59 protein-coding genes and 2 pseudogenes (2 of these 61 cut by a window edge) are annotated in these 55,169 nt (G+C 72.2%); 24 read left to right on the plus strand and 37 right to left on the minus strand.

What is annotated here, in order from left to right:
- Positions 1–632, plus strand: the end of a protein-coding gene (locus ACFPZJ_RS00795) for a TerD family protein (protein ID WP_381017258.1). It extends 1,381 nt beyond the left edge of the window; 632 of the gene's 2,013 nt are visible here — the last part of the coding sequence; its start codon lies beyond the left edge, outside the window; its stop codon occupies positions 630–632.
- 42 nt (positions 633–674) lie between these two features.
- Here the strand turns inward: ACFPZJ_RS00795 and ACFPZJ_RS00800 are convergent, their stop codons facing one another.
- Positions 675–1,928, minus strand: coding sequence for a PucR family transcriptional regulator (locus tag ACFPZJ_RS00800; RefSeq protein WP_381015765.1), 1,254 nt, complete (start codon positions 1,926–1,928; stop codon positions 675–677).
- Positions 1,929–1,931: 3 nt separating this feature from the next.
- Positions 1,932–2,084, minus strand: coding sequence for a hypothetical protein (locus tag ACFPZJ_RS00805; protein ID WP_381015768.1), 153 nt, complete (start codon positions 2,082–2,084; stop codon positions 1,932–1,934).
- A 208-nt stretch (positions 2,085–2,292) separates the two neighbouring features.
- On the opposite strand from ACFPZJ_RS00805, the gene pgfA reads away from it, so the two are divergent.
- The 10 genes from pgfA (at position 2,293) to ACFPZJ_RS00855 (ending at position 14,277) form a co-directional block, all read left to right on the plus strand.
- Entirely contained in the window at positions 2,293–3,288 is a 996-nt protein-coding gene (gene pgfA / locus ACFPZJ_RS00810) for a cell envelope lipid trafficking protein PgfA (protein WP_381015770.1), read from the plus strand.
- 206 nt (positions 3,289–3,494) lie between these two features.
- A complete protein-coding gene (locus ACFPZJ_RS00815) occupies positions 3,495–4,646 on the plus strand; it encodes a glycosyltransferase family 4 protein (protein WP_381015772.1) in 1,152 nt (383 codons plus the stop codon).
- Entirely contained in the window at positions 4,643–5,404 is a 762-nt protein-coding gene (locus ACFPZJ_RS00820; protein WP_381015775.1) for a class I SAM-dependent methyltransferase, read from the plus strand. The genes ACFPZJ_RS00815 and ACFPZJ_RS00820 overlap by 4 nt, the downstream gene beginning before the upstream one ends.
- The gene (locus ACFPZJ_RS00825; protein WP_381015778.1) at positions 5,401–9,588 is read left to right on the plus strand and encodes an alpha-(1->3)-arabinofuranosyltransferase; all 4,188 of its coding nucleotides are present in this window, start codon (positions 5,401–5,403) and stop codon (positions 9,586–9,588) included. The genes ACFPZJ_RS00820 and ACFPZJ_RS00825 overlap by 4 nt, the downstream gene beginning before the upstream one ends.
- Positions 9,585–10,997: a condensation protein gene (locus tag ACFPZJ_RS00830; protein ID WP_381015781.1), complete on the plus strand. Its 1,413-nt coding sequence runs from the start codon at positions 9,585–9,587 to the stop codon at positions 10,995–10,997. The genes ACFPZJ_RS00825 and ACFPZJ_RS00830 overlap by 4 nt, the downstream gene beginning before the upstream one ends.
- Positions 10,994–11,731: a class I SAM-dependent methyltransferase gene (locus ACFPZJ_RS00835; protein ID WP_381015784.1), complete on the plus strand. Its 738-nt coding sequence runs from the start codon at positions 10,994–10,996 to the stop codon at positions 11,729–11,731. The genes ACFPZJ_RS00830 and ACFPZJ_RS00835 overlap by 4 nt, the downstream gene beginning before the upstream one ends.
- 24 nt (positions 11,732–11,755) lie before the next feature.
- A complete protein-coding gene (locus tag ACFPZJ_RS00840; RefSeq protein WP_381017260.1) occupies positions 11,756–12,661 on the plus strand; it encodes a hypothetical protein in 906 nt (301 codons plus the stop codon).
- The gene (locus ACFPZJ_RS00845; RefSeq protein WP_381015786.1) at positions 12,658–12,894 is read left to right on the plus strand and encodes a Trm112 family protein; all 237 of its coding nucleotides are present in this window, start codon (positions 12,658–12,660) and stop codon (positions 12,892–12,894) included. Before ACFPZJ_RS00840 ends, ACFPZJ_RS00845 begins: the two co-directional genes overlap by 4 nt.
- Positions 12,891–13,712 (plus strand): FkbM family methyltransferase, encoded by an 822-nt coding sequence (locus tag ACFPZJ_RS00850; protein WP_381015789.1) that lies wholly within the window; start codon positions 12,891–12,893, stop codon positions 13,710–13,712. Before ACFPZJ_RS00845 ends, ACFPZJ_RS00850 begins: the two co-directional genes overlap by 4 nt.
- Positions 13,687–14,277, plus strand: coding sequence for a hypothetical protein (locus tag ACFPZJ_RS00855; RefSeq protein WP_381015792.1), 591 nt, complete (start codon positions 13,687–13,689; stop codon positions 14,275–14,277). Before ACFPZJ_RS00850 ends, ACFPZJ_RS00855 begins: the two co-directional genes overlap by 26 nt.
- Here ACFPZJ_RS00855 and ACFPZJ_RS00860 read toward each other — a convergent pair.
- A complete protein-coding gene (locus ACFPZJ_RS00860) occupies positions 14,267–15,136 on the minus strand; it encodes an ATP-grasp domain-containing protein (protein WP_381015795.1) in 870 nt (289 codons plus the stop codon). The two genes, ACFPZJ_RS00855 and ACFPZJ_RS00860, sit on opposite strands and share 11 nt — an antisense overlap.
- Before the next feature lie 321 nt (positions 15,137–15,457).
- Here ACFPZJ_RS00860 and ACFPZJ_RS00865 point away from each other — a divergent pair, with 321 nt between their 5' ends.
- From ACFPZJ_RS00865 to ACFPZJ_RS00875, 3 genes are all read left to right on the plus strand, one after another.
- Positions 15,458–16,903 (plus strand): acyl-CoA synthetase, encoded by a 1,446-nt coding sequence (locus ACFPZJ_RS00865; protein ID WP_381015798.1) that lies wholly within the window; start codon positions 15,458–15,460, stop codon positions 16,901–16,903.
- A complete protein-coding gene (locus tag ACFPZJ_RS00870; RefSeq protein ID WP_381015802.1) occupies positions 16,896–18,230 on the plus strand; it encodes a carboxyl transferase domain-containing protein in 1,335 nt (444 codons plus the stop codon). Before ACFPZJ_RS00865 ends, ACFPZJ_RS00870 begins: the two co-directional genes overlap by 8 nt.
- 140 nt (positions 18,231–18,370) lie before the next feature.
- Positions 18,371–19,408, plus strand: a complete 1,038-nt coding sequence (locus ACFPZJ_RS00875) for a rod shape-determining protein (protein ID WP_381015805.1) — start codon at positions 18,371–18,373, stop codon at positions 19,406–19,408.
- 200 nt (positions 19,409–19,608) lie between these two features.
- On the opposite strand, the gene ACFPZJ_RS00880 is transcribed toward ACFPZJ_RS00875, so the two are convergent.
- Complete coding sequence (locus ACFPZJ_RS00880; RefSeq protein ID WP_381015807.1) at positions 19,609–20,559, minus strand: anti-sigma factor RsbA family regulatory protein; 951 nt, start codon at positions 20,557–20,559, stop codon at positions 19,609–19,611.
- Positions 20,559–20,906: an STAS domain-containing protein gene (locus ACFPZJ_RS00885; protein WP_381015810.1), complete on the minus strand. Its 348-nt coding sequence runs from the start codon at positions 20,904–20,906 to the stop codon at positions 20,559–20,561. The genes ACFPZJ_RS00880 and ACFPZJ_RS00885 overlap by 1 nt, the downstream gene beginning before the upstream one ends.
- 239 nt (positions 20,907–21,145) lie before the next feature.
- Here ACFPZJ_RS00885 and ACFPZJ_RS00890 point away from each other — a divergent pair, with 239 nt between their 5' ends.
- The 7 genes from ACFPZJ_RS00890 to ACFPZJ_RS00920 all read left to right on the plus strand — a co-directional run bounded on the left by ACFPZJ_RS00890 (position 21,146) and on the right by ACFPZJ_RS00920 (position 26,970).
- Positions 21,146–21,841: an ANTAR domain-containing protein gene (locus tag ACFPZJ_RS00890; RefSeq protein ID WP_381015813.1), complete on the plus strand. Its 696-nt coding sequence runs from the start codon at positions 21,146–21,148 to the stop codon at positions 21,839–21,841.
- A gap of 268 nt (positions 21,842–22,109) precedes the next feature.
- A complete protein-coding gene (locus tag ACFPZJ_RS00895; protein WP_381015815.1) occupies positions 22,110–23,309 on the plus strand; it encodes a hypothetical protein in 1,200 nt (399 codons plus the stop codon).
- A 1-nt stretch (position 23,310) separates the two neighbouring features.
- Complete coding sequence (locus ACFPZJ_RS00900) at positions 23,311–23,880, plus strand: hemerythrin domain-containing protein (RefSeq protein ID WP_381015818.1); 570 nt, start codon at positions 23,311–23,313, stop codon at positions 23,878–23,880.
- Entirely contained in the window at positions 23,877–24,353 is a 477-nt protein-coding gene (locus ACFPZJ_RS00905) for a DUF2243 domain-containing protein (protein WP_381015821.1), read from the plus strand. The genes ACFPZJ_RS00900 and ACFPZJ_RS00905 overlap by 4 nt, the downstream gene beginning before the upstream one ends.
- Positions 24,350–25,243 carry a cytochrome c oxidase assembly protein gene (locus ACFPZJ_RS00910; protein ID WP_381015823.1) on the plus strand — a complete coding sequence of 298 codons (894 nt, stop codon included), beginning with the start codon at positions 24,350–24,352 and terminating at the stop codon, positions 25,241–25,243. The genes ACFPZJ_RS00905 and ACFPZJ_RS00910 overlap by 4 nt, the downstream gene beginning before the upstream one ends.
- Before the next feature lie 31 nt (positions 25,244–25,274).
- Positions 25,275–25,436 carry a hypothetical protein gene (locus tag ACFPZJ_RS00915; RefSeq protein WP_381015826.1) on the plus strand — a complete coding sequence of 54 codons (162 nt, stop codon included), beginning with the start codon at positions 25,275–25,277 and terminating at the stop codon, positions 25,434–25,436.
- A 175-nt stretch (positions 25,437–25,611) separates the two neighbouring features.
- The gene (locus tag ACFPZJ_RS00920) at positions 25,612–26,970 is read left to right on the plus strand and encodes a diacylglycerol/lipid kinase family protein (protein WP_381015829.1); all 1,359 of its coding nucleotides are present in this window, start codon (positions 25,612–25,614) and stop codon (positions 26,968–26,970) included.
- A gap of 206 nt (positions 26,971–27,176) precedes the next feature.
- Here the strand turns inward: ACFPZJ_RS00920 and ACFPZJ_RS00925 are convergent, their stop codons facing one another.
- Positions 27,177–28,010 carry a TIGR04222 domain-containing membrane protein gene (locus ACFPZJ_RS00925; RefSeq protein ID WP_381015833.1) on the minus strand — a complete coding sequence of 278 codons (834 nt, stop codon included), beginning with the start codon at positions 28,008–28,010 and terminating at the stop codon, positions 27,177–27,179.
- 152 nt (positions 28,011–28,162) lie between these two features.
- On the opposite strand from ACFPZJ_RS00925, the pseudogene ACFPZJ_RS00930 reads away from it, so the two are divergent.
- The 3 genes and pseudogenes from ACFPZJ_RS00930 to ACFPZJ_RS00940 all read left to right on the plus strand — a co-directional run.
- A pseudogene (locus ACFPZJ_RS00930) lies at positions 28,163–28,306 on the plus strand (PIN domain nuclease); the annotation flags it as partial.
- Positions 28,307–28,510: 204 nt separating this feature from the next.
- Complete coding sequence (locus ACFPZJ_RS00935; protein WP_381015835.1) at positions 28,511–28,807, plus strand: Txe/YoeB family addiction module toxin; 297 nt, start codon at positions 28,511–28,513, stop codon at positions 28,805–28,807.
- Between the two features lie 668 nt (positions 28,808–29,475).
- Positions 29,476–30,957, plus strand: a complete 1,482-nt coding sequence (locus tag ACFPZJ_RS00940) for a hypothetical protein (RefSeq protein WP_215170631.1) — start codon at positions 29,476–29,478, stop codon at positions 30,955–30,957.
- Positions 30,958–31,081: 124 nt separating this feature from the next.
- Here the strand turns inward: ACFPZJ_RS00940 and ACFPZJ_RS00945 are convergent, their stop codons facing one another.
- From ACFPZJ_RS00945 to ACFPZJ_RS01095, 31 genes and pseudogenes are all read right to left on the minus strand, one after another.
- A complete protein-coding gene (locus ACFPZJ_RS00945; RefSeq protein WP_381015838.1) occupies positions 31,082–31,609 on the minus strand; it encodes a hypothetical protein in 528 nt (175 codons plus the stop codon).
- A complete protein-coding gene (locus tag ACFPZJ_RS00950) occupies positions 31,606–32,187 on the minus strand; it encodes a DUF6349 family protein (protein ID WP_215170634.1) in 582 nt (193 codons plus the stop codon). Before ACFPZJ_RS00950 ends, ACFPZJ_RS00945 begins: the two co-directional genes overlap by 4 nt.
- 53 nt (positions 32,188–32,240) lie before the next feature.
- The gene (locus ACFPZJ_RS00955) at positions 32,241–33,890 is read right to left on the minus strand and encodes a DUF4192 family protein (RefSeq protein WP_381015840.1); all 1,650 of its coding nucleotides are present in this window, start codon (positions 33,888–33,890) and stop codon (positions 32,241–32,243) included.
- Positions 33,887–34,414 carry a hypothetical protein gene (locus ACFPZJ_RS00960; protein WP_215170638.1) on the minus strand — a complete coding sequence of 176 codons (528 nt, stop codon included), beginning with the start codon at positions 34,412–34,414 and terminating at the stop codon, positions 33,887–33,889. Before ACFPZJ_RS00960 ends, ACFPZJ_RS00955 begins: the two co-directional genes overlap by 4 nt.
- The gene (locus ACFPZJ_RS00965; RefSeq protein ID WP_215170640.1) at positions 34,411–35,421 is read right to left on the minus strand and encodes an N-6 DNA methylase; all 1,011 of its coding nucleotides are present in this window, start codon (positions 35,419–35,421) and stop codon (positions 34,411–34,413) included. The genes ACFPZJ_RS00960 and ACFPZJ_RS00965 overlap by 4 nt, the downstream gene beginning before the upstream one ends.
- A gap of 91 nt (positions 35,422–35,512) precedes the next feature.
- Positions 35,513–35,815 carry a hypothetical protein gene (locus ACFPZJ_RS00970; protein ID WP_215170641.1) on the minus strand — a complete coding sequence of 101 codons (303 nt, stop codon included), beginning with the start codon at positions 35,813–35,815 and terminating at the stop codon, positions 35,513–35,515.
- A 60-nt stretch (positions 35,816–35,875) separates the two neighbouring features.
- Positions 35,876–36,280, minus strand: coding sequence for a hypothetical protein (locus ACFPZJ_RS00975; protein ID WP_381015842.1), 405 nt, complete (start codon positions 36,278–36,280; stop codon positions 35,876–35,878).
- Positions 36,281–36,812: 532 nt separating this feature from the next.
- Entirely contained in the window at positions 36,813–37,442 is a 630-nt protein-coding gene (locus ACFPZJ_RS00980) for a hypothetical protein (protein ID WP_308114697.1), read from the minus strand.
- Positions 37,439–38,266: a phosphoadenosine phosphosulfate reductase family protein gene (locus ACFPZJ_RS00985; RefSeq protein WP_308114698.1), complete on the minus strand. Its 828-nt coding sequence runs from the start codon at positions 38,264–38,266 to the stop codon at positions 37,439–37,441. Before ACFPZJ_RS00985 ends, ACFPZJ_RS00980 begins: the two co-directional genes overlap by 4 nt.
- Positions 38,263–38,760 carry a hypothetical protein gene (locus ACFPZJ_RS00990; protein ID WP_215170646.1) on the minus strand — a complete coding sequence of 166 codons (498 nt, stop codon included), beginning with the start codon at positions 38,758–38,760 and terminating at the stop codon, positions 38,263–38,265. The genes ACFPZJ_RS00985 and ACFPZJ_RS00990 overlap by 4 nt, the downstream gene beginning before the upstream one ends.
- Positions 38,761–38,822: 62 nt before the next feature.
- Positions 38,823–39,167, minus strand: a complete 345-nt coding sequence (locus ACFPZJ_RS00995; protein ID WP_381015844.1) for an HU family DNA-binding protein — start codon at positions 39,165–39,167, stop codon at positions 38,823–38,825.
- 157 nt (positions 39,168–39,324) lie between these two features.
- The gene (locus ACFPZJ_RS01000; RefSeq protein WP_215170648.1) at positions 39,325–40,134 is read right to left on the minus strand and encodes a hypothetical protein; all 810 of its coding nucleotides are present in this window, start codon (positions 40,132–40,134) and stop codon (positions 39,325–39,327) included.
- Between the two features lie 33 nt (positions 40,135–40,167).
- The gene (locus tag ACFPZJ_RS01005; RefSeq protein ID WP_215170650.1) at positions 40,168–40,578 is read right to left on the minus strand and encodes a hypothetical protein; all 411 of its coding nucleotides are present in this window, start codon (positions 40,576–40,578) and stop codon (positions 40,168–40,170) included.
- 19 nt (positions 40,579–40,597) lie between these two features.
- Positions 40,598–41,323: a hypothetical protein gene (locus ACFPZJ_RS01010; protein ID WP_381015847.1), complete on the minus strand. Its 726-nt coding sequence runs from the start codon at positions 41,321–41,323 to the stop codon at positions 40,598–40,600.
- Positions 41,324–41,351: 28 nt separating this feature from the next.
- A complete protein-coding gene (locus ACFPZJ_RS01015) occupies positions 41,352–42,842 on the minus strand; it encodes a DNA cytosine methyltransferase (RefSeq protein WP_381015850.1) in 1,491 nt (496 codons plus the stop codon).
- A gap of 207 nt (positions 42,843–43,049) precedes the next feature.
- Positions 43,050–43,673, minus strand: coding sequence for a hypothetical protein (locus ACFPZJ_RS01020; RefSeq protein WP_381015853.1), 624 nt, complete (start codon positions 43,671–43,673; stop codon positions 43,050–43,052).
- A gap of 89 nt (positions 43,674–43,762) precedes the next feature.
- The gene (locus ACFPZJ_RS01025; protein ID WP_381015855.1) at positions 43,763–44,041 is read right to left on the minus strand and encodes a hypothetical protein; all 279 of its coding nucleotides are present in this window, start codon (positions 44,039–44,041) and stop codon (positions 43,763–43,765) included.
- A 74-nt stretch (positions 44,042–44,115) separates the two neighbouring features.
- Positions 44,116–45,063, minus strand: coding sequence for a helix-turn-helix domain-containing protein (locus ACFPZJ_RS01030; protein ID WP_381015857.1), 948 nt, complete (start codon positions 45,061–45,063; stop codon positions 44,116–44,118).
- Between the two features lie 78 nt (positions 45,064–45,141).
- A complete protein-coding gene (locus tag ACFPZJ_RS01035) occupies positions 45,142–46,275 on the minus strand; it encodes a PD-(D/E)XK nuclease family protein (protein ID WP_381017263.1) in 1,134 nt (377 codons plus the stop codon).
- 73 nt (positions 46,276–46,348) lie between these two features.
- Positions 46,349–47,356 carry a phage recombination protein Bet gene (gene bet / locus ACFPZJ_RS01040; protein WP_215170661.1) on the minus strand — a complete coding sequence of 336 codons (1,008 nt, stop codon included), beginning with the start codon at positions 47,354–47,356 and terminating at the stop codon, positions 46,349–46,351.
- A 27-nt stretch (positions 47,357–47,383) separates the two neighbouring features.
- The gene (locus tag ACFPZJ_RS01045; protein ID WP_381015860.1) at positions 47,384–47,734 is read right to left on the minus strand and encodes a hypothetical protein; all 351 of its coding nucleotides are present in this window, start codon (positions 47,732–47,734) and stop codon (positions 47,384–47,386) included.
- A gap of 105 nt (positions 47,735–47,839) precedes the next feature.
- Positions 47,840–48,043, minus strand: coding sequence for a hypothetical protein (locus ACFPZJ_RS01050; RefSeq protein WP_381015863.1), 204 nt, complete (start codon positions 48,041–48,043; stop codon positions 47,840–47,842).
- Between the two features lie 90 nt (positions 48,044–48,133).
- Complete coding sequence (locus tag ACFPZJ_RS01055; RefSeq protein ID WP_215170665.1) at positions 48,134–48,706, minus strand: hypothetical protein; 573 nt, start codon at positions 48,704–48,706, stop codon at positions 48,134–48,136.
- Positions 48,707–48,861: 155 nt separating this feature from the next.
- Complete coding sequence (locus ACFPZJ_RS01060; RefSeq protein ID WP_381015866.1) at positions 48,862–49,311, minus strand: hypothetical protein; 450 nt, start codon at positions 49,309–49,311, stop codon at positions 48,862–48,864.
- Positions 49,312–49,393: 82 nt separating this feature from the next.
- Positions 49,394–49,639 (minus strand): hypothetical protein, encoded by a 246-nt coding sequence (locus ACFPZJ_RS01065; RefSeq protein WP_073751616.1) that lies wholly within the window; start codon positions 49,637–49,639, stop codon positions 49,394–49,396.
- A gap of 336 nt (positions 49,640–49,975) precedes the next feature.
- Positions 49,976–50,932, minus strand: a pseudogene (locus ACFPZJ_RS01070) (peptidoglycan-binding protein); the annotation flags it as partial.
- A 148-nt stretch (positions 50,933–51,080) separates the two neighbouring features.
- Positions 51,081–51,518 carry a hypothetical protein gene (locus ACFPZJ_RS01075; protein ID WP_381015867.1) on the minus strand — a complete coding sequence of 146 codons (438 nt, stop codon included), beginning with the start codon at positions 51,516–51,518 and terminating at the stop codon, positions 51,081–51,083.
- A complete protein-coding gene (locus ACFPZJ_RS01080; protein WP_215170673.1) occupies positions 51,519–52,628 on the minus strand; it encodes a hypothetical protein in 1,110 nt (369 codons plus the stop codon). It abuts the gene before it with no gap.
- Positions 52,625–53,551, minus strand: coding sequence for a hypothetical protein (locus tag ACFPZJ_RS01085; RefSeq protein WP_381015870.1), 927 nt, complete (start codon positions 53,549–53,551; stop codon positions 52,625–52,627). The genes ACFPZJ_RS01080 and ACFPZJ_RS01085 overlap by 4 nt, the downstream gene beginning before the upstream one ends.
- Positions 53,552–53,564: 13 nt before the next feature.
- Positions 53,565–54,521: a phage distal tail protein gene (locus ACFPZJ_RS01090; protein ID WP_381015872.1), complete on the minus strand. Its 957-nt coding sequence runs from the start codon at positions 54,519–54,521 to the stop codon at positions 53,565–53,567.
- Positions 54,521–55,169, minus strand: partial view of a phage tail tape measure protein gene (locus ACFPZJ_RS01095; RefSeq protein WP_381015875.1) — the 3' portion only. It continues 3,620 nt past the right edge of the window; 649 of the gene's 4,269 nt are visible here — the last part of the coding sequence; the start codon falls outside the window, past its right edge — the gene reads right to left on this strand; its stop codon occupies positions 54,521–54,523. Before ACFPZJ_RS01095 ends, ACFPZJ_RS01090 begins: the two co-directional genes overlap by 1 nt.

A 55,169-nucleotide genomic window follows, 5' to 3' on the forward strand; every position in this document is an offset into this window, starting at 1 on the left:
AGGGGGACCCGCGGGCCCTGGAGGTCGTCGAGAGCTGGGAACGGCTCATCCGCCAGGTGTGCCTGCGGCTCGGCGGCGAACTCGGGCAGAAGGTGCTGCCCGCCCGGCGCACCAGGCGCGGCATCGACCCGGGGGCCCGCCGCGCCCGCCTGGCGGACCAGCTGTGCGCGGAGGGCAGGCTCCAGGCGGAGCTGCGCGTCGAGGGCGCGCCGGGGCTGCTGGCCATCAGCGCGGATCTGCGGACCGCCAAGCTGCGGACCTCCGTGGACATCCCGGCTCCGGAGCAGGGCTACCCCCTGACCTGGGCCAAGCGCCTGATCCGCCGTCTCGCCGAGGCACCTGCGGACCTGCACGTCGAGACGCTGGTGGAGGGTGAGACGGGCGGACCCCGGGGCACGCTGGAGCGACTGCGCCCGGAACCGGCCGATCTGCTCCCGAAGGACAACGCCACGCGCATCACCGGCTTCCGCCTGTCCCTCTTCAAGGGAATGGGCAGCGGCCGCGGCAGCGCGGAGTCCGGTTTCATCCGCAGCGTCGACGACGCCGTGCACCGCTTCTACACCTCGGTGGTGGTCCACCTGGACGCCCCGGTATCCGGGCGTGCGGCGGCCAAGGAACGGGCCGCGGTGTGACAGCGCGGCGGCGGTGAGCCCCGCCGGATGCACCGGCCCGGCTCATCGCAGTCCCCGCACCGCCCCCAGCTGCCCCCGCAACCGCTGCGCCCGCAGCACCAGCTCCAGTTCGAAGCGGCGGTCGGGGTCGTCGATCGCCTCGCCCCACAGTTCCCGGATCTGGCGCAGGCGGTAGCGCACGGTCTGGGGGTGGACGCCGAGGCGGGTCGCGATCTCGGGGGCTCCGCCCCGGGTCTCCAGCCACGCCAGCAGGGTCTCCGCCAGCCGGCGGCCGTGGGTGGGGCCGCAGTGGGACAGGGGGGCCAGGCACCTCACCGCGAGGTCGTCGATCAGCTCCTCCGGCTGCAGCAGGACGAGCGCCTCGGTGTGCTCGGTGCAGTACAGGACCTCCCCGGAGGGCAGCAGGCCGCGTTCCATCAGGCGTACGGCGGCCTCGGCCCAGCGCAGCGACTTGGCCGCGTCGGGCAGCGGCACGGGCGGTCCGAGCGCGCCCGACCAGCCGGCCAGGGCGCGCTGCAGGAGCTCCGGGCGGCCGGCGGCGTCCGGCTCGGGGACGACCATGCGGGGTTGTTCGTACTCCATGTCGAGCAGGACGCCCTGACCGACCGCGGGTGCCACCGCCTCGCGCGCCGGGCGCAGCAGGACGCCGACCGCGACCTTGTCCGGCAGCGGCCAGCCGATCCGGGCGGCGCGTTCGGCGAGCGCGTCGGCCGGGTCGCCCCGGTGGTGCTCGGCGAGCAGCAGCTCCATCAGGCGGCGCTGCAGCCGCAGCCGCTCACCGGCCTGCCGGGCGGCGGCCTCGGCGTAGCCGCGGACGGACTGGTCGACCAGTCCGTCCAGGTACTCGTAGCCCGCGTCGACCAGCTCGTACATCGCGGGCGGCGGGATCTCCACGCGCTGGCCGATCTCGGCGAGGCGGCGCCAGGCCAGCCGTACGCCCATGCGGTAGATGGCCTGCAGGGAGTCGAGCGTACGGCCGTGCAGGCCCTCGCCCCTGCCGAACTCCTGGAACACGCCGGGGGGTACGGTCGGCCGTCCCGTGGAGAAGTCGGAGTGCTCCAGGTGCTGCACGAAGACCTCGATGGCGCGGCGGATGCCGACCAGCGCCATCGGCTCGCCGGAGTCGTCCAGGACAAGGGGCAGATGGGGGTACTCGCGCTGGATCTCGCGCAGGATCTCCTCGGCGAGGTCGGGCGCCTCGGCCATGGCGATCGCCGTGAACCGGCGCACCTGGAAGCGCGGCACGTCGTGCCAGGCCGAACGCGCCGTGACGGTTCCCGGGCGGGTGGCCGTCACGGGTCAACTCCCTTGTGCGGCTTGCTCGTACGTGATCAACGGCGTGTTGGGCTGGTCGGGTGTGGCCTGGAGCAGCGCGACGACGCCGAGCGCCGCGCCCACGGCGAGGGCGGCGGCCAGCGCGACGGTCAGCGCGGCGGCGAGCAGTCTGGACATCGCAGGGTCAGCCTCTCGGTCCGGAGGTCGTGCCCCACCCGGGCGTCGTACGTCCGTGCACCCCTGCCTGTCGTGCGCCCAGTGTCGGCAGGACATTGACACCCCGTCAAGAGCCGCCTACGGTTCCCGGCCCATACCGCATGCGCACTTTCCCCACGGTGTCGACGCGTCCGTACGTCGAGCCGACCCACTTCCCTGGAGTGCCCGGATGCGCCGTACAGCCTCTCCTTTCTCCCTGATCCTGCTGGGTCTCGGCACTTTTCTGCTGGTGCTGGCCCCGCTGCTCGTGTGGTACGTGACGCCGCGTGCCGCCGTGAACCCCATCGACATCGACACCACCGCCGTCTACACCGGCCGGGGCAGCGTCTTCGACACTGACCGGATCGCGACGGTGCCGAACCGGAAGATCACCGTGACCCAGCGGGTGCGGGGCGACGTCGAGGACAGCGAACGCAGCGGCAACGCCGTCTGGGACGTGACGACCACGGTCGACACCGACAAGTCGCTGCCGGCCGCCGACCCGCACGACGCGCTGGACTTCGTGCCGCACCGCTGGGTCATGGACCGGAAGACCACCAGGCCGGTGCACTGCTGCCAGGAGAAGCCGTACATCGAGGGCGAGGCGTACCTGAAGTTCCCGTTCGACGTGCGCAAACGCTCCTACCAGTGGTGGGACAACACCCGTGGCTCCACCGTCACGCTGCACTACCGGGGCACCAAGAAGATCCAGGGCTACACCGGTTACCGCTTCACCGGGACCGTGCCGCCGACGAGGACCGGGACCCGGCTGGTGCCCGGCAGCATCGTCGACCAGCCGGGACGCCCGCAGGTGCTGGCCGAGGAGTGGTACGCCAACCACGGCGTCGAGCTGGTCGTCGACCAGCGCACCGGCCGGGTGATCTACGCGCAGACCGGCCCGAGGCGGACCCTGCGGGCGCCGGGCGCGAAGGAGGACGCGGCGGTGCTGCTGGACAGCCGGAAGATCGCCTTCACGGCCGAGACGCAGCGGGAGGCGGTGCGGCAGGCGAAGCGGGACAGCGGTCGACTCCGCCTGGTGGGCGAGACGTTGCCGGTGGGCGCGGCCGTGGCCGGATTCGTGCTCGCGGTGGCGGGTGGTGTTCTGGTGGCACGCGGGCGTCATCGGCAGGACCCGACCGATATGCCGGACGCGTCCGGTACGCACCGGCCCACCCTCACGATGTGATGTGACGTCAGCTCTAACAAAGCCGGAAATTGTCACGCCGGTGAGTAGCCGTGGCGAACGTCCGGGCGAAAACTGTCCAACCCCACCCGAGCACAACCTGTCCACACCCCACCTTCAGGAAGAGCTCAGACTCCCCACAGAAGACCACTGCGCGTTCCTGCCTCCCCCACGCTGAGTTCCGCACCCCGAGACGAGTTGGAGCACCCATGCCCCAGCACGTGCCGTCCCCGCTGCGCACCGCGCCCCCCAGCGCGGCGCAGCACCCCCCGGCGCTCCCCCCACATCCGCGCCGGATCGTCTTCCTCGCCCACCGCGACCTCGGAAACCCGTCGGCAGGCGGCTCCGAGCTGCTGGTCGACCGGCTCGCCGACGGGCTGACCCGCCTGGGCCACCAGGTCACCCTGCTGTGCGGAGGGCCGGCGGCCTTCCGGGACTACCGGGTCGTGTCGGCGGGCGGCTCCTACGGCCACTACCTGCGCGCCCGTTCGGCCTTCGCCCGCCAGGTCGGCGACTGCGACCTGCTGGTCGAGGTGTGCAACGGCATGCCGTACCTGGCGCCCCTGTGGCATCAGGGCCCCACGCTGTGCCTGGTCAACCACGTCCACACCGACCTGTGGGCGATGCGTTTCGGCGGCCCGCTGGCCCCGGCCGCCCGCATCGGCCGAAGACTCGAACACTGGGCGCTGACCGGCGCACGGCAGCGCGGTCTGCTGGTCGCCGTCTCCCCCTCGACGGCGCACGCGCTGCGCGCGATCGGCGTGGAGCGGGACCGCATCCGGGTCGTGCACAACGGAGTCGAGGAGCCGGGACCGCGGGCCGAGCGCTCGACCGACCCGCTGTTCGTCGCCGTCGGCCGGCTCGTCGAGTACAAGCGGATCGACCTGCTGCTGCGGCTGTGGGAGCGGGTACGGCCGGTCACCGGCGGACGGCTGGTGATCGTCGGCGACGGCCCCGAGCGGGAACGGCTGGAGCGACTCGCCGGTCCCGGCGTGGAGTTCGCCGGTCATGTGTCCGAGGCGGAGAAGCACCGCCTGCTGTGCGCGGCGTGGCTGCTGCTGCACCCGTCGGCGGTGGAGGGCTGGGGCCTGGTGATCACCGAGGCCGCCGCGCGCGAGACGCCGGCGATCGCCTTCGACGTGCCCGGGCTGCGCGACTCCGTGGTGGACGGCGAGACCGGTGTGCTGGCCCGGGGCGAGTCGTCCTTCGCCGCGGCCTGGTGCACGCTGGCGCTGTCCGGGCACCGGCGCGAGCTGATGGGCAAGGCGGCACGCGACCACGCCGCCCGCTACCGGTGGGACCGTACGGTACGGCAGTTCCGTGCGGTCGCGGCCGAGGCGGTGCGGAGCTGGCAGCCATGACCGGGGCCGGGCACCCCAGGCCCGGGACCGGGCTCAAGGACCCCTCGATACGCCGTTCCCTCGCCCTCTTCCGCGCCTTCCTGCACGAGCAGGACGACCCCGACACCTGCTACTCGCTGCTCGCCCGGGACGCCGCCGACCAGGTCGAGGCGTACGACGGCCCGGTCGCCGGCCGCACGGTGGTGGACGTCGGCGGCGGCAGCGGCCACTTCACGCGTGAGTTCCGCCGCCGGGGCGCACACGCCTACCTGTTCGAGCCAGACGTGGCGGAACTGGGCGGGAGACCACCCGAGGGCGCGGTGATCGCGGACGGTTACCTGCTGCCGCTGGCGGACGGGGCCGCGGACATCACGTTCTCCTCCAACGTGCTGGAGCACGTGGCGGATCCGCAGACCTTCCTCAGCGAGCTGGCGCGGGTGACCCGGCCGGGCGGGCTGATCTACGTGTCGTTCACCAACTGGCTGTCGCCGTGGGGCGGGCACGAGTGGGCCCCGTGGCACTACTTCGGCGCCGAGCGGGCCCGCGCCCGCTACCGGCGCCGCACCGGCAGGCCCGCCAAGCACACGCTCGGCGAGAACCTGTTCCCGCACCACATCGGCACCACCCTGCGGCAGGTGCGCGACCGCGACGACGTGCGGATCGTCTCGGCGCGCTCCCGCTACTGGCCCTTCCTCGCGGAGACCGTCGTCAAGGCGCCCGGCATCCGCGAGGTCGCCACCTGGAACCTCCTCCTCATCCTGCGGCGGTGTCACCCATGACGGCCCCTCCGACCACATCGGTCCAGGCTCCTCCTCCGGCAGCCGTTCCGACCCCCGCGACCACCTCGGGCCCGCCGGACGGCCCGAGGTCGCGGCGCTGGCTGCTGGGGTTCTGGGCCGTGGTGTTCGTCCTGTTCCTGGCCGTGCACCCGGGCCGGCAGACCTTCGACACCAAGCTCGGCGTCACCGTCGACCCCGGGCAGTTCCTCGCCGACCTGGGCCAGTTGTGGCACGACCGGGCCGGGTTCGGCGGGATCCAGGACCAGTACGTCGGCTACCTGTGGCCGATGCTGCCGTTCTACTGGCTCGCCGACCTGGTACGGCTGCCGGTGTGGCTGGCGGAGCGGCTGTGGCTGTCGCTCGTCGTGACCGTCGCCTTCTGGGGCGCGCTGCGGCTGGCCGAGCGGCTGCGGATCGGCAGCGGCGCGTCACGGCTGCTCGCGGCGGTGGCGTACGCGCTGTGGCCGGTGTTCACCGTCGTCGTCGGCTCCACGTCGGCCGCCGCGCTGCCCGGCGCGTTCCTGCCGTGGGTGCTGCTGCCGCTGACGAACGAGCGGTACGCCGCCCGGATCGCTGCCCTGCGCTCGGCGCTGCTCGTGCCGTTCATGGGCGGTGTGAACGCGGCGGCGACGCTGGCCTCGCTGCTTCCGGTGGGGCTGTATCTGCTGTCCCGCCCGGCTCGGCCACGGCAGCGCAAGCTGATCGCCTGGTGGGCGCCCGCGGTGCTCGTGGTGACGGCCTGGTGGTGGATCCCGCTGCTGCTGCTGGGCGTGTACGGGGAGAACTTCCTCCCCTACATCGAGACCTCGCAGACCACCACGTCCACCATGTCGGCGACGGAGGCCCTGCGCGGCGCCGGCAACTGGGTGGCCTACCTGCACTTCGGTGAGGCGTGGCTGCCGGCCGGCTGGACGGTGGCCTCCTCGGTGGTCGTCGTCGTGTGCTCGGCGCTGGCGGCCGGGCTGGGCCTGGCGGGTCTGGCCCGGCGGGACCTGCCCGAGCGGCGCTGGCTGGTGCTGACCGTGCTGGTGTGCGCGCTGGTGCTGCTCGCCGGGTACGGCGGCGCGTTCGGCGCGCCGTTCCACGGGCCGGTGCAGGACTGGCTGGACGGCTGGCTGTCGCCGTTCCGCAACATCTACAAGTTCCAGACGGGCCTGGCGCTCGCGCTGGTGTTCGGCCTGGCCCACCTGGTGGGCGTGGCGGCTAAGACGCGCGGGGCCCGCCCGGTGCGGGGCCGCCGCTTCGCCCCGCTGGTCGCGGCGGTGCTGATCCTGCCCGGCCTGCTGTGGCCGTACCTCAACGGCTCGATCCTCAGCCCCGGTTCCTTCCAGAAGCTCCCCGCGTACTGGCACTCCACGGCCGACTGGCTGGAGAAGTACTCCCCCGACTCGCGCGCCCTGGTCGTCCCGGCCACCGCGCACGGCATCTACACCTGGGGCTCCCCCATCGACCAGCCCCTCGACGTGGTCGCCGCGTCCCGCTGGGCGCAGCGCGACTACGTGCCCTTCGGCACCGCGGGCAACCGGCGGGCGATGGACGCCGTGGAGCAGGCCCTGATGTCCGGCGGCGAAGTCCCGGGCCTGGCCGACTACCTCAGCCGTGCGGGCGTCTACTACGTCGTCGTCCGCAACGACCTGGACCCCGACCAGATCGGCTACGTGCCGACCACGACGGTGAAGCGGACCCTGGAGCAGTCGGGGTACGAGCGGGTGACGGGCCTGGGCCCGGTGATGACCGGCGGCCGGATCGCGCACGACACCCCGCTCCAGGTCGAGGGCCTGTACCCGCGGCAGCGGGCGGTGGAGATCTACCGGCCGCGCGGCGAGGACGTACCGCGTCCCGGGCAGGCCGGCCTCGCCCCGGTCTCGGACACGGCCGTCGTCTCCGGCGGCCCCGAGGCACTGCTGCCGCTGGCGACCGAACTGCGCGGCCGGGCAACGGTGCTGACCGGCGACCACCACCCGGGGCTGGGCACGCCGCCGGTGCAGGTGGTCGGCGACGGGCTGCGCTACGCGGACACCCGGTTCGGCCTGGTCAACGCCAACACGTCGTACACCTACACGCGCGGCGAGCGCAACGCTCCGGACGCCCAGCAGGACGCGGGTGAGAAGCCGCGCCAGATCCTGCCGACCGAGGGCCTCCGACACCAGACGGTGGCGGAACTGCGCGGCGCTCGCGCCGTGACGGCGTCCTCGTACGGCAACTGGCTGTTCCACCTGCCGCAGTACGACCCGGTCAACGCCTTCGACGGCAACCCCGCCACGGCCTGGACGGAGGGCTCGCCCGGTGCGCCGGACGGGCAGTGGCTGCGGATCGCCTTCGACGGGGCGTACGACATGCCGTCGTCGTTCGCGGTGACGCCGCTGCCGCAGGAGAGCGTGCGGGCGGCGGCGACGAAGGTGCGGGTGGAGACCGAGAAGGGCTCCGTCACCAGCTTCCTGCAGCCGAACGGCATGACGCAGCGCGTCAAGGCGCCCGAGGGCGCGACGGACTGGATGAAGCTGACGATCGTCGACTCGGTGGCGCGCCGTTCCGGCCTGACCGGCGCGGGCTTCTCCGAGATCGGCCTGCCGGACGTGCGGGTGACCCGCCTGCTGCGTCTACCGACCGACGCCGACGACTCCGACGCGGCCGCCACCATCGTCTCCCTGCACCGCGCCTCCGACCCGACGGGCCTGTCCGCGACGGGCACCGAGGCGGGCCTGCATCGCCGCTTCACGACGCCCACGGCGGGAACCTACGAGGTGACGGCGAGCGCGGTGCCCGTTCCCGGTGAGGAACTCGACCGGCTGCTGTACGAGGTCGCGCCCGACCAGCAGGACCGCGTCACCGCGACCGCCGACTCCACGGCGCGCCTCGGCGCGGGCCTGTCGGCGCGCAACCTCACCGACGGCGACCTGACCACGGCGTGGATCGCGGGCGACCGTCCGACGATCCACCTGCGCTGGGACGGCGAGCAGCCGGTCGGCGAGCTGGTCCTGGCCCCGGCGGGCGGACTGTCCACCCGTCCCACCGAGGTGCACCTCAGTTCCCCCGACGGCGCGGCGATCGCCGGCGTCGACGACAACGGCTGGGTCCGCTTCCCGCCGATCACCACCGACCGCCTCGACATCACGATCACCGAAACCGCCCCGCTGACCCTGCACAACCCGGTCGCCGACGAGGACCTGCGCCTCCCGGTGGGCCTGACGGAGGCCTACGTCCCGGCCCTCGACCAGTACCGCACGCCGCAGCCGTCCGCCTCGCGGACGTTCTCCCTGCCGTGCGGGAAGGGGCCGGTGGTGGCCGTGGACGGGGAGCTGTACCAGACGGCGGTGCGTGGCACGGTGCGCGACCTGGTGGAGCGGCGCCCGGTACGGGTGACGCTGTGCCAGGGAGGCCGGGCGGACGCCGACGTGCCGCTGTCCTCGGGCACGCACCGGCTGGAGGGCGGCGACGCGGGCCCGCTGGCACTCACCGACGTGACGCTGACCCGGGGAACGGTCGCGGAAGCCGTGTCGGCCGGCCGCGAGCTGCGGATACGCGACTGGCTGGGCGACCGCCGCGAGGTGACGGTCGGCTCGGGCGCGGCCTCGTACCTCACCACGTACGAGAACTACAACGAGGGCTGGCGGGCCACTCTCGACGGCAAGGAGCTGTCCCCCGTGCGGCTGGACGGCTGGCAGCAGGGCTGGCGGGTCCCGGCCGGGGCGGGCGGCACGGTGAAGCTGTCGTACGAGCCGGCGACGACGTACGACGCCGGGCTGATCGGCAGCGGCGTCGGCATCGCGGCGCTGCTCGGCCTGATGCTGTGGCGCCGCCGCGAGCCCAGCCCCGACGCGCCGCAGCCGGCGCCGCCGCTGCCCGGCCTGTGGCTCGGCACGGTCGCGCTGACACTGGTCGCGGCCGTCATCGCGGGCTGGCTCGCGCTGCTGGTGCCGGCGCTGGCGTTCCTGGCGGCCCGGCGGCACACGCTGCTCGTGCCGATCGCGTTCCTGGCATTGGCCGGAGCGGGCATCGCCGCCGCCACGGGCGCCGGTGAACCGGTGGGCGCGGGCGGGGGCGCCTTCGGGCACCTGGCCCAACTGCTCGCGCTGATGGGCCTGTTCGCGGCGCTGGTGAGCCTGCGGGAGCCGCCGCCCGCGTCGGAGGCGCCGACCCGGCAGCTGCCCACGACGGACACGGGGAAGGGCGAGACCGCATGACGACACCGGAACGCATCCCGTTCCCGGTCGTGGACGAGGTGGCCCGGCACTGCCTGCAGGAGGAGGAACCGGAGACGGTCCACATCGAGGTCCACCTCCCCGGCCGTCTGGAGCCGGGCCGCCTGCGCAAGGCGTTCACGGAGGCCCTGCACCGGCACCCGCGCATCCTCATGCGGGAGGCCCCCGGCCCGTGGTGCCGACGCCGGTACGAGTGGGAGCTGACGGCGGAGCCGGACATCGAGGTGGTGAGCTTCCCGCCGCCGGGACGGGACGCCCTGCGGGACGCGAGGACCCGGGCACTGACGCAGGCACCTCCGTTGTCGGTGTCGCCGCCGATCAGGCTGGAGGTGGTGGTGGGCGCGGGCCCGGCGGAGGGCAGCGAGGCGAGCGACGCGCTCGGCTCGGCCGCGGACGGTCGTGCCGCCGGGGCGGCACGGGTGGGCACGGCGGCACCTCGCGGCGCCGCCTCGCGCCCCCACCCCCGCACCGGCACCGGCACCGGCGTCCCTCACCCGGCAGGCACGGTGCTGTTCCTCACCATCAACCACACCGCCCTGGACGGCCCGGCCTGCCTCCGCGTCCTCGCCACGGCCGCGGAGCTGTACGGCGGCACGGACAACTCCCCCACAGCCCCGCCCGTCCGTACGACCGAGGCCCAGCCACCGGCCGAGACCACCCCCTCCACGTGGGCCCCGCCCGCCAGGGTGGCCCCCGGCACCCCCGAACCCTCCCCCGGCAACGGCATGCTCGTCACCGAACTCCCCCTGCCCCACCGGCCCAAGGGCTCCCCGTACACGGTCAACGACCAGCTCATGGTCACCACCGCCCTGACCGTCGCCCACTGGAACAGGGAACACGGCGCCCGGCCGCGCCCGCTGCGCATCACCATGCCCGTGGACGACCGCCCCCGCGACACGACCATGCCCATCGGCAACGGCACCCGCCTGGTGGAAGTCCCTTTCGCGCCGCAGGAGTTGGACGTCACCGACCTACCCGCCCTGCTGCGCCGCACGGCCGCGCGCACCCGCGCCCTGAAGTCCCTGCCACGCCCCCAGCTCGGCCACGGCGCCGCCCTCCTGACCGCCCCCTGGGCGCCCGTCGCCGCCCGTGCCGCCCTCACCCGCGCGCTGCGCCGGGCGGCGGCCCCCTGGACGTCCACGACCCTGCTCAGCAACATCGGCCGCGTCCCGTACCCGCTGGACTTCGGTGAGGAGGCGGGCCGCGCGCACGCGGTGTGGTTCTCGGCCCCGGCCCGTATGCCGCGCGGCCTGACCGTCACCACCGCCTCCACGGCAGGCCGCCTCCACCTGGCGCTGCGCTGGTCCCGCGCCCTGCTCGGCCACGGTGACGGCGTCCACCTCCGGGACCTCTTCGAGCACTACCTGCACACGACGGAGGCCACCCCGTGACGACCACCGCCACACCCCGCGAGGACCTGCGCGACTTCTACGAGAACCCCGCCGTCCCCGTCGCCTCCGGCAGCTCCCGCAGCCGTCGCCAGGCCCGCATGCTGGCCGACGCGCTCGGGCCGGCGGCCACCCACGGCGCCCGCGTGATCCTCGACATCGGCTGCGGCGACGGCACGGCGGCCGCCACCGCCGCCCCCTATCTGCGCGGCCACCGCCTCGTCGGCGTCGACTGGTCCCAGGACGCCCTCACCCGCGCCCGCACCCGCGTCCCGTACGCGGTCCGCGGCGAACTCACCGGCGGCGGACTGCCCCTGCGCACCGCCTGCGCCGACGCCGTGCTGTTCAGCGAGGTGATCGAGCACCTCGTCGACCCGGACGCGGCCCTGGACGAGATCCGGCGCGTGCTGCGCCCCGGGGGCCACCTCATGCTCTCCACGCCGAACCTGGCCGCCTGGTACAACCGCGCCCTGCTGCTGGCCGGCGTCCAGCCCGTCTTCTCCGAGGTGAGTCTGCGCGCGATCCACGGCCGCCCGGGCAAGGAGGTCGTCGGGCACCTGCGCCTGTACACCGCCCGCGCGCTGCGGGAGTTCGTCGCCGCGGCCGGATTCGAGGTCGTACGCCTCGCAGGGGCGCCCTTCCACGGCGTACCGCGTCCGCTGAGGCCGCTGGACCGGCTGGCCTGTGCCAGGCCACCGCTCGCCTCGATCCTGCTGCTGCACGCCCGCAGGACGTAAGGGGGCGTGGGGATGTGGTGGGGAGTGGCCGCGGCCCTGCTGGCGAACACCCTGTACAGCCTCGGTTTCGTCCTGGAGAAACGGGCGCTCACCGCCCTGCCCGAGGTGACGGTCCGCGAGCCGGCCCGGCTGCTGCGGCTGGTGCTGGGCAGCCCGCTGTGGATCGGCGGCTCCCTCTCCCTGGCCGCCGGTTTCGGGGCACAGCTCGTCGTCTACCGCACGCTGCCCATCGCCGCCGCCCAGGGCATCTTCGTCTCCGGCCTGGTGCTGCTGGTCCTGCTGTCGACACGGCTGCTGGGCGAGGAGACCACCGGCCGAGAGCGGTACGCGCTGGGCGCGATCCTGCTCGCGCTGCTCATGGTGGTGCTGTCGCTGCGCGAGGGCGCGGACTCCGTCAGCCGTGCGGCGCCCTACCCGCTGATCCTGCTGGTGTGCGTGCCGTCGCTGGCGGCCGGGGTGTGGCTGTACCGCGCCACCGAGCGCCGCGCCCGCCACCGGCACCGGCTGCCGACGACCGGTGTCGAGTACGGCGTGGCGGTCGGCCTGCTCTACGGCGTCAGCTCGCTCGCCATCAAGGGCGTCTCCGGCTACCTGACGGCCGACGGGCCGGGCGGCGCCCTGCTGGACCTGCTCCGCTCCCCGTACCCGTACCTGCTCCTGTTCACCGGCGCGTTCGGTCTGGTGATGTCGCAGGCGGCGCTGCAACGCTGCCGGGCCTCACTGATCGTGCCGGTGTGCACGACCGTGACGTGTCTCTACACGGCGGTGCTCGGCACGCTGGCGTTCGGCGAGGCGCTGCCCGAGGAGCCGCTCAGGCTGACGCTGCGCGTCGCGGGCACCGCGCTCGCGGTCGCCGTGCTGCTGGCCATGCCCAAACACGACACCGCTCCCCGACCCCCCACCCCCGCCAAGGAGTTGACCCCTCCGTGAAACCCGACGACCCGCTGCTGAAGATCCTGGCGTGCCCCCTCGACAAGGGCCCGCTGCACCTGATCGTCCCGGAGGCCGCCGCGCCGGCCGCGGCGCGGGGGGAGGCGCTGTACAACCCGCGTCTGCGCCGCCGCTACCCGATCGTCGACGGCATTCCGCAGCTGCTGCCGTCCTCCGGGGAGCAGGTCTCGGACGACGAACACGAGGAGTTCGTCAAGAGGATGGCCCCATGACCACGCTGGCCGCCCGCCTGGCGTCCCGCCTGCCCACCCGTCTGGTGGCCGCGGCCGCCAGAGCCGTCTACCCCCGCTTCGAGCCGGAACTGGCCCGGCTCGCCGAGCTGTGCCCGCCGCACTGCGGCACGGCGGTCGACGTCGGCGGCTGGTACGGCCCGTGGACGCACCGCCTGTCCGCCCGCGCGCGCCGGGTCGTGACCGTCGAGCCGGTCCCCCACCTGGCGCGGCTGCTCGCCAACGGCTCGCCGCCGAACGTACGGGTGATCCAGGCCGCCGCCTCCGACCGGCCCGGTATCGCCCGCCTGTGGCTGCCTTCGGACGACGCGGGCGACCGGGGCGTGTCCTCGCTGGTGCGCCGCGACATCCACGGCCGTGCGCTGGACGTCCCCTGTGTCACGCTGGACGAGCTGGGCCTGCGCGACGTCGGCTTCATCAAGATCGACGTGGACGGCAACGAGCCGGCGGTGCTGCGCGGGGCGACGGGCCTGCTGGCCCGGGACCGCCCGGCCCTCTTCGTCGAGCTGGAGATCCAGCCGATCGCTCCGGTGGTGACGTACCTGGCGCTGCTGGGCTACGACGGCTGGGTCCTGCCGGGCGACGCCTGGGTCCCGCTGTCCGGGTTCCCCCTGGAGGACCACCAGGCGGACGCCTCGTACGTCGTCGCGCACGGCCTGCTGCGCCGGGTGCTGCCGCTGAGCGCCTTCCAGGGGCCGCGCTACGTCAACTCGGTGCTCTTCCTCCCGGACGGCCGCCGCCCGGGAGGGGTGCGGGTGGGCGACGATGGTGCGCATGTCCTCCGGAAAGCGCCCCGCTAGCCCGTTCACGCCCCGCGACTTCCAGCTGGTGCTGCTGCGCCGCATGGCCGACCACAATCCCGCTCTGGTGGAGGACGCCCGCCGCGAGCTGGGCGCGTCGATCACGGAGATGCGCGAGGCCAACAGGCGCTGGCAGGCGATGGTCCGCTCGCCGCGCACCCGCTCGGCCGCCTCCCGTTACCGCTCCGTCCTCGGTGAACCGGAATCGATCACCCCGCGCCGCGTCGGCGACCTGGACTGCGAGGCCCGGCGCTGGCGGCTCCCCCTCTGGCCGGACCTGCGCTTCGAGATCGTCGTCGGCCCGGACAACGCGGTCTGGAACGAGTGGCTGGTCCGCGCCCCGGAGGCCGACGGACCGGACCTGCGTTCCCTCGACGACCTCACCCCCTGGTCCTGCACGATCGACGAGGCGGCCCGCGTCTTCTCCCCCGCCCGCCCCCTCCAGGGCTCGGCCCCGACGCGCTGGGGCCTGGCCTTCACGGCCCCGGACCGGCGGGGCGTACCGCGCGCGGTGGTCGCGGAGTTCACGTGGGGACTGTTGCAGCGGACGCGGATCAGCGAGTAGCCGCGAGGATGCCGTCGACCACCGACGGCACCGAGCCGGGGTGCAGGAACAGGAAGAGGTTCGGCTCGATGAGCTCCAGCTCCATCAGGCACGGCTGCCCGTCGGGCCCGTCCACCAGGTCCACGCGCGCGTACAGCAGCTCCGGCGATCCGGGTACGGCCGCCAACGCCCGCTCGGCGACGGACAGTTCGGCCGGGGTCGGAGTCCACGGCTCCAGGTCCGGGTGGGGCACCTTGTCGGCGTCGTACGCCGTGCCCGGCGCCAGCACCGCGCCCTTGCGGCTGGCGTGCAAAAACCGCCCGCCGAAGAACTGCAGCGCCCGCTCCCCGGCCGTGTCGATACCGCGCATGTACGGCTGGACCATGGCGGTGAACCCCTCGGCGTGCATGCGCTCCAGGTGCCGCACGGCGGTGTCGCGCTCGCCGGGCGTGTAGCGGGCGGCGAAGCGGGCGCCCGCGCCGGAGGTGGGCTTGACGACGAACTCGCGGTCGTCGGGGAGGTCGGCGGTGTCGCCGGGGGCCATGTAGCGGGTGGGGACGGTGGGCACACCGGCCGCCGCGAGCTCCCCGAGGTACCGCTTGTCGGTGTTCCACCGCACGACCTCGGGCGGGTTGGCGAGCCGTGTCAGCTTCCCGCACCGCTCCACCCACGCCGCGAACTCCTCCGCCCGCCAGCTGTAGTCCCACGTCGACCGGACGACCGCGAGGTCGAACGCGCTCCAGTTGGCGGCGGGGTCGTCCCAGGGCACGGCGACGGCCTCGGCACCGGCGTCCCACAGGGCCTCCAGCAGCACCGGGAGGTCACTGTCCTGGGTGGGCTCGGACCCGGGGTCGTAGGTGACGAGGGCGATACGGGGCACGGCGGGCTCCATCGTCGTACGGAAGGAACGGATGATCCGCCCGCAGGCTAACCGCGTCCCCCGCGACCGGGGCAACCGGATCGACGTTCCCCTTCGGTGAAGCCCCGGCATCGGGAGCGGGAACCGCGGCGAGGCCGGAGAGCGGCCGGCACGGTGGCGGGCGCACGGTCTGCGGCGGGATCGTGGTGGCGGTCGTCCCGCGGCGGTGTGGCTGGGACGGCCGTGCCCGGCTTCGGGTGGGCCGCCCTGTGGCAGAACAGCCGAAGCAGCGACAGACGCGGAACAACCGAAGCAGCGAGCGACAGACAAGGAGAACGACGCGTGTCCTCCCTCTTCCCGGCCCTGACCGACGGCCCGCCCGGACGGCCCGCCCTGCGGTTCGGCGAGCGCTCACTGACGTACGGAGAACTCGCCGCCGCGGCCGGCGCGACGGCCGGACGGATCCGGGAGGCTCGCCGGGTGGCCGTCTGGGCGACGCCCGCGCTGGAGACCGCCGTCGCCGTCGTGGCGGCGCTGCTGGCGGGGGTGGCCGCCGTCCCCCTCAACCCCCGGTCGGGCGAGAAGGAGCTCGGGCACGTCCTGTCCGACAGCGCACCGGAGCTCGTCCTGACCGCGCCGGACGCCGAACTGCCCGCGCCCGTACGGGATCTGCCCCGTCTCGACGTCGACGCGCACGGCACCGGCGCCGTCCCCGAGGACCGCACCTCGGACGGCGACCCGGCCCTGATCGTCTACACCTCCGGCACCACCGGCCCGCCCAAGGGTGCCGTCCTCCCGCGCCGGGCCGTCGCCGCGACCCTGGACGCGCTCGCCGACGCCTGGCGGTGGACCGGCGAGGACGTCCTGGTGCACGGGCTGCCGCTGTTCCATGTGCACGGGCTGGTACTGGGCACGCTCGGGCCGCTGCGGCTCGGCGGCTGCGTGCGGCACCTCGGCCGCTTCAGCACGGAGGGCGTCGCCCGGGAGCTGAACGCCGGCGCGACCATGCTGTTCGGCGTGCCGACGATGTACCACCGGATCGCCGAGGCGCTGCCCGACGACCAGGAGCTGGTCAAGGCGCTGACCGGGGCGCGGCTGCTGGTGTCGGGCTCGGCCGCGCTGCCCGTGCGTGACCACGAGCGGATCGCGGCGGCGACCGGGCGGCGGGTGATCGAGCGGTACGGCATGACGGAGACGCTGATGAACACCAGTGTCCGGGCCGACGGGGAGGCCCGGCCGGGCACGGTCGGCGTGCCGCTGCCCGGGGTCGGGCTGCGGCTCGTGGAGGACGACGGGTCGCCGGTCGCGTCGTACGACGGTGAGACGGTGGGCGAGATCCAGGTGCGCGGGCCGAACCTGTTCACCGAGTACCTCAACCGGCCCGACGCCACGGCCGCCGCGTTCACCGCCGACGGCTGGTTCCGCACGGGCGACATGGCGGTGCGCGACCCCGACGGGTACGTGCGCATCGTGGGCCGCAGGGCCACCGACCTGATCAAGAGCGGCGGGTACAAGATCGGGGCCGGCGAGATCGAGAACGCGCTGCTCGAACACCCCGGAGTGCGGGAGGCCGCCGTCACCGGGGAGCCGGACCCCGACCTCGGCGAGCGGATCGTGGCGTGGATCGTCCCGGCGGACCCCCAAGCCCCGCCGCCGCTGGAGGAGTTGGCGGACCACGTCGCCCGTCGCCTCGCCCCGCACAAGCGCCCGCGGGTCGTCCACCACCTCGACGCGCTGCCCCGCAACGACATGGGGAAGATCATGAAGCGGGCGCTGAGCCATGACTGAGCGGCGCTCCGCCCGTGAGACCGTCGCCCTCGTCGCCGACGGCTCCGCCTTCACCGAACTCCCCGCCCCACCCGGCGAGCCGGGGCCCGACGGCCCGCTCCGCTGGCCGGGCTACGACGCCTCACGCGCCCGCGCCGCGGAGCGCACCGGCGAGCGGGAGTCGGTGGTCTGCGGCACCGCCCGGGTCGAGGGCACCCGCGCGGTGCTGATCGCGTTCGAGTTCGGCTTCCTGGGCGGCTCGCTCGGCGCGCGCACCGGCGACCGGCTGGAAGCGGCGTACACGTACGCGCGCGAGCACCGTCTGCCGGTGGTCGCGCTGGTCGCCACCGGCGGCAGCCGGATGCAGGAGGGCATGGTCGCCCTGACCCAACTCCAGCGCGTGGCCCGCCAGTCGGTGCTCACGAGGGAGGCGGGCCTGCCGCAGATCGCCGTCCTGCGCGACCCGACGACCGGCGGCGGCTGGGCCACCCTGGGCGCGGGCGCCGACGTGGCGCTGGCGCTGCCGGGCGCGCAGGTCGGCTTCGCCGGCTCCCGGGTGCGGCCGGCGGACGCGGACCCGGCGGCGTACACGGCCGAGGCGCAGGTGGCGGCGGGCGCGGCGGACGCGGTCGTACGACCGGGGGAGCTGCGCCGCACACTGGGCCGGTGGCTGCGGCTGCTGACCTCGCCGTCCGCCGAGCCCGCCACGCCGCCCGAGCCGCTCGGCGCCCGCGACCTGCCCGCCACCGGCTGGGACGCCGTCCAGCGCGCCCGCTCACCCCGGCGCCCGCGCGCCACCGCCTACCTGGACGCCTACTTCACCGACCGGCTGGCCATCAGCGGCGACCGCTGCGGCGGCACCGACGACGGCATGCTCTGCGGTTTCGGCGAACGGGACGGCCGTACCGTCGCGTACGCCGCCCAGACCGGGACGGCGACCCACCCGGCCGGCTACCGCACCGCGGCCCGCCTGATCCGTCTCGCGGACCGGCTCGGCATCCCCGTGCTGACCCTGGTGGACACGCCGGGCGCGGCCAACGACGCGGAGGCGGAACGGCAGGGCGCGGGCGCCGCGATCGCCGACCTGTTCGCCGCGGTGGCCGGCGCCCGCACACCGGTGACCACCCTCGTGATCGGCGAGGGCGGCTCCGGCGGCGCACTGGCGCTGGCCGCGCCGGGCAACACCTGGGTCACGCCGGACAGTTACTTCTCGGTGATCGCGCCGGAGCTCGCGGCCGCGATCCTCAAGCGTCCGGCGCGGGAGGTGGAGGCGACGGCGGACCGGCTGCGGGTGCGGCCGCAGGATCTGGTGGAGCTGGGGGTGGTGCGGGGCACGGTGGGCTGGTAGACGGGCGGGCCCGGATCCACCCGTACAGCGGCACCCCACCCGGCCCCCTTGGAAAGGCGCCCCCGCCGCGCCGCCCGCACGATGCGAGTAAGGCCCGCCACCCGGCACGGCCACGGTCAGCGCACTCGGGAGGATCCGCCGTGACCGACAGTCTGGAGCAGTTGCGCCGCTGTCACTTCGCCGTCGACCTGGGTGCGGCCCGCACCCGTGTCTACGTCAAGGGCACCGGCGTCGCGGTCGACGAGCCGTCCGTCGCCGCCGTCAACACCCGGACCGGCGCGCTGATCGCGGTCGGCGAGTTCGCGGAGAAGATGACGGGCCGTACACCGGACTACATCCGTGTCGTACGTCCGGTCTCCGGCGGCACCGTCGTCGACATCGAGATGGCGCAGCGCATGCTGCGGCAGCTGCTCGGTGACAAGATGCGCCGTGCCCTGCGCCGCAAGCCCTTCCTGCGCGCCGCCGCCTGCACCCCGCACGACGCCGACCCGCTGGCCCAGCGCGCCACGATCGAGACGCTCGTCGGGCTCGGCGCCCGCAAGGTGGAACTAGTCGACACCCTCATCGCCGCCGCCGTCGGCTGCGGACTGCCGGTGGAACGGGCCGAGGCCACCATGATCATGGTGTGCGGGGCGGCGGCCACCCAGGTCGCCGTGCTCTCCCTCGGCTCGATCGTGACCGCGGAGCGGATCCCGGTGGGCGGCGAGGCCGTGGACCACGCGATCGTGCAGCACCTGCGGCACCAGCACGAGCTGATGCTGCCCAGCCAGTCCGTACGGCCGTTGCAGATCGCCCTGGCCGGCAACGGGCTCAGCCCGCACGGCCCGGCGTCGACGGAGATCCACGGGCGGGACGTCGCCACCGGCCTCGCGCGCTCGGTCCGGGTCGACACCGCCGCCGTGCGCAACGCCATCCAGACACCGCTGACCGCCGTCCTGGACGGCATCGGCAAGGTGCTGCGGGACTGCCCGCCCGACCTGGTCGCCGACCTCGCCGACCGCGGGATCATCATGGTCGGCGGCAGTGCCCTGCTGCCGGGCCTGGACCAGATGCTGCGGCAGGCCACCGGCATGCCGGTGCACATCGCCGAACGGCCCGACGTGTGCGCCGTCCAGGGGCTGGGCTACATGCTGGAGGGCAAGATCGAGCCCTTGGTGCTGGATCCGCTGGCGACCTGACCCGGGCGGGGCCTCGGCCTCGGCGGCTGACCGGCGGCGCGACACGACCGGCCCCCTGTCCGCGGGTCGGCCGGCGGCGCGGCAGCTCCGTCCCGTCCTCGGCGGACGAACCGGTCGCGCGGCACACCGCCCCGCTCTCACCCGGTCAGCAGGTCCGCAGCTCAGCGGGCGAACCGGCAACGCACGGACGGCACCCGCTGTCAGCGGGCGAACCAGCACCGCACCGTCGTCCCGTCGTCCCCGGTGTGCAGGCGCACCAGGTCCGCCACCAGGTTGACCAGCAGCAGGCCGCGCCCGCCGCGCTGGTCACGAGGTGCGGGACGGCGCCCGGCCAGCGGGTCCGTGAGCCGGCCCCGGTCGCGGACCTCGCACAGCACGTACCCGTCCTCGGCCCACACCCGCAGCGTCCCCGAGCCTCCGCCGTGCACCACGCTGTTGGTGGTCAGCTCGGCCGTGACGATCGCCAGGTCCTCCAGCTTGACGCCCGCGAGCCCGAGCCGCGCACCCTCGCCGGTGGCGACATGCCGGGCCTGGGACAGGCTGTCGGCGTCGAAGGGAAAGAGCAGGGCGTCCGGGACGGGCGGGAGGGGCCGGTTGTAGCGGGCGACGACGTCGTCCGGGGCGTAGGCGCCGCTGCCCTGCGCGTCGCGGGAACCGGTGGGGATGACGACGGGGTGGGTGGCGTGGGCGTCGGCGAGGACCTGCTCGGGCAGGCGCCGGGCGTCATAGGGACACAGGATGGTCACCGTGCGGCCCCGGAAGGCGGCGTTGATCAGCGCCTCGTGCTGGACGCAGGCGGAGTACTCGGTGTCGGAGCGGCCGGCCCAGATGGGTTCGCCGATGATCCGTACCCTGCGGCCCTCGGGCTGGGCGTCGGCGAAGGACCGGAGTACGCCGGGGATGATCCGCCCGGGGTTGCGCCCGGCCTCCCGCATGTCCAGCAGCCGCACGCCCTCGGCGTCGTCGCCCAGCGCGTCCCGGATCAGCCGGAGGTTCTCCCCGGGCACCGCGACGGCCACGGGTTCGCCGGCCTTCAGCCCGTCCCGCACGAAGGAGACGGTGCCGTCGAGGTACTCGTCCTCGTCCCGGTAGAACAGGGCGGGATGGACGAACGGCTCCACGGACCCGGACGGCTCGGCCACGGCACTCATCACATCGACACCTCGATCGCCGGAAGGTCGGGCCAGAACGCGTCCAGCACCCGTCGCAGCGCCGGCGGTGGCCGGTGCAGCACCAGTCGCCGCCCGTCCCGGAGCCGTCCGGCCGTGGCCGCGAGCGCGTCGGCGCCGGCGACATCGACGAACGTCACGTCGGACAGCTCCAGGCAGTACACGTCCTCACCCTCGCGCACCGCCCCTTCCAGCACGCGTTCCCATATCCCGCGTGTCGCCAAGCCGACCTCCCCCGCCGCCCGGACCCCGCTGCGCCCGTTCAGCGGGGACACCGTGAGGCGTGCCGCCGGGGCGGGCCCAGGCACCACCTGGTGCTCAGTATCCACGCCCGCCTCCGATGCTCCAGGGCCACACCGCATGTACCCGAACGGTACAGGCCCATGCCCGCGCGCGGTGTGTACTGCGCCGAACGGCGGGCAGGCGCATCTCAGCACCCACGGAGTTGAGGCGACGCGACGCGGCCCGACGTCATGCGAGGACGGGGCATGTCGAGCGGACACGCACCGCGCCGCCACACCGAGCAGTGCCGACCGATCAGGACGACGAGGACCGACAAGGCGGTGACATGACCTCCGCGGCACCCCCACCCCTCACAGGAAGGCTGAACACCCTGGTCATCGATGGCCGCGTGGACGCGGACCGGGCCCTGCTCACCGCGCGGGGCGAACTCGTCCACGGCTGCGCGGACACCCTGACCGAGACGCTGGCCGGGCTCCCCGCCACCACCGCCCGGGTGGACCTGGACATGGGCGGCGTGCACTTCATGGACACGGCCGGACTGCAGTTCCTGGACGTCCTGGGCGACTTCGCCCGCCGGCGGTCGGTGCCGGTCACGGCCACCAACTGGAACGGCCAGCCGCGCCGGATCCTGGAGCTCGCCGGCCTGGACACCACCGACCCGCTGCGTGCCACGCCCCACCTCCCCGCGCCGCGGCCCGGCCCGCCGCCGGAACCGGCGTCCTCGGCGGTGGCACTGGAACGCGCGGAACAGCTGCTCCTCCTCCAGGAGGAGGTCGATCAGCTCCGCCAGGCGATCGCCTCCCGCCCGGTCATCGACCAGGCGCGCGGCATCCTCATGGCCACCCACGGCTGCACCTCCGACGAGGCCTGGCACATCCTCCGGGAGGCCTCCCAGCTGTCCAACACCAAACTGCGCACGGTCGCCGCCGCGGTCACCGCCAGCGCCAAGGCCGACGGCCCGGCCCCGCCCCCCGAACTGCGCACAGCCCTGCGCCGCGCACTGGAACGCCGCAGCCACTGAGACGGGCGCCCGCCGAGCGGGGCCTGTCCGTCCACCGCGGCGAAGCCACCCCAGCCAGTCCGCCAGCCGCTCCGCCCCCACCTGTCCACCCCCACCAGTCCGCCACGGGGAGTCCACCGCGACAGGAGGCACCTCCACAGGCATACCCGTACGGGGGTACCCCACCGCGGTCCCCTGTCCGACAGCCCCCTGCCTCACGTCGTTTGTCGCTCACCCCGACGGGTACCCGGCCGCGGCCCGCTCCGGCCGTCAGCCGAGGAGACCCCCCATGGGCTTCAACCCCCTAGAGCACCAAGGCATCCCCCTGGACCGCCAGCTGCGCAGCTGGCGCGAGCTGGACGTCGAGCCGATCGATCCCGACCACGCCGACCCGTACACCCGCTGCCGCATCATCACGATGAACGGCATCGAGGTCGAGGCGATCCTCTTCAGCCACCAGCTCGCCCGCCACTGCCCCGACCCGGACGTCAAGCGGCAGCTGGCCGAGGTCCGGTACGTCGAACACCAGCAGCAGAAGGCCGTCAACTGGCTGCTGCCCGGCCTCGCCTCCGTCCTGGAGACGACCATCGCCTACGAACAGGTCGCGGTCGACCTCACCGGCTGGGTCGCCCGCCACGAGCCGGACCCGTACCTGCGGCAGGCGTACGAGTTCGGGGTCCTGGAGGACTTCGACCACCTGTACCGGTACGCCAACCTGTACGAGATGATCGAACACCGCAAGGCGGAGTCGATCGTCGACGGCCTCACCGAGGTGATGCCGGGCCGGCCGACCAAGTTCCACCACCGGCACCCGCACGACAACGTCCGCGAGCCGTACGACCGCTCGACGGTGAACCCGCTGTCCAAGCTGCACGCGCTGACCATCCTGTCGGCGGAGCAGCAGACCATGAACTTCTACATGAACGTCGGCCCCCAGTACATGGAGCCGATCGCGCGTCAGCTCTACCAGGAGATCGGCCTCATCGAGGAGGAGCACGTCACCCACTACGAGTCCCTCGTCGACCCCGGCGAGACGTGGTGGGAGCAGCTCGTGAACCACGAGTACAACGAGTGCTACCTCTACCACTCCTTCATGGAGCAGGAGCCCGACCCGAAGGTGCGGGCCATCTGGGAGCTCCACCTCAACATGGAGCTCGAACACCTGCGTATCGCCTGCGATCTGATGCGCCGTCACGACGGCCGCGAGCCTCAGGAGATCCTCGCGCCCGAGCTGCCGAACGTCCTCACCTTCGAGGAGAACAAGCAGTTCGTCCGCGGCCTGCTCGACACCCAGATGGACCTGACGACCCTGGGCACCGGCTACGTCCGGGACGCGCACGAGCGGTTCGAGCGGCTGCAGGAGCGGATCCACGGCGGCGAGGAGCCGCCCAGCGAGCGCGTGATGGCCCAGCACCGGGAGATGTTCGGCCGCGAGTACCGCGTGGAGACCGAAGGCCCGCACCCCGACACAGCCTCCAGGGAGAAATGACATGGCCGGCATCACCGCCTCGGACACCGATGTCGTGGCTCTCCTCATGCGCCAGCACGGCGACATCCGCAACCTCTTCGACGAGGTCGAGAGGACCGATGGGGACGAGCGGCGTGTCGCGTTCCGCCGCCTGGTGCGGCTGCTGGCCGTGCACGAGACGGCCGAGGAGGAGGTGATCCACCCCTTCACCCGCACCTCCGTACCGGACGGCGAGAAGGTGGTGGACGCCCGCCTCACCGAGGAACGAGAGGCCAAGGAGGTCCTGTCCCGCCTGGACGGCATGGACCCCGACGACCCGAAGTTCCTCCCCCGTCTCCTGGCGCTGCGGCTGGACGTGATGGCCCACGCCCGGGCCGAGGAACGCTACGAGTTCATCCACATCCGCCGCCACGCGGACAAGGCCCGCCTGGCGTCCATGGCCACGGCGCTGCGCGCGGCCGAGGCCCTGGCCCCGACCCATCCGCATCCCGGCACGGAGTCCGCCACCAAGAACCTGGCTCTGGGCCCGCTCGCGGCACTCGTCGACCGCACGCGGGACGCCGTCCGCAAGGCCCTGGGCAAGGACGGATGACGAGAGGGCTCAGGGGGCGGTCGTCGGCCGGCGGCGCGCTGACCGGGGTCGGTATCGCCGCGTTCGTCGACGAGACCGTCTTCCACCAGCTGCTGCACTGGCACCACTTCTACGACAGATCCACGCCGGACGTGGGACTGGTCTCCGACGGCCTGTTCCACGCCGGCGGCTGGCTGGCGATGGTGGCGGGCCTGTTCCTCTACGCGGACCTGCGCCGCAGGGGCGGCCCGCTGCGCCCGGCCTGGTGGTCGGGGGTGTGCCTGGGCATCGGCGGCTTCCAGCTGTACGACGGCACGGTCCAGCACAAACTGCTGCGCCTGCACCAGATCCGCTACCAGGTCGATCCGGCGCCGTACGACTGGACGTGGAACGTCATCGCCGTCCTGTTCCTGGCGGCGGGCCTGCTGCTGTGGCGCAGGGCCCGGCGCACGGGGACGGACGGCACGCACGGCACGGACACCGACGCCCGATGACACACAACGGCATCACCGCCCCCGCTCCCCTCCCCCTCCTGGTCCTCGTCTGCTGCCTGCTCTACACGGCGGCCGCCGCCCGGCTGCGCCGGCGCGGCGACCGGTGGCCGTGGGCGCGGGACGTCTCCTTCTGGCTGGGCGGCGGCACGCTCGTCGCCGCGTTCGCCGTGCCGTGGGAGACCTGGCTGCCGCCGTTCACCGCCCACACGGCCGCCCATCTCACGGCCGGCATGGCGGCCCCGCTGCCGGTCGTCCTGGCCCGCCCGGTGACACTGGCCCTGCGCGCCCTGCCCCTGCCGGGCCGGCGCGCGCTGGTGGCGGTGACACGGTCACGGATCGCCACGGCCCTGGTCTTCCCCCCGGTCGCCGCGGCCGTCGACATCGGCGGCCTGTGGCTGCTGTACCGCGCTCCGCTGCCGCCCGCCGTGCACCACAGCCCGCTGCTGTACGTGCACCTCTTCGCCGCCGGCACGCTGTTCACCTTCGCCCTGCTGACCCTGGACCCGGTGCGCCACCGGCCGGGCCTCGCACTCCGCGCGGGCACCCTGCTGGCCGCCGCGGCGGCCCACGCCGTGCTCGCCAAGAGCCTGTGGGCGACGGGCCCGCCCGGCCTGCGGTACGCACCGGCGGACCTGCACTCCGCGTCCCAGCTCATGTACTACGGCGGAGACGCCGTCGAGATCGCCCTGGCCGTGCTGCTGGCGGGCCAGTGGTACCGGGCGCAGGGGCGGAGCCCGGCCCGGCGGACGCCGGTCCGGCCCGCCCGCGATGTCACGGCACCCGGCGGGGTACCCGGTGTCACGCCGGCGGGGCGGATCACACGGCCGCTCCCCGGCGGACCGCCGACCGGCCCCCGTCGCCAGGAGCCGCGGCGCACGGCACCACGATGAGCAACCGGTCCCGCGAGCAGGAGGCACCACGATGAGCGAGCAGATCCCGTCGCAGGCCGAGGGCGAACCCGAGGACGACCCGAAGAACAGGGCCCACCACCCTTCCCCTCCGCATCCGACGCCGTCCCAGGCCGAGGGCGACCGCGACGAGACGGCCGCCCCGGACGAGGACACGGACACTCCCGGGAGCTGAGCCGCCCTTCCCCACGGACAGACGGCACACACCCCGCACACGCCGGTGGCCGCGTCGGGCCTGTCTTGCTGCACGGACCGACCAGGCCACCGGCCTCCTGTTCACCTCCCCGGCGCCCGCACCGGCCGCCTTTTCACGCGCCACCCCTACGATGACCGCGGCGACTGGAGGAAGCATGGCCGTGGACTGGTGGGACAGGCAGGAGTACCGCAGGCAGCGGTGGGCGGCCAGAGCGGCGCTGGCCGCCGCCGGGCTCGCGGTGCTCGTGCCCCTGGCGTACGGCGGCATGGGCGGTGTGCTGCTGCTGATGGCCGGGGCGGCGGGCCTGGGCCTCAGCGCGGCCGCGGTGTGGTGGACGCTGACCCTGCGCGGCCCGGAACGCTGGGCGGCGGCCGTCCTGGCCGTGGCGGTGCCCGCCGCCGTCGTCGCCCTGTTCGCCGCCACCCTCTTCTGGGGGCTGCTGCTGTCGGTGGCGCTGTGGGCGGTGGCCGTGTGGAGCGGCCGCTATGCCCTGCGCGGCACCGGCAGCCGTCAGGTGCTGGTACGGGAGCGCCGTACGCCGCCGCCGCAGCGCCCGTTCCTGATCATGAATCCGCGCTCGGGCGGCGGGAAGGTGACGCGCTTCGGCCTGAAGGAACGAGCCGAACAGCTCGGCGCGCGTGTGCTCCTGCTGGACCCCGAACAGCCACAGGACGTCGGCGCCCTGGCCCGGGCCGCCGTCGCGGACGGCGCGGACCTGCTGGGGGTGGCCGGCGGCGACGGCACCCAGGCACTGGTCGCGGCCGTCGCCGCCGAGCACGACGTACCGTTCCTGGTCATCAGCGCCGGCACCCGCAACCACTTCGCGATGGACCTCGGCCTCGACCGCGAGGACCCCGCCGCCGGCCTCGACGCCCTCACCGACGGCGTGGAGCTCCGCGTCGACCTGGGCTTCGCCGGCGGCCACCCCTTCGTCAACAACGCCTCCTTCGGCGCGTACGCGGCGATCGTGCAGTCTCCCGCGTACCGCGGTGACAAGATCGGCACCAGCCTCGACCTGCTGCCCGACCTGCTCACCCGCCAGCAGGGCCCCCGGCTCACCGCCCGGGCCGGGGAGGCGGTCCTCACCGATCCGCAGGCCGTGCTGGTCAGCAACAACCCGTACCGCACCGACGATCCCTTCGGCTTCGGTCGGCGTGAACGCCTCGACTCCGGGGCGCTGGGTGTCCTCGGCGTCCGCGTGGACAGCGCGACGGAGGCCGCGGCCCTCCTCCTGGACCCCCAGCCGGACGGCCTGACCATCCTGACGGCCCGTGAGGTCGTCATCGAGGCGGACCGCGCCCAGATCGAGGCCGGCGTCGACGGCGAGGCTCTGGTCCTCCCCACACCCGTCCACTGCCGCATCGCGCCGTCGGCCCTGCGCGTCCGGGTCCCGCGCAAGCGCCCGGGCGTCACCCCGCCCCGGCCCCGCCTGGACTGGCGCCGCCTGCGCAAACTGGCGGCGACGGTGGGCCGCACGGCGGCACCCCGCGGCACGTACGGCCGGCCCTGGTGAGAACGGCCCTGCCCGCCGGACATCGCCTACCTGCCCGTCCGCCACGTCGCGTTGGGAGAGTGGGCTCTGGTGTGGCGTACGTACCCCAGGCGAGATCCCTCTGGTCCGCGAGGCTGGCTGCGGGTGTGACGGTGGCGGCGACGGTTGTGGCTGTGGCAGTGGCGACTGACACCTGACGGCACAGCGACAGCCGGGCGGAGCGCCCTCTACAGACCGCCGAGGCCCGGCGGGTCGTCCCACGTTGCCGAGGGAGCGATCAGAGCGTGATGGAGCTTGCTCAAAGACCCGGTCAACACCCCCTCGTACACGACTCTTTGGAGGCATCTGACGTCGTACAAGGACAGCTCGTCGTTCGTGCGCGGCACCAAGCGGTCACCGTCACCGTTCCGGCCCGGGGCCATGACCCGGCGTCCCGCCTCGGTCACGCCGGGATCCCACTTCTCGGAGTGCCGCTGGAGGAGGAAACCACCGGCCAGCACAGGCACGGCGGCGGCGAGGGCGATCAGGGCCGCACGGTCGCCCGAAGCGGCGAACACGGCGGCGACCAGGGCGAAGGCGACGGTGCACCACAGCCAGACGTTCAGATGGACGAAGGCCTCGTCGGCGGCGCGGCAACGGCTGGGGCTGCCCACCAGCCCTTGTCCGGCCATACGGTCGCCGATGGCGTCGACGCTCTCGCTCTCGCTGAGCCGGCGCATGCGGTCCCACACGCCCCAACGCGGTCCCAGGCCGATGACCTTGATGACGTCGGCCTCCACCTCGTCACGTGGGACGGGGTCCGTGATGGTGACCTCCTTGCCGTACGCGGTCAGCCGTCCGCCGAGCATCATGGCGGACAGGGCCGTGAGCGCGACCCGCCAGCCCTGTCCGTGGAGGAACGCCAACTCGTACAGGCTCAGTTCCTCGTGCTGCGGGCGCGGGGTGACCGGTGCGCGGATGACGCGCCGATGGGCCCGGCGGAAACGCACGGCGGCCGCACTGACCAGAAGGCACAGCACGGCGAGCACCCCGAACCACACCACGGTCTTCCCCCTCGGCATCCAGCGGCGGAGCCTCTCGGCACACGCGGGGAATACCCCCGCGCACGGCGTGCCAATCGAGGTGGGAACAGGGCGGACGCCTGCTGCCGTACCACGTGCCGCAAGACCGTGAAGGCCCGGCATCCGGCCGTGGCCGCCGGCCCTGGCGCCCTCATCGCAGCGCCGGCCCCATCGACCTGCTCGTCGCCGCTGCCGCGGAAGAGGCGGGGCTGACACTGCTCCACTACGACCGCGACCTCGAGGCGATCGCCCATGCGGCCGGACAGCCGGTACGGATGATCGATCTCAGGGACTGACCGGCCAGGGGCTCATCGGTCTCAAGGGGCCGATGCGCCTCAGGACTGACAGACGCCGTTCCACACACAGTGAGCAGGCGCCGGGCCGGCCCGCCCTCACAGCCCGCACCGGTCGAGGATGCTCATCAGCTTCCGCCTGCGTTTCAGCTCCGCCCGCAGACGTGCAAGGTACACAGTGAACGCGTCCTCGGTCCCCAGCGCACGATGGCAATCACGCGAGCTGATCGACCCCGATGCGGAGCGTGCGTGAAGCTCTCGTTCACGACCCACGCCTGGGAGGACTACACCTACTGGGCCGAGAACGACCGCAAGGTGGTCAAACGCATCAGCAAGCTGATCGACGACACCATGCGCGATCCCTTCAAGGGCATCGGCAAGCCGGAGCCCCTGAAGGGCGACCTGTCGGGCTACTGGTTTCGGAGAATCGACGACACGCACCGACTCGCGTACAAGCCGACCGACGACGAGCTGATCATCGTCCAGGCTCGATACCACTACTGACACGACCCGAAGAACCTGCACCGGTCCCGAAGCGCGCATGACGCCGAGCCCGACCCCGGTCTCCACAACTCACCGCAGTAACGGCCAACGGAGTGGAATCCGTCGCCCCAGAGCCCCGAATCCGGCCACCTGGAGAAACGTTTGCGCCGGTCAGAACGCATCTCTGACCTGCGAGTGGTGGGGCGGGTGGGACTCGAACCCACGGCCGACGGATTATGAGTCCTTTTCTGATCTTCCGATCCGTCCCGGCCCTTACCCCATCTTTCCTATAAGCGCAGGTCAGAGGCGCTTTGCCGTTCGGGTTCTGCGCCGGCCTTCCTGATCCTTCCGGGTCCTTCCGTCCCCTGCGTGTCCCCTGGCGGTCCCCGAGAGCCTTCCCAGAGGAGGCGCATGGGGATATCTGCTGGATCGATGCAGGTTGAGCGTGGGGGAAGTCGAGGCCTCGAACTCTCACGCAGCGGAGTGCCATACAGACGGAGAGGACCCCGCCCCCTTCGCCCGGGGGTGGAGCCATACGGCGTTTCTACTGGTCAGCCGTCTGGGGACAAGAGTACCGATGTCGGCCCCGAGCGGGGCGAGCATGTTCGCCCGGCTGCCTGCTGACAACCCTGGTCGAGGGGATCGACGGCCACTTGTGGCCCGCCTTGTTTTCCTTGTGAACTTGTCGCATGTACCGCTGGAAAGCGTTGAACGATCGACAACTCACGCTCCTCAGGAAATTGGCTGCCGGCGAGGATCCCGGCGCCCAGGATCCGGGCATGCGGCGGTCAACCTATGCGCTGCGCGATCGAGGTCTCGTGACGGTGAGCCGCCGGGGTGGAGGCTGGCGGGCGGAGGTTACCGAGGCAGGGCGGTTCTACTTGCAGCACGGTCATCATCCGGAGCATCCGGCACGCGGGCGCACTGCTGCTGGTGAGTCGAAGGCGCCGGTGACCGTGGAGAAGGGCAGGGTCCGCGGCTCCACGACAACGGCGACAGCTCATGGGAGCAAGCCGGCGACCACCCATAAGAAGCAGCCAACGCCGTACAGCGAAAGGCCTATCCCCGTAGCACGCCGCGCAAAAGCGACCAAGCTCGTGGAGCGATTGGTCGCCGAGCGCCATGTGGTCATATCAGAGCCTGACGAGGATGAGATCACCGAGTGGCGACGTGTCATCGACTTCGCCAAGCGGCACAAACTCGCGCCGGCAGGCAAACGCATCGAGAAGCAGCGACTGTGGAACGCGGGCCGTGACCTGCAAATCTCGTTGGTGGACGGCCCACATGCTAACTCTGGGCGGAGGTCCCCAGAGGAGAACCCGCGGGTTTCAGTCCCCGCGCAGTTGCGCTCGCCGCACCGCGTCGTGGCGGCCTTGCGAGACAGCGAGCGCCGGCTTCTTATGCCGCCCTCTCTGCGTCGCCGTGCTTTGCTGCTGCTGCAAGGGCTCGCAGCAGAGGCGGAACGCCGGGGATACAAAGTACGCGAGCAGCGGGTCCCTGAGCGTGACCACCGTTCAGCGCACTATTACAACGGCCGGTACTTCCCCGCGAGTTGCCGGGAAGGAGTGCTGGAGATCGTTATCGACGGCTTCACAAGCTGCGTCACTATCAAGCAGGAGTTTCCCCAGTCTGCCGATCCAGATCGCTCTCAGCAGCTCGCTCTGGACATCGGGTACAGCCGGTCCAAGAGGCAGCACCACTGGGGCGACCGCAAGCGGTCGAAACTCGAGGACGTCCTCGGGATCGTGCTCCGGGAACTGGAGACTCGCGCGGTCGAGGAGCAGCAGAGGAAGCTGGATGAGGAACGTGCGAAGGAAGAGCGCCGCATCCGTTGGGAAGCGGCCATGGCTACCGCCAGAGAGAAGGCTGCTCAGGCTTGCTTCGCAACGATTCTCCGTGAGCAGGCGAGGCAGTGGCAGGATGCGCACGCGCTCCGCCAGTACTGCGACGCTTTGGAGCGCAGGATCAATGTAGCGGCGGACGAGGACGTCGAATCGGCTCGTGCCTGGTTGCGGTGGGCACGCGACTACGCGGAGACCCTCGACCCGCTGACACAACTACCGACCATGCCGTCGGGGCTGGCGTTCGAGCCTGAAGATCTCAAGCCGCACCTCAACGGGTGGAGTCCGTACGGTCCGGAAGCGCACGCATCGGCTTGGAGCACTTTCTGAGGGGAGGCGTGCCTCGCCTGTGTAGTGCGAGCATCGTCAGCCGAACACCTGACCGTGCGACAGGGCCGCGCCGTCTCCACGCGAGAGCGCGGCCCTGCCTGCGGTGAGCAGCCTCGTTGCGAGGTCACTCCGGGATGTTTCCTCCCCCTGGTGTTGCGGAGTCCACGCCTGATGCGTCTTCCGTTTGTTCGAGGTGGTGCACCGCAGCGATCTCTGCAGCGAGCGCCTGCCGAGCCTGCCTAAGACGTTCGCGGTGCTTCCTCAGTGCCTCTCGGGTGCGCGCGAGGGCCTTTGCTTGACGTGCCTCCAGCTCAGTGAGCCTGGTTATCTGCCGTTCGGAGTAAGCAATCTCGTCTGATCTCAGAAGTGTCGTGGGCCGGCGGGCTGCCGGTCTACGGGCTGGCGTGCGTCCCTTGTTCATCTGTGCGTGAGCGAAGGCCAGGAACTCGTCGCGGGGGATGTACTTAACGCGCCTGTCGCCGATACCCGTCAGCAAGACGATCTCCGGGAAGGTTGCGTGGCGCTTGGCCCAGTTGCTGACGGTGGAGCGAGTGACGCCGACGAGGGCTGCTCCGGCGGCGAGGTTTATCAGTTCATCTTCGCGTCCCTTGTACTCGGGGCGGAGCCACGTGACGGACTTGGGGTCGCTCACGCAGCCTCGCTCTCGTTGTACCCCAGGAGCAGCGTTTCGGTGATCGCTGTCCGATGCTCCGTCCTTGGTGGTTGTACGGCGAGGTCGTAGCCGCCTCCAGGCGCTTTGCCGGGCAGGTGCCGTTTCTCGATTCCTGTGCGGATGGTGCGCACGGGCCCGCCTGTGTCGAACCAGCCCTTCGGGTACAGGTGCGTGGCGTGAGTGGTCCAGTGCCGGCCTCGGCGTTCGGGGAGTGCCGGGAGGTCGCGCCATCCCTCGTGGGTGTGGTCGTGGGCGTCTTCGACGGCTTGGTCGGTTCGTCGGCGGTCGGGGCCTTCCCAGGTGCAGCCGAGGCACGCGCCTCGGTGGAGGTAGGTCCAGATGTCGCCGGATCCGTCTGGGGCGAGGCGGCCCCAGTTGCGGACGAGGACGGTGGGCTGATGGTCGGTGGTCGGTTCGGGCGGCGTGTGATGGGTGAAGCCGGGGTGTCCCCAGGCGATGCGCCAGCGGTCGCGGCTGTTGCTGTTCTTGTCGCGGTAGTGGGGCAGGTAGTCGGTGTGGCGTGCGATGGCGCCACGGCGTTCGTCAGGTGTGGTCATGGGTGCTCTCCGGAGCGGGGTGGCCCCGGCGGTTGCCGGGGCCACCGTGTCGGTCAGAGGGTGTCGAGGTCCGGTCGGCTGGCGGCGAACTCCGCCGCCGCGTCGCGGTACATCGCAAGGAGCCGGGCTGGATCGCACTCGTTGCGGATGCCGTCGAGCAGCAGCTTGGCCATCGTGTAGCCGGGGTAGATGTCGACGGCTTCGGCAAAGGCGTGGCTGGCGGTGACGGTGTCGCCCTGCCGCCAGGCGACCCAGCCGAGGAGGGTGAGGAGCGGCGGCGCCTTACCGGTGTGCGGCGGGACGCAGCGCCGGGCGAGGTAGCCCCACAGTTGCCGCTCGTAGGGAAGGTCGCTCTCCTCGCCGGTGGACAGGGCGACGTCCCTCGCGTGGAGATCTTGTAGGCCGAGGATGATGCGGGCGGCGATCTCGTCCGAGAGCTCGCGACGGCCGCTGCGGAAGTCGGCCAAGGCTCCGTTGACGATGTCGATGGTGCCGTAGCGGGCGAGGAGTCGTTCGTCTGCGCCGAGGACCTGGTCGTAGTGGTGGCTGGTGGCTGCGTCGAGTGCTTCGCGGAAGCGCACCGCGGTGTTGTCGGTGGTAGGGCGGTACTCGCTGGCGACCTCGACGGCGTGCTGGAGGTGCGTCAGGCGATGGGCGTGGCCCTCGCGGGCGGAGGCGAGCCAGTCTCGGGGGTCTTCGCCGTCGATCGTGCCGAGGTGTATGCCGGTGGCCAGCTCGTACTCGGGGTCGGTGGTGATGGCGTCGCGCAGGGCGAGCCGGGCGGCGATGAGGTCGCCTTGCCGCCAGGCGACGAACGCGAACAGCGTCAGGACGGGCACGGCCTCCTGCCTGAACGGTTCGGCGCAGTGCCGTGCGAGGTAGGCCCACAAGCGTCGGGCGTGGGGAAGGTCGCTGTCCTCAGCGTGCGCCATGCCGGCCTCCAGGGCGGCGGCGTCCTGAAGGCCGACGATGAGCTGCGTGGTCATGGCGCGGGTGAGGGCGGTCGCCCCGTCACGGAACCGGCTCATGGCGGCGTCGATCTGCTCCAGCGTCAACGCGAGCGTGGCGTCGCGTCCGGCGGTGGTCGCGCACCGCGAGTTGAAGTAGTCGGCGGCGGTGTGCAGGTCCATGAGGAACGCAGGGTCCGCCGTGGCCGCCCGGAACTCCTTGATGATGTCGCGGGTGCGAGGGCCGGGAGCGCGGCCGAGGCGGGCCATCTGCACGGCGACGCTGGTGGGGTCGTCGGGCGACGGGAGCGGGTCGCCCTCGCAGCACCCGTCGACGTCGCACTCGTAAGCCCACCACCGGTTCGCGACGAGGCCGATCGTCTGGAGGACGTTGGCGCGGTGCTCCACGAACTCGTTCGTGAGCCAGGTGCCGACGGGGGCGAGGAGCGCGGCGGTCTCCCCGGGGCTCTGGCCGGGGCGCGGTTCGCGGCAGAGGTAGATGATGACGCCCTCAGCGAGGTCATGGCCGCGGTCGTGGGCGTAGGCCACGAACTGGCGGGCAGCGTGCTCGGCGGTGGCCTGCCACTCGGCGCTGTCGTCGGGGAGGGGGCACGTCATGGTCGGCCCGTCGTGGAAGTTCGGGCCGGGGGCGTGGAGGGCGATGCTGTCGTCCGGGTAGTGGCCGAGGAGGTACGGCAGGATCTGGGCGAGGTTGGGCAGGCTGGTGACCTGCACCGTGTTGTCGGGCGTGCTCACTTCTGGGTTCCTTCCTTCTGCGATGCGGTGTCGGGCTGCCCGATACGGGCGGGCTGCGCGGGGGCGGGCATGCCGCGTGGCTTGTTCGTGAGGGCGGGGAGCAGTCGTTCGCGGACGAGCGCGGCGAGGTCGGCGGCCAGGGCTTTGCTGGTGCGGGTGGTCAGGACGGCGTGCCAGGTGCGGCCGGGCTGGAGCCGGGCGTCGTTGGCGGCTTGTGCTTCGGCTTGCTCGATGTCGGTGCCGTCGGGGATCGGCGGCAGTTCGGGGCCTGCGGTGATCCAGGTCTGGATGGCGAGGCCGCGGGATTGGACGCGTAGGCCGATGCGGTGTCCGTCGGGGTGCTGGTAGGCGGCGGTGCGGTCGGGGGTGTCGGTGTCCTCCTTGCTCCACGGCGGGTCGAGGGTGGGGGCGAGCTGGTCGAGAGGCGGCAGGTCGATCTCGTCGCGCGGTCCGGCGAAGGCCGGGCGTCGGCGGCGCGGCGTGGGGGTGGTGCCGGGTCGGTCGAAGGGGTCGGGTTCCGTCACGCGGCGTTCTCTTTGCTGGGCATGAGCTGGTCGACCAGGTCGAAGGCGCGGCGCCAGGCGACGATCGTGCTGGCGGTCTCCATGTACCGGTCGCGCTGCTCGAAGGCTTCTTTGGCTTCGGCGCGGGTCTTGGCGTAGTCGTCGTCCGGTGCGAGGGAGTCGGCGCAGCCGATGAGGCAGCGCGGGCCGAGGTCCCAGATGATCGCGTTGACGGCGGCGCACCCGGCGGACAGCGCGTCGATGTCGTTGCCGTACCAGTGGAAGTCGTGCGGGTTGAGGCCGAGGTCGCGCAGGCGTTGGGCGACGGAGCGGAACATCGTGCCGGAGCCGACGGCGGGTTCGCGGAAGGACATGCCTGGCTTGGCGAAGTCCTTGTCCACGGTCATGTTGGCCATCAGGTCGGTGATGCACGCCGGCGTGTGGTACTCGCCGCGCCACTTCTTGTCGCTCTTGTGGCGGAGGCCGGTGAGCAGGGGGCTGAGGACGTCGGCTTCGGAGCGTTGCCAGGGGTCGTCGTGGCCGGTGAGGTCCATCAGGCCGGTGTTGATGGCGGCGCGGGTGACGGCGTGGACGGCGCGGAGCTGCTGCTTGTCGGGGTTGGGGTTCCAGGCCCAGTCGTGGAGGCGTATGGCGCGGTTGATCAGGTCGGGGCGCTTGATCCAGTGGCCGAGGTAGATCTCCTTGAGGAGCTGCGGGAGTTGTTCGGGCTGGAGGTTGAGCACCCAGTCCGCCAGGCCGGGGACGTTGCGCAGCAGGGAGAGCCCGGCGACGGTGCCGAGGGGGACGTCGATGCTGCTGCCGCCGAAGGACTGGTACCAGGCTTCGAGGACGTTCTCCGCGATCTTGCGGGCGTGCTCGTGCGGGTCGCGCGGGGCGGCGTAGCGCCAGGCGGTGATCTTGCCGGTGGGGCGGGCTTTGGACTGGGGCGGGGGCTTCTTCGCCCACGACGGCGCGGGCCGCGCGGCGGTGGCCGGGGCTGCCGCGCGGGGCAAGAAGTCGTCGGACATGACGGCGGGTTCCTTTCTGCGGGCGCGCATGGGGCCGCCCCGGTGCGCGGTGCGCGGCCGGGGCGGCGGGTGGATGGGGTGGTGAGCGGGGTCAGCTGGTCTGCTGGAGGTCCCGGAGGGTGGCGAAGATGCCGCGGATCTCGACGTCGTAGGCAGCGGCGGGGTACCCGGCCTGCCGCAGGCCGTTGATGAGGAACATCAGGGCCGCCTCGTCGGTGTCCATGTCGCTGATGAGCTGGTCGAAGCTGGTGTCGCGCAGCTCGTCGGGGCGGTGCTCGTAGCCGATGCGCAGGGTCTTCTCGATCTCGGCGAGGGTCGCGGCGGTCTGCTTGTCGGTGAGGCCGAGCAGGGCGGACCAGGCCGCCAGGGTGGCCTTGTCGACGGGGAGCTTCACGGGCTGATGCCTTTCTGGTCGGCCGTGCCCGGCCGCGCGGGGCGGCCGGGCACGGGCGGGTCAGGAGGTGGGGGCGGTGGGGAAGGGGTTGCCCTGGTGGTCGGGGTGGCAGGCGGCGTACAGGCCGCCGGGGAGGCGTTCGGTGATGACGCCCCATCCGGCCCAGCGCATGACGGCGAGGTAGCCGAGGTCTCCGCCCGCGAAGCCGGTGCGGGCCTTGGCGTCGGGGTCGGGCTTGATGAACACCCAGCCGGGCAGGTCTCCGGTGTCGTCGGGCATGACCTGGAAGCCGGGGCGCAGTTCGTGGACGCCGTCGGTGTGGATGGGCGGCATTCCGGCGGCGGTCAGGATGCGTACGGCCTCCTGGATCTGCTTGTGGCCGTGGTACTCGGGCAGGGTGCCGACGCCGGTGTGCAGGGGCCGCTCGTACGGGAGGCGGCCGACGGCGGCCTTGTAGATGGTCATGAGGAGTTGGGCGTCGTCGCGGCGGCCGGCGTGGGCGCATGGCGATGTTCGCGACGATCACGATGGAGTGCCGGTCCTGGGTGAACAGGCGGCGGAACTGGTCGAGGGTCATGCCGGTGGTCACCTGCACGCGGGCGAAGGTGCGTGAGGCGAAGCGCACGGCGTATGCGACGTGTTCGGGGTCGAGCCCTATCTGGTGGGCGAGTTCGCGGATTCCGGGCGAGTAGTCGGTCATTGGGTCTCCAAGAGGCGCTTGCGCGTATGGGTGCGCCCCCGGCGGTGGGCCGGGGGCGCGGGGTGCTGGTGGGGTTCGGAGATGGTTAGCGGCGTCCGCCGCATCCGGCGTGGCCGCAGCCGCCGCAGAATCCGCCGCTGTTGCACTCGCAGCCGCATCCGTGGTTCTGGGTTTCCATTCCAATTCCCCTTCCCATTCAGGCGTTTCCCGAATTTCTTACTTATATCTTAATGGCAAATACCCCAGAAGCAAGGTGTGACCGAATGAATGCGCATTTAATTTCCGCAATTCAATTCCCTAATTCGCGGCTGCCGGAATGAGATCGGGCCAGCGGACGGCCTCCAGCGCGCGGCGGTGCGAGTCGGGCACGGGCACCGTCGGGTAGCCGAGCCAGTCGAGCCCCATCGCGGCGAGGATCGTGGCGTCCGCCTGGTCGTAGCGGCCCGGCCCTTCGCACGGGACGCCGTACCGCTCGACGGCCACCGAGCGCACCATGCCCTTCGCGATCCGGGCCCGGTCCTTGCGCGGGAAGTCCTGGGCCGGGTTGGCCCGGCCGGTCGCGTAGATCGTGCGCCCGTGCGGGGTCACCACGGCGTAGGGGATGCGGTGGCGCCACAGGTACTGCGTAACCAGCCACCACAGCCCGGCCAGCTCGTGGTGCCCGGCCTGCCCGCCCTGGGCGTAGGCGGCGCCCTCGACGACCACCAGGTCCGCGCCGTCCTTCACGCTCAGCGCAACGGCCGCGAGCAGCCAGTCCAGCCGCTCGTGGCTGCGGCGGCGGCCGGGCCGGTAGGCGCGTGCCCAGTCTGTCCCCGCGATGCCGGTCGAGGTCAGCGACAGGTCGAGACCGAGGACGCACGGCTGCCACTCCCCCTTCTCCTGCACGCTGGGCAGGGTCACCGGGGCGCTCTGGGGCTCGGCGGTCACGCGGCACCTCCCGCTCGCCTGATGACCTCGGCCATCGACAGCTCCCGCCGGAACGGGACGCCCAGCTCCTCTTCCAGGTCGGCGTACTCGCGCGCCAGCTCGGGCCGGAGCCCGGCCGCGCACGTCAGGTCCGGGGCGGAGGCCAGGACGCACAGGCTGCACGAGAGCCGGGACATGCCGGCGTCGTACGCCCAGTGGTAGGGCAGACCGCGGTCCCGGATGCGCTGCCACACCTCGGCGGTGCTCCAGCGCAGCACCGGGTACCACTGGGTCACGGTGCGGCGCCCGCTGCTGGCCCGGTGGTCGATCTCGACGGCGGGCCGCCGGGCGCGGGCACGGGACTCCTCCGCCCGGAATCCCATGACGTGCACGATCCGCGCCGGGCGGCCGAAGATGCCGAGGGCGTTGACCTGCTCGGTCATGAACCGGTGCGCCACGCCCCTCTTCTCCGAGGTGCAGAACCGGGTCATGAGGTGCGGAAACTGGCCGCGCGCCCGGATGCGGTGGAACAGGGACGGCCACTTCGTCATGCGCCGGACCTCGAAGGGAAGTCCGTAGTGGGCGGCCTGGCGGCGCGCCAGGTCCACGGTGCCGGGCCACTCCACGCTGTGGCCGCGCGGAGTGGTTCCGAGATCGATGTGCAGGACCACCATGCGGTCGCGGACTCCGGCCTCGTCGCCCAGGCGTACGGCCTCATCCATGGCCACGATGCTGTCCTTGCCGCCGCTGTTGCTGATGACGATGCGGTCGGCGGCGGACAGGTCGGGCACCGGCTCGGGGCCGTGCACGGCGCGGGCGCTGACCAGTTCTATCTGGCCGCTCACCGCTGGCCTTCCCCGGTCGCGGAAAGGTGCTTGCTGATCAGGCGCTCTGCCTCGGCCATGGCCGGTCCCTTGTGGCGGTCGACCCACTCGCCGTCGTAGCTGCCGACCGGCCCCCACAGGTACCAGCCGGTGTCGTGGTAGCCGTCCTTCGGGTTCCTGCGGCGGTGGCCCAGCTCCCACCAGCCGTCGCGCCAGCGCAACAGGCGCTTCGCGGCCGGGTCTGGTACCCAGCCGGCCCGCTCGGCCAGGGTCTGGAGACGTGCCACGTCGGTGCGCAGCATCGCCGCTTCGGCGGCGGCGTCCAGGTCACGCGGGGCGGGGCGCTCGCCGCCCGTCTGGTGCGCGGGCGAGGCGGGGTAAAGGCCGAGCCTTCGTACGGCGTCGTCCCTCTGGCGCGCGACGCGCCGCAGCAGACCGGCCGCGCCGACTATGCCCCGCTCCTCCAGCCACTTCGCGGTGGCGTCGATCTCGACGCCCACGGAACGGTCGTTCATCTCGAACTCCTTCGGCGGGGCCGTCCCGGCGCGTGCCGGGACGGCCCCTGGTGTGCAGCGGGTTACGGGCGGGCGACCTTGTGGGTCTTGGGGCGGTCCTTCTGGATGCAGTTGCCGGACTCGGGCATGGACCGGCGGCCCGCGACGAGGTCCTGGAACCGGACGCCGGGGCGGAACTTCACGACCCGGCGCTCGGCGACCTCCACCGGCTCACCGGTCTGCGGGTTGCGGGCGGTGCGGGCAGGGCGCACCCGGGGGGTGAGGCTGCCGAATCCGGTGACGGAGACGACTTCACCGGCGGCGACGGCGCGGACGATCGCATCGAGCGCGGCCTCCACGGCGTCGGCCGCCTGCGCGCGGTTGCCGGTCGTCTTCGCCACGGCCTGGATGAGCTGGGCCTTGTTCACAGAGGGATTCCATTCGATTCGGCTGGGCCGCAGGAGTCGAGGGCGGGCGCGCCACGCGGCGGGCCACGGGTTCAGTCCGTAGCCGGGGTCCGAGAGCTGTCCGCACACCGGAGCGCGGGAGCGCACAACATGGTTCATGAATGTCACCTATTTCGGCTCAGTCGGGCAGACGAACGAGGAACTTGCCGACCGCGAGCACGTGGGAGATGGGCAGGGCGACGGCCGCGTAGTCGGCCGAGATCAACCACGGCTCCTCGCCGGAGCGGGGCCGGGCGGGCACGACCCATGCCGTACCCGTCCAGTCCGCGTAGCGCGCCCCGACCTCGAGGAGCTGCCCGGCGAAGAGGAACAGGCGGGTGCGCAGCGACGAGGACCATCCCCGACCGGGCTCCGGGCCGTCCCAGCCGTGCGGGGTCTGGAGGCCGAGGAAGTCGGGTCCGGCGGTCACCAAGGTGCCCACCGGTCCCAGGGAGCGGAACTCGATCGCCTCGCCATTGCCGCCGGCGTTCAGCCACCGGGACAGGTCGTCGGCGCTGAGCTGCACGGGGCGCCCCTGCGCCAGCGGGTGTTCACGGGCGTCGAGCACCAGGCGCAGCAGGGACCGCCACGGCAGGCGGCCGACGTGGGGTGCGGCGGGGACGGTGAGCTGGGCGACGCCCTCGGTGAAGCGGAGCAGCTGATGGCCGCCGCTGGTGACGTGCTCGACGGTGACGGTGTCGGACGACTCCAGCCAGCCGCGCAGCGCGGTGGCGTCGTCGTAGCCGACGGGGGCCGTCCACACGTCGCCCGCGACGGGGGTGCGGGCGACGGCGAGCGTGCGGTCGCTGCACGCGACGACGTGGAGGTGGCCGGGGGTGCAGTCGAGGATCAGGGCGTCGAGGTCGCATGCGTCCTCGCCCGCCTGGAAGCGGTGCGGGGCGGCCTGGTCGAGGATGGCCGCCAGGTCGCGGGCCTTGACGGTGAACATGGTGGGTCTCCGCAGGAGTTGTAGGGGTGATGATCAGGAGCCGTAGGCGCGTTTGCGGGCCCGGCGGGCCTGCTGGGCGAGCCGTCCGGCCTCCAGGCACAGGGAGCACGCGCGCTCCCCGCGCCGGTTGTGGGCACGGGCACCGGCTTCGGTGCCGTGGGTGATCGGGCGTCGGCCGCGCTCGCGTAGTTCGGCGGGCTGAGCGCCCTCGCAGGTCGCGAGGACCTGCCCGTTGTGCCAGAGCCGTCCGCCGCACACGCCGTCGAACAGGCTCGTGCTCGGCATGACCAGGTCGATGCACTGCGACCGGAACGGGCAGCCCTGGCAGGCCGCGAGGAGGGAGAGGACCAGCGGCTCCGTCGGGGCTTCGGCCGCCGTCTCCTCGGACGTGAAGCGGGTGTCCCCGGCGCAGGGGGCCTCACCGACCCACCCGTTGCCGCTCATCTGCTCCTCCTCCCGTGCGCTAGGCGGTTGGCGGCAGCGGCATCAGGCGGACCTGATCGCTGACGCTGGAGCCGTACGGGTGGGCGAAGCCGCGCGGGAGCGGCATCAGGTGACGGTCGGCCAGCGGGGGGAGGAGAACGACCTGTGCCACGAGGCGAGTGACAGCGTCGTCGCACGGGGCGCTGAGCCGAGGCCGGGCAACGGGGGCGGGGGCGCCACCGTCCGCCTGCTCCTCGATGACCCCGATGACGCGGCCCCCGCCTGCGCGGCTGTCCACGATGACCGCCGTTGCCGCGGGGTGGTGCCCGCGTATCAGATCCGCCACGCGGGCTGCGCGGTCGGCCGGGGGCAGCTCCAGGAGCCAGTTGCTGTCGCTGGCGCTGTTGCGTACGACGGTGGCCCAGGCCGGGGAGTCGTACGGCGCCAGCGCGCTCTGCACGTCCAGTTCGATGTCGACGGCGATCTCTTCGAGAGGGTGCTCGTCGTCGCCGTTCTCCCACAGCCAGGGGCAGGTCCCAAGGGGGCTGGGCTGCGCGCCGAGCACGCCCGCCAGCTCCAGCGACCGCGTCTTGCCGTTGTAGTCGAAGGTGACATAGACGGCCTCGGGGCACAGCGCGCGGATCCTCGCGCTGATGTGGTCCAGGACAGCCAGGCAGTACGCCTTCTCGAAACGGCGCCGCTCGGCGTCCAACTCCTCGCGCTGCTGGGCGAGGACGGCTAGCTGATCGCATACGGCAGGGGTCATGACGGTGCTCTCCTTCTTCTACAGGGGGTCAGGCGAGGACGGGCTTGAGGCGTTCACCGATCCAGCGGGCGACGTTGACCGACACGGCGTTGCCGGCCTGCTGGGTCTGGGCGGCCTTGGTGCCGACGACCTCGTACGTCTCGGGGAACCGCTGGACCGATAGCTGCTCGCGGGGCTGCAACATGCGGAAGTAGCAGTCCTCGATGGCGGGCGCGGTCCGCACGATGGCCGCCGAGTCGCGGGTCGACAGGGTGTGCAGCGGCTCGCCCGCGGTCTTCGGCGCGGCTTTGCGGTACGGGATCACCAACGTGTTGCGGACGCGGGTGCGGACGTTGCCGTCGGGGACGACCAGGCCGTGGTGGCGGGCCGTGGCGATGGTGCTCAGCGGGGCGTCGATCGGCGCGGCGTCGCAGTTGTTGCGGAACTCGACGATGAACGGGTCCACCGTGACGAGGGCTTCGCTCTCGCGGGTGGTGCGGGTGCGCATGGGCTCCTCGATGGGCGAGGCCGTGTCGTTCCACGAGCCGCCCACGGGCACCAGCAGGGCCTCACCGAGCTTGGCCGTGCGGGTGGGCAGCGGCCGGGTGCGCGGGGCGAACGCGCGGTCGGTGCCGTCCTTGCCGTGCGTGAGGGTGACGACGGACGGCTCGTAGGGGAACTTCGCCAGTCCGGCCGCGATGCGGCGCATGGTGTTCGGCACCAGCGGGCGGGCGCGGTCCCCGATGCGCTGGCCGATGTCGTCCCACATGATCACGTCGGAGGCGGGCCGGACGTACGGCTCCACCAGCGCGTGGCCACAGCGGCTGTTCGGGCAGCGGTAGTCGTACTGCTGCTGGTACTTGCCGACCTTCACCCGCGGGTCGCGCCAACTCTGGCGCGCCTTGACGTCCCGCCCGCACTCGAAGCAGTACGCCAGTGGACGGGGGGCGAGGTCGGGTCGGCGGATCCCGGTGAGGGTGAAGACCAGGTACACGCGGTCGCGCCACTGCGGGGCGTTCGGATTGGTCTCCGACCCGATGTGCGCGGAGGACACGGAGACGATCTGGACGCGGTAGCCGAGCTTCTTCATGGCGCGGATCCACTCGGGGAACAGCAGCCAGTCGGTGATGAACTCGACGACGTTCTCCACGACGACGCACGAGAACCGCTTCGCCTCGGCAGCGCGCAGCACGCACCAGGCGGTTACCCGGGTCATCTCGAAGGCTTCCGGGGGCAGTTCGCGCCACTGCTCCTCTTCCTCGAACAGTGCGTCCTGCGCCGGGTCGGGCCGCTTCTTCCCGCCGGCGGGGCTGACCTCGGTGCAGATGACGCTGGCCCACAGCACGAGGGCCTTCGGGAGCCAGCGCATGGGGTAGTTCTGGATGTCGGCGCAGCGCGCCGCCGCATTCGGGTGGTTGAGCCCGAACGTGTCGACGGCGGTCTGCCAGTGGTTGATGCCGAGGATGGGGTCGTAACCGGCTTCCAACAGGCCGGTGGCATCTCCGCCCGCTCCGCAGAGCAGGTGGATGGATCGGGGCACGGTCTTAGGTCTCCAAGAGGCGGGGCCGCCCGGCCCGGCTGGGCCGGGCGACCGTGGTCAGGACTCGTCGGAGGCGCGTAACGCGCGGTGGTGGCGGCTGTCCTCGATGCCGAGGGCGGTGAACCCCAGCAAGCCGAGGGCGCACACGATCAGCAGCCAGATCACCGGTCCGCGCCCCCGGAGGGGCGCGGTGCGCGGCGCGGCCGGTCAGTCATCGCTGCGGGTGACGCGGACGGTCGTGATGTGTCCGGCGGACTCGAACAGCGCCAGCGGGTAGCCGTCCGCCTGGGGCCGCTGCCAGACGCGGCGGTAGCCCTCGTGGTCGGTGAGCCGCTGGGACCACTCCGAGAAGCGGGCGATGGCGGTGGCCGCACCCTCGATCCCGGCGGTCTGGTTGTGGCTCGCGCCGTACGGCGCGGTGTGCGTGGCCGAGACGATCAGCCGGGGTGCGCGGCGGGGAACGTCGAGGCCGTCGATGCGGGCCAGCAGCGGGATCAGGCTGTTGCGGTGGTGGCGCTGGGGGCCGTTGGGGGTGGAGTCGTACAGGACGGTGTGCTTGCTCGGGTCCTGCACATCCCGACGGACGGCCGTCCAGCCGTTCACCTCAGCGGCGTCGGCGGGCAGGCTGTGCTCGGAGGCGATGATCAGCTCCGTGCCGTCCCGCAGGTCGGCACGGACGAAGAACTCGCCTCCTCCGGCGGTCTCGACGTCGGTGACCCAACCCGCGTAGCGCAGCGGGGTGATGACGTGGCTGTAGCGGTGGAAGAGCCGCTGCCACAGCGGGTCGGTGGTGCGGTTGTGGTCGGGCAGAGCCGCGATGGTGGTGGTCATGTGCTGGTCTCCAAGAGGGTGTGCACGGCGGGCGCACAGAAAGCACGCCCGCCGCTGAAAAATGTCACCTATCTCAGGTGAAGCGGATGTCAGATGGTGGGCAGTTCACTGCGGGCGAGGATCTGCACCGACCACATCCGGCCGCCGCGGGTGACGACGCAGCCGATCGCGCGCCCCTCGTGGGGCAGGACGAAGCCGCTGCCGCCTTCCTCGTTGCTCAGGTCGCTGACGAGCTCGCGGACGCCGTGTTCGGCGCACTCGGCCGAGCAGTAGAGGTGGTCGCCGAGGCGCGGTGCGACCGGTGAGCCGTGGATCACTTCGGCGACCACGACGTAGACGTCGGGGGTCGGGGTGAGCGTGTCGGTCAAGGTGGTCTCCAAGAGGTCGTGAGTTCGGTGGGTTCCGAACTCATGCTTATATCTTAACGGCGTACACCGAGGCGTCAATGTTGCCGATCTCGTGAATGCCCCTGTCTCTGCCGGGAGTTGGCGCCCTTCTCGCGGCCCATTCGTGCCAGCTCTCGCACCCGTTGGCGGGCCATCTCCAGAGCTTGCGGGTCCGTTGCCGCAACGCGCCGCTCCTGCTCGGCGAAGAACTGCCGTAGCCAGTCCTGCTGCTGGCGGTGCTCGCGGTCGGCCGCTTCGCGCCGCGCCTGCTCCCTCCCGGCACGTGGGTTCGTTCCGCACCCGCGACAGTTCGACACCGGCTCGGCGTGCTTCGGGCAACCCGCCCGCTGCGGCTCTCCGCGCTCCGCCTCCGGCTCCCCTGCGGCGTCAGCCGTGGGGGTAGGGGGGTGAGGAAGAGAAGAGGAAGAAGAAGGAAGAGAAGGGGTTTCCCCAGGGGAACCCGCCCGGTTTCCCGAGGGCAACCCACTGGGTTCCCCCAGGGCAACCCTGCCCGGAGCGTCATCAGGGTTCCCCTGGGGCAACCCTGGCTCCGAAGCGGCCTCGGCGGCGGCCCGTGCCTCTTCCCGTGCGGCGACATCCTGTTGTGTCCGGGCCGCCGACGACGGCTTGCGGCGCGCGGTCTTGCGGGCCAGCCGGGGGTTGGTCGGGGCACGCTGCGCCGTCCGGCGCCGCTCGATCAACTCCTCCGTCGACGGGATGGGAGGCACGCCGTGCGGGAACACCCGGTACTCGGCGCGGCGGCCGACACGTCCGATCGTGACCCGCTCGACCAGGCCGAGGCCGACGAGCTGGGTCACCACCGTGATGACCTGCTTCTCCCCTACGCCGGCCCAGGCCATCATCCGCTCCAGGCCCGGCCGGGCCAGCCGGGTCTGGTCGTCGGCCGAGTCCGCGATCTTCATGAGGACGAGCTTCTGCGTGGTGTTGATCACCTCCTTCGGCAGGTAGGCGGCCACCACCATCAATTGGATGCTCACCGGCACCTCTCCGTGTTCCGTCTGGCCCCGCCCCGCGGGGGCGAGGACGGAGCACGCCGGCTCCGCCCCCGCCGTGTGGCGCGATCAGGGCTTCTTGCGCGCGGTGACGTTGATGCTCACCGCGGTCCGCCGGTCGTGGTCGAGGCGCGTAGGCACGGGGATGCCCACCTCCTTCAACATCGCCTTCATCGACGCCGCGTCGGGCACCATCGGCACCTCCAGCCCCGCACGGCGGTACAGCGCGACCATCGCCTCGACGTCATCGACCTTGGTCGGGTTGCCGCCGCTCCACTTCAGGACGTTGTCGCCGTAGACACCGGGTTCGGAGCCTTCGAGCTGGGCGCGCAGGAACTTCTGCCTGTCCTTGAGCGGCTTGATCTGCTCGGAGACCTCGGCGTACTCGGCCAGCGCCTTCGCGCGTTCCTCGTCGTCGTGGATGAGCTGGCTCTGCGGGGAGCGCCCGGCGACCAGAGGCCCCCAGCACGCGGTGCGGAAGGGGCAGTGGTCGCAGATCGCGGAGATGCCCGGCCCCTGGAAGGTGCGCGGCAGCTCCTCTGGGGAAGCGGCGGCCCGCACCTGCTGAACCCACCAGCGGGCACGGCGGGCGCGGTCGGCCTCGTAGGCGATCTCCTGAACGTGGTCGTCACCCGAGTCGCGGTTGATGAACCGGAAGCGGATGCGGGCGACCGGCACCGGCCCGAGGTGGGCAAGCTGCCGCTGGCCCCGGACGCTGGCGAAGCCCTCCGTGCCGAGCAGATCGGCGTACAGGTACACCTGCCTCAGCTCGGCCTCGCTCGCGCCGTACCGCAGGACGCTGTCCCACTGGTACGTGCTCTTCGTCTTCACGTCCTCGACGGTCGTTTCCTCGGCCGGGAGCGTGGGGCGCAGCCGCTTCGGGAGCCGGGCGGCGGTGGCGCTGTCGAGCTGGACGGCGTCGATGTGGCCCCGGACGGTCTCGTCCTCGACGCGGCGCTCGACGAGCCAGCCGTACTCCTCGCGGGCGGCCTCAAGTATCCCGGCGTGTAGCCAGGTTCCGAGAATCGCCTTCCGCTTCTCGCCGACGTCGGTCGGGGTGCGGCCGTGCAGGAGGTACCCGGCCCGGCGTGCGCACACGGTGTCGCTGGCGCCGAGCTTGGTCTGTTGGGAGCGGGGGCGGCGTGCGTCCGCCGCGTGAGCGGCGGGCCACAGGCTGACGGGCCGCTCCGGCGCGATGGCCATGGTGGTCACGGTGTTCTCCAAGAGGATGGGGTGCCGCCCGCCCGACAGCGGGCGGCACCCGGTGTCGACAGGGTCAGGAGGCGCGGCGGGGAGCGGAGGGCCGCTTGCGCTGGGTGCGCTTCGCCGGAGCCGGGGCCTCGTCGGACTCCGCGGCGGTGTCCGGCTTGGCCTCCGGGGGAGCCTTCTTCGCGGCACGCGCCCGCTTCCTCGGCGCGGGCTGCTCCGTGCTCTCGTCCCGGTCCCCAGCCTGGGAGTCCTCGGCGGACTCCTCCTTCGCGTCGCCCTTGTCGTTGCCGCCCTTGTCGTCGCCCGCTTCGAGCCCGGCGGCCTCGCGCAGGCGTCGGGTCGCCTCTTCCGCCTCGCGGACGACGGCTTCAGCGTCGGCCCGCGCCATCTCCTCATCCACGTACACGCCGGACAGGTCCTGCGGTGCGGCCATGCGCAGCGCGCCGGCCTCGGCGCACTTGCGGAGCATGTGGGCGGGCATCTGCTGCCACATCTTCGCCACGACGTACGCGCCCTGCTTGCGGTCGTAGTACGTCGGGGCGAACTCGTCCCAGCGGGCGATCATGGGGAACCGGCTGGTGCCGCGCAGGACGGTGACCTTGACCGCGGCCGGGTACGCCTTCGACAGCCAGACCTCGTGGGCGTTGCCCTCGGAGTCGTAATAGACGGTGTCCTCGTACGAGATGGACTCCCCGGCCTTGCTGGCCGCGCGGTGGGCGACCGTGCGGAAGCCGTCGATGCCGGTCTGGATGGTCCAGGTCTTCTCCGGCTCGTCGGGGTTGTCGGCGGCCTTCCAGTTGGTGCGGCCGATCATGTAGATCTGCCGCGCGAACGGGTCGAGGCCGGACCGCACGCAGAAGTGGAAGAACAAGGCCAGTTGGGCACGCGGTGCCTGGGCGAGTCCGGGGCTGATCAGCGACAGGGCGGCCACCTGACGTGCGTCGAACTCGACTTGGTCGGCGCGCAGAACGACGGCGCTCTGGGAGACGCTGCGTTCGGGCAACTTCTCGGGGGCGGTCGGCGCCGGTGCGGCCGACGCCGTGTCGCCGTCCTGCTGTTCGGTGGGTTGGTTCATGGGTCGTGTCTCTCCAAGAGGGTTGCTTCACTCGGTCCGCAGGCTGCGGACCTCGAAGGCGCCCGCCCATTCGGGGTGGCGCTCGATCAGGAGCCGGACGTACCGGCTGCGGAAGTTGTTGTTGAGGCGGAACTCGTCGCCTTCGGTCGCCGTGACGTAGCGCCAGCGCAGGACCTCGAAGAGCATCCCGATGCCGACACGGCTCGCGCCGCGCTTCAGGTAATCGGCAGTCAGGGCCTCCAGCGCGCGCAGCACCCAGGGGTTGAGCTGGTGGAACGTCTCGAACTGGGCCTGGATGGACGCCGGCTGGCCGTCCGGCTGCTTCACGGTGTGGATGACCAGGCCCGGTATCTCGTCCTGGACGGCTGCCATACCCATCCCCTGATGATGACTTCTTTCAAGAATGTCACCTATCTTGCGGATCGGCGGACAGATGATCAACCCCACCGATTACAGGCGCGACTTCACACGCTCGGCCCGACGTCAGAAAGAGGCCCGATCGGCCGCTTCCTCCATGCGCGCCTCACGGGCCTCGTTGGCCGCCGTTGCGGCTCGTAGGGCATCGACGGCGACGTTGGAGTCGGGGTGCTTGAGGACGTAGAGCGAGAGGGCCCCTTCGAGGACCAGGGCCTCTCGGGCATCCATGGCCACAATCTCGCCGCCGTCCGGTGTGGCGGTGAACTGCACTGCTGCCTCCTTGGTGAACTGCGGACCCCCGTAACGGGGATTGCTTATATCTTATTCGCAATTCGGGGCCAAGTACACTGTTTGCGCAGGTCAGAGGGCCTTTCGGGCGTGGCGACCTCGGGTCAGCACGCGACTGCCGGGCCCGTCGTACGTGCCGTCGCGCAGGGCGGCGACGACCTGTTCGTCCACATCCCAGGGCAAGCTGCGCGCGCTCTCGCGGAGCTTGGGGACGGCGTCGAGGACGGTGTCCAGCATCCAGAGCATCGACCCGGACAGCAGCCAGTCGTGCTCCGGGAACCGCCCTGTCGCGATGGTCGTCGCCAAGTTGCCCTGCGCGGGCAGGTGGAATAGCTCGATGATCTCCTGCTGGCCGACGATCGGCGGCAGCTCATCCCCCAGGCCCGGCTCCCAGCCCTCGCCCTGCTCCGCGATGATCCGCGCCTTCACACCCAGGTCGACCTGGCGAAACCGCGCCGTGGTCGCTCCCCACCCGGCCGCGAAGCCGAGCGGCCAGTACCGCACCCCGCTGACGACGATGGCGGTCTCCGGATCCAGCACGCTGCCGCGGCTCGGGGACAGCCACTGCGCAACCTGCTTCGGATCGACGCGGTACAGCGCGGCGAACTCCTGGTGCCCGACCAGATACGGCTTGCCCCGACTCATCCCCGTCCTCCGGTGTCTGCCCTGGATGCAGAGGGCAGCGTAGCCGTACGCGTACGCCGGCGGGCGCGGCGGTCGCTGCTATGGTGGCGGCGGTCTTTCTCCAAGAGGCCAAACGGCCCCCGCTTCGGCGGGGGCCGTGTGCGTTGCCGCGCGCTCTACGCGGTCTTGCCCTCGGGCTGGTCGGCGGTGGAACTGAGCCGGGTCGAGCCCTGCTCCTTCCTCTGTCGCGTGAACTGCAGGGCGTGGATCGTGCGCCCGCCGGTCACCTCCCGGAAGGCGGTCGCCACCTCGCCCTTGGTCAGCCGCCGCCCTCCCAGCGTGAACAGCGGTCCGTCCGTGCGGGACCCGATCAGCTCGCGCAGCGCGTTGGCCGCCGACGCGGTGATCCCGGCCTCGTAGACGTCGCCTTCCTTCGCGTGCCGGATGACGACCAGGCGGTCATCCAGCTCCGCGTCCGGCACGTCGAACGCCAGAACCTCATCCAGCCGGACCTCCGACTCCCAGAGCGGTTGCCACACCGCGCGAACGGCGGCCGGGACCGCCGGGTTCGCGAGAGCGGAGTCCACCTCCAGGTCGGTGACGAGCAGGTGTGTCGTATCCATCATGACCCCCAGGCCGCAGGAACAAGTGCGCCCTCACGCTATGCGCGCTGTCGGACAACACCGCTTTACAGCCTGGGTGTTCGTCTCAGCCGCGGGCCAGGCTGAAGGCGGTGAGCACCACCGCGGTGATGCTGGCCAGTACGGCGAGGGTCGGCAGCGGCCATCTGGTCTTCTCCAGCGCGCTCACCCTTTCCTCCAGATCTTCCAGGGCCTTGTCCGTTTGGTCGCTGCGCTGGACGAGTAGCGCCAACTGTCCGTCGATGCGGGCGAATCCGACCTCCAGCGCCTGGCGCAGCTCCGCCAGGGCGAGCGCGACCTGTCCTTCGGGCACAGTCCTTCCTCCTGTTCTCTCGCTGCCCGGTGATCAGTGCTGGGGCGTGGCCGGGTCGCGCTTCATCGGCAGCCACGAGGCCGTTCCGGGCCTGCCCAGGACGGTGCCGAGGGTGGACTTCAGCGCGCTGAGCGCAGCCGGTATGGCGGAGACCGCGGCGGCCTGCCACGCCGAAAGGGACACCATGTCCGTCGTGCTGGAGGCTGCCATCAGGCCCAGCAGCGCCTGGAGGTAGGTGGCAACGGTGCGCTCGGCGACATCGGCAAGGGCCTGCGGCATCGGGTCGTGCTCCTGGTTCGGGGTGGTGGGGGTGGGGGTGAGGTCGGCGGCACCGGCCTGGTGCGGGACGCGCAGGTCCGCCCAGGTCTGCGGGCCGGGAATGCCGTCGGCGTCGGCGCCGTGGTGGCCGCGTTTGATCTGGTAGGCCGCATACGAGCGGCGGTGCGCGTCGTTCCACACCGGGCCGGGCGGCGTGTCGTAGGAGTCGCAGCCCTCGGCGATCAGCCGCTTCGCCATCGCGGCGATCACCGGGGAGGAACGCCCCTCGCGGAAGAACTGCTTGCCCGGGTACGCCGCATACTTCGGTGTCGGCTTCGGCTTGGGCTTCGGGTCCGGCTTCGGCTTGGGCTTCGGGTCCGGCTTCGGCTTGGGCTTCGGGCCGGGCTTCGGCTTGGGCTTCGGGCCGGGCTTCGGCTTACCGGCGTCCTTGAGGTGCCGGGCGACCCGGGCGCGGAAGTCGTCCATGTCGATGCCGCCCGGATCCGGCTTCCCCGGCTGCCACTCCTTGTGGCCGATGACGGAGTGCTCGTTCCAGCCGTGCGCACGGCAGATGGCCGCCGCCGCCCGCGCCATCGCGTCGAGCTGGGCCGCCGGCCACGGCTGACTCCCGGTGTTGATGCACTCGAAGCCGTAGAAATGCCGGTTGCCGTCGGTATCCGCTTCGTTGTCGCGCGGGAGGTCCGTCTTCTCCGCGATAACCGCGAGCAGGACGTCCGTGTCTCCCATGCCGGCGTGATTGGTCCGGCCGTAGCCGACCAGGTGGATCGTCCCGGACCGGTCGATGACGCCATGGCACAGGGGACCTGGGAGATCCTGGTAGCCGACGCGGCACAGCTCCACCATGTCCTTCTCGGAGCTGTACGGCCCGGTGTGGTGGATCATGACCCCGTTCGCGGGGCCCCAGTTGCCGTGGGTATTCCGGTTGTGGGTGCGCCATTTGCCGTGCTCGACCACGCCGAGCCCGGCGCCCTTCAGCACGGACAGGAACCTGTCCGCGCTCAGCGGTGTAGCCACGCGCTTCATCCTTCTCCCCTGCGCCGGATGGCAGTCGGCCGTGGCCGCCGCGGCGGTCCGGTCCCTCGGGAGTGCGAAGCAGGTGGAGGGTCACCCAGGCGTCATGCTACCGGCGGCGCACCGGCCGGTGGCCGGGGTGCGCAGCCGGTCAGGTGTCGGCGCGGTCGGTCCGGAACGATGTGCTGTCGAGGCTGATCCAGGACGCGCGGACGCTGCCGCCGCCCTGGACGCGCAGCCGCACCAGGCCCTTGGGGTCGATGTCGAGCTGGAGGCTGCGGCGTGCCGCGTCGGAGGCGACGTCGACCGTGCGCGGGGCTTGCGGCCAGTACCCCTCGGGCAGCAGCGCAACCAGTTGCTCGTCGGAGGCCCGGCCGCTCGCCAGTCCGATACGGCCGCAGAATTCGGTCGTGTCCCAGGGGTTGGCGCGGAACTGCGGCGGCTGCTCCTCGTCGGGGACGGTGGTGTCGCCGGTCAGCGGAAGGTCGCGCCACTCCGGGTACGGCGCGCGGTGGGCGCGCTCCAGGGTGACGACCCGCTTCTCCAGCTTGGCCAGTCGGCGGCCGAGGTCGGCGATCGTGTCCGGCACCTACTGCTCCTCTTCCTCGCCCGTCTCGTCCTCGGGCTTGTTCGTGCGCTCCAGCTTCAACGTCACGCGCTCGGCCGTCTCGCCCTCGCCGGGCCGCACCGTCCAGCCGACGATCCGGCACCAGCCGTCGTACTCGGTGTGCGGCTCGAACAGACGGATCCGTACGTCGTCCCCGATGCGCAGGGCCTCGATCGGAGCCGCCGGGTGGTCGATGATCTCCAGCTCGGTCAGGGAGGGCAGGACCTGGCGGGCCAGCCGCTCGCGGCGGGCCCGCTGCTTCAGCTTCGCCTCGTCCTTCTCGCTCGTCTCCAGCCGGTGTTCCAGGCGCAGGCGGCCGTTGCGCACGCCGTCCACGACGACCTTGCGCTTCTTGCCCTCGCCCGCGCCCAGGCCGATGACCCACTGGGCGTAAGAGTCGGCGTCCTTGATGACGTGCGGGGTGCCGACCACGTTGGCGCCGGTGGTGAACGTCAGGTCCTCGCGGCGCCGGCCAAGGCGCGGCGCACCGAGGATGATGCGGCGCTCGGCACGGCGCCCGCGCCATGCCACGGTCTCCGACCACTCCAGGCCGTCATCGATCTCGGCCATCTCATCCACGATCTCGCCGAGATTGCGCGGGTCGGTCTTGGAGGTGGTGAAGGGGTCCTTCGCGGTGCCGGTCTTCGCCTTGGACTTCGTGTCGTCCACGACCACGCCGAGGTCGCCGTCCGGCTGCGCCTGGGCGTAGGCCCACACATCGCGGATCACGTCGCACGGGTCCGCTTCGATGTACGGGCCGCGGCCGTCGAGGTTGCCGTGCAGGTCGAAGCGGCGGTGGAGGTAGCTCGTGAACCCGGAGGCTTCAACGGGCAGGGTGTTGCCCTCCGGTTCGGCGCGCCACAGCAGCCCGCCCCAGTCGAGGCGGGCGTTGCGCTCGACGAGGAGCACCGTGTCGCCGGCGTCGAGCGCGTCCGACAGCGAGCGGCGGAACGCGGTCGGCAGGGTCGCCTTCAACGAGCCAGGCCCGGATATCTCCGGGCCGTACTCGACCTCGCTCAGCGGCAGATTCCAGTGCAGAACATCGCCGGTCGCGGCGCGCGCAACGATGTAGCGGTAGTCGGCCATCGTCACGCAGGCCCTTCCGTGAACGCGACGTCGAGCGTGACCGTCGTGCCCTTGGCCACGGTCAGATCGCCGTCGCCGTACTTGTCGATCTGGTTGATCTCGACGGCCAGGTGCTGGCGGGTGCCCCGGTAAGCGGGCGGCACGGCGAGCGTGTCGGCCAAGGTCACCGAGGAGCGGCGGGTGGTGGTGCCGTCGTCGTCCACAACGGTCGGCTTAGCGGCGCGCTCCCCGAGCCGGGTGCGCAGCTCTGCATAGACGGACCCCGCCTCGGCGCGCAGGCCAGAGAGGGTGACGACGATGGTGGCCGTCGTCGCCCAGGCCGGGACGTCGAGGTCCCAGGCGGCCTCCTTGGGCCAGGCCGCCCACTGGCCGTGCTTGCCGGGCACCTTCTCCGTGGTGGTCGGGTGCACGGTGCGCAGCGTGCGCTCGGTGCGCGGGTTGGCCAGCCGCCGCAGGTCGGTGATCATCTCGGCGGTGATCGTCGCGGTGTTCCGGGGGATGGTGATGCGGGCCAGCGGGATCGCCGTCATCTCCCGCAGCGCGGTGGTGTCCTGGGAGCCGATGTTCTGGATGAGGTGGAAGTAGCCGATGTTCTGGCGTTGCGGGTCGCGGTCGCCTTCGAATTCCGGGTCCTCGATGCGCAGCACGAGCAGGTCGGTACGGGCCACCGGCCCGGTCGGCGGCACGTCGACCACGGTGTCGCCAATGTTGGACTGGGTGTAGGCCCCTTGCCACGGCCGGGCACCGTGGATCAGTGCCGAGCCGTCGCCGACCCGAACACCGGGGCCAGGGGTCTCCAGCGGCCGGACCTTCAGGTCCTCGCTCCCGGCGACGCCCTGCCGGCCGCGAGCAAGGTCGCGGATCATCAGGCGCATCGCGCGGGCGGAGTGGTCGGCCCCGCGCACCATCATCGGGGGTTGCAGCGTCACGAGTGCTCTCCGTTCACAGGGTGGTGTACGCCGACCGCCACGCCACCTCGAGGCGCGCGGTGCCGGACGGGTCGTTCGCGCTCCACGCGATCTCGGACCGTCCGGGCGGCAGAGTGAACAGGTCGAGACGGGATGCGGGGCTGAGGTAGTTGGCGACGTTGACGGTGCCGTTGCGCAGGGCCCAGCAGGTGCCGGGCCGGGTCTCTATCTCCACCCACTCGCCGTCGCGCAGCGACTGGTCGAGTTCGAGGACGCGGCGGGTAGCCGTGTTCCAGATGCGTGGGTCGGTGACTGGGCCGTGCACGCGCAGGCTCGGGTAGGTCGGCACGTCGCCGTGGTTGGTGACCCATCCGGGACGGTCGTCGGCCGGGGGGTGGTGTGGGTCGGCCGGGCGGCGGCAGGCGGCGGGTCGGCCCATTGCCTCATCGACGGTGCGGTCCCTGCTGCGGGGGCGGGCGGCCTGGTCGAGGCCGAGCGTCAGCTTCGACAGTTCGTCGTCGTACCAGCGGGGGTTGTCCAGGCCGACGAATTCGATGTCGAGGGGTATCCACCCGTGCACCGCGTTGGCTGTGCTGGCCGCCTCCATACGACGAAGTCGCCCGTACATACGGCGCGTTGCATGCCCGGGCCACCTGCCTCGCAGGACGTGACGGCCGTCGGGATTGGTACGGGCGTCGGGGGTGTCCAGGGCCCGCTCCAGCCGGGCGAGGATTTCGGCGGCCTTCACCGGGTCGCCGGGCGTCTTGATGCCCGCCTCGAAGCGCAGAGGGCGCGGACCGTAGAAGTCCCGGCCCGGGGACGTGCCATCGCTGTTCGAGTTGTCGGCGTCCTGCGGCCGGGTGCCGGGTGACCCGAGCCCTTCGATGTTCCCGACCGGTACGTAGCTGCCGGTGCCGAGGACGACACCGCCGATCTCGTACTGCCACGCGGCCAGTTCGGGGCGGCTGTGCTTGTTCGGTGCTGTGGTCATCACACTCTCCCGCCCCGCTGCGCGTTGCGCAGGGTGCGCATCATCTCGTTGCCGATCTGCTCGGGGGTGGCGGAGCTGTCGGTGACGGTGACCGGCATGGAGCCGATCAGCGGCTGTTGCTCGCGTACGACGACGACCTGGACCCGCCCGCCGGCGCGGGCGTCCACCACACGGGTGCGGGCGCGGTCGCTGCCGGTGCGGATGTCGAAGGAGCGCACGACGCCCGCCATGGCCGCGACGCTTCGGGCCTGCTTGAAGCTGCTGGCGAGCATCGGGTTGTAGTCGCGGCTGCTCCGGCCTCGTACGCCGCCGTTGGCGTACCACTCGACCTGGCCACCGAACCGGTCGACCACGGTCTCCACGATCGCCTTGCTGCGGTCACGCTTCGAGGCGGCCAGAGGCACGTAGGCCTCCCCGCCGGTCTCGGGCTCACCCCAGATGCGCCAGCTCCCGGCCGGGGCGATCTGCGCGACGTGCTGCTCGCGGCGACGGGGGCCGGTGATCCCGCCGTCGGCGAAGTAGTCGACGACTCCGCCGTCGGCCTGCTTCTTGGCAGCGCGGGCCTGGGCGTCGGCCTGCTTCTGGATGGCGTCGGCGATGGAGGCGTTCGACTCGCGGAGCTGGTCGAAGATCGTCACGTGGCGCGTG

Origin of the sequence: Streptomyces bullii, assembly GCF_042657145.1 — a bacterium.
GTDB lineage: Bacteria > Actinomycetota > Actinomycetes > Streptomycetales > Streptomycetaceae > Streptomyces > Streptomyces bullii.

Excerpts from the sequence above, each read along its gene's own strand:
- ACFPZJ_RS00820 (WP_381015775.1), top strand. The coding sequence starts at position 4,643 with ATGACCGGGGCCGGGCACCCCAGGCCCGGGACCGGGCTCAAGGACCCC.
- ACFPZJ_RS00920 (WP_381015829.1), top strand. The coding sequence starts at position 25,612 with ATGGCCGTGGACTGGTGGGACAGGCAGGAGTACCGCAGGCAGCGGTGG.
- ACFPZJ_RS00925 (WP_381015833.1), bottom strand. The coding sequence starts at position 28,010 with ATGCCGAGGGGGAAGACCGTGGTGTGGTTCGGGGTGCTCGCCGTGCTG.
- ACFPZJ_RS01090 (WP_381015872.1), bottom strand. The coding sequence starts at position 54,521 with ATGACCACAGCACCGAACAAGCACAGCCGCCCCGAACTGGCCGCGTGG.
- pgfA (WP_381015770.1), top strand. The coding sequence starts at position 2,293 with ATGCGCCGTACAGCCTCTCCTTTCTCCCTGATCCTGCTGGGTCTCGGC.
- ACFPZJ_RS00965 (WP_215170640.1), bottom strand. The coding sequence starts at position 35,421 with ATGTCCGACGACTTCTTGCCCCGCGCGGCAGCCCCGGCCACCGCCGCG.
- ACFPZJ_RS01005 (WP_215170650.1), bottom strand. The coding sequence starts at position 40,578 with ATGAGCGGCAACGGGTGGGTCGGTGAGGCCCCCTGCGCCGGGGACACC.
- ACFPZJ_RS01055 (WP_215170665.1), bottom strand. The coding sequence starts at position 48,706 with ATGAGTCGGGGCAAGCCGTATCTGGTCGGGCACCAGGAGTTCGCCGCG.
- ACFPZJ_RS01060 (WP_381015866.1), bottom strand. The coding sequence starts at position 49,311 with ATGATGGATACGACACACCTGCTCGTCACCGACCTGGAGGTGGACTCC.
- ACFPZJ_RS01020 (WP_381015853.1), bottom strand. The coding sequence starts at position 43,673 with ATGACCACCACCATCGCGGCTCTGCCCGACCACAACCGCACCACCGAC.
- ACFPZJ_RS01010 (WP_381015847.1), bottom strand. The coding sequence starts at position 41,323 with ATGACCCCTGCCGTATGCGATCAGCTAGCCGTCCTCGCCCAGCAGCGC.
- ACFPZJ_RS00870 (WP_381015802.1), top strand. The coding sequence starts at position 16,896 with ATGACTGAGCGGCGCTCCGCCCGTGAGACCGTCGCCCTCGTCGCCGAC.
- ACFPZJ_RS00950 (WP_215170634.1), bottom strand. The coding sequence starts at position 32,187 with ATGACCACACCTGACGAACGCCGTGGCGCCATCGCACGCCACACCGAC.
- ACFPZJ_RS00990 (WP_215170646.1), bottom strand. The coding sequence starts at position 38,760 with ATGAACGACCGTTCCGTGGGCGTCGAGATCGACGCCACCGCGAAGTGG.
- ACFPZJ_RS00940 (WP_215170631.1), top strand. The coding sequence starts at position 29,476 with ATGTACCGCTGGAAAGCGTTGAACGATCGACAACTCACGCTCCTCAGG.
- ACFPZJ_RS01035 (WP_381017263.1), bottom strand. The coding sequence starts at position 46,275 with ATGGCCATCGCGCCGGAGCGGCCCGTCAGCCTGTGGCCCGCCGCTCAC.
- ACFPZJ_RS00905 (WP_381015821.1), top strand. The coding sequence starts at position 23,877 with ATGACGAGAGGGCTCAGGGGGCGGTCGTCGGCCGGCGGCGCGCTGACC.
- ACFPZJ_RS00880 (WP_381015807.1), bottom strand. The coding sequence starts at position 20,559 with ATGAGTGCCGTGGCCGAGCCGTCCGGGTCCGTGGAGCCGTTCGTCCAT.
- ACFPZJ_RS00830 (WP_381015781.1), top strand. The coding sequence starts at position 9,585 with ATGACGACACCGGAACGCATCCCGTTCCCGGTCGTGGACGAGGTGGCC.
- bet (WP_215170661.1), bottom strand. The coding sequence starts at position 47,356 with ATGAACCAACCCACCGAACAGCAGGACGGCGACACGGCGTCGGCCGCA.
- ACFPZJ_RS01045 (WP_381015860.1), bottom strand. The coding sequence starts at position 47,734 with ATGGGTATGGCAGCCGTCCAGGACGAGATACCGGGCCTGGTCATCCAC.
- ACFPZJ_RS00825 (WP_381015778.1), top strand. The coding sequence starts at position 5,401 with ATGACGGCCCCTCCGACCACATCGGTCCAGGCTCCTCCTCCGGCAGCC.
- ACFPZJ_RS00895 (WP_381015815.1), top strand. The coding sequence starts at position 22,110 with ATGGGCTTCAACCCCCTAGAGCACCAAGGCATCCCCCTGGACCGCCAG.
- ACFPZJ_RS00910 (WP_381015823.1), top strand. The coding sequence starts at position 24,350 with ATGACACACAACGGCATCACCGCCCCCGCTCCCCTCCCCCTCCTGGTC.
- ACFPZJ_RS00855 (WP_381015792.1), top strand. The coding sequence starts at position 13,687 with ATGTCCTCCGGAAAGCGCCCCGCTAGCCCGTTCACGCCCCGCGACTTC.
- ACFPZJ_RS00900 (WP_381015818.1), top strand. The coding sequence starts at position 23,311 with ATGGCCGGCATCACCGCCTCGGACACCGATGTCGTGGCTCTCCTCATG.
- ACFPZJ_RS00890 (WP_381015813.1), top strand. The coding sequence starts at position 21,146 with ATGACCTCCGCGGCACCCCCACCCCTCACAGGAAGGCTGAACACCCTG.
- ACFPZJ_RS00975 (WP_381015842.1), bottom strand. The coding sequence starts at position 36,280 with ATGACCATCTACAAGGCCGCCGTCGGCCGCCTCCCGTACGAGCGGCCC.
- ACFPZJ_RS00935 (WP_381015835.1), top strand. The coding sequence starts at position 28,511 with ATGGCAATCACGCGAGCTGATCGACCCCGATGCGGAGCGTGCGTGAAG.
- ACFPZJ_RS00850 (WP_381015789.1), top strand. The coding sequence starts at position 12,891 with ATGACCACGCTGGCCGCCCGCCTGGCGTCCCGCCTGCCCACCCGTCTG.
- ACFPZJ_RS01000 (WP_215170648.1), bottom strand. The coding sequence starts at position 40,134 with ATGTTCACCGTCAAGGCCCGCGACCTGGCGGCCATCCTCGACCAGGCC.
- ACFPZJ_RS00805 (WP_381015768.1), bottom strand. The coding sequence starts at position 2,084 with ATGTCCAGACTGCTCGCCGCCGCGCTGACCGTCGCGCTGGCCGCCGCC.
- ACFPZJ_RS00815 (WP_381015772.1), top strand. The coding sequence starts at position 3,495 with ATGCCCCAGCACGTGCCGTCCCCGCTGCGCACCGCGCCCCCCAGCGCG.
- ACFPZJ_RS00915 (WP_381015826.1), top strand. The coding sequence starts at position 25,275 with ATGAGCGAGCAGATCCCGTCGCAGGCCGAGGGCGAACCCGAGGACGAC.